56 protein-coding genes, 1 tRNA gene and 1 pseudogene (1 of these 58 only partly in view) are annotated in these 54,795 nt (G+C 66.5%); 32 read left to right on the top strand and 26 right to left on the bottom strand.

Going from position 1 to position 54,795, the window contains the following annotated elements:
• Positions 1-117 (top strand): annotated as a pseudogene (locus JNJ68_RS04520) (IS5/IS1182 family transposase); the annotation flags it as partial.
• Between the two features lie 446 nt (positions 118-563).
• Here the strand turns inward: JNJ68_RS04520 and JNJ68_RS04525 are convergent.
• From JNJ68_RS04525 to JNJ68_RS04540, 4 genes are all read right to left on the bottom strand, one after another.
• Positions 564-827 carry a type II toxin-antitoxin system mRNA interferase toxin, RelE/StbE family gene (locus tag JNJ68_RS04525; RefSeq protein ID WP_294979548.1) on the bottom strand — a complete coding sequence of 88 codons (264 nt, stop codon included), beginning with the start codon at positions 825-827 and terminating at the stop codon, positions 564-566.
• A complete protein-coding gene (locus JNJ68_RS04530; RefSeq protein ID WP_294979550.1) occupies positions 824-1,117 on the bottom strand; it encodes a type II toxin-antitoxin system Phd/YefM family antitoxin in 294 nt (97 codons plus the stop codon). The genes JNJ68_RS04525 and JNJ68_RS04530 overlap by 4 nt, the downstream gene beginning before the upstream one ends.
• A 122-nt stretch (positions 1,118-1,239) precedes the next feature.
• On the bottom strand, positions 1,240-1,440 hold the full coding sequence (locus JNJ68_RS04535) for a hypothetical protein (RefSeq protein ID WP_294979553.1): 201 nt from the start codon (positions 1,438-1,440) through the stop codon (positions 1,240-1,242).
• 131 nt (positions 1,441-1,571) lie between these two features.
• Positions 1,572-1,706: an entericidin A/B family lipoprotein gene (locus tag JNJ68_RS04540; RefSeq protein WP_294979556.1), complete on the bottom strand. Its 135-nt coding sequence runs from the start codon at positions 1,704-1,706 to the stop codon at positions 1,572-1,574.
• 146 nt (positions 1,707-1,852) lie between these two features.
• Between JNJ68_RS04540 and JNJ68_RS04545 the strand changes: the two genes are divergently transcribed.
• The 4 genes from JNJ68_RS04545 to dtd are packed head-to-tail and all read left to right on the top strand — an operon-like array spanning position 1,853 to position 4,566.
• Positions 1,853-2,146, top strand: coding sequence for a hypothetical protein (locus JNJ68_RS04545; RefSeq protein ID WP_294979557.1), 294 nt, complete (start codon positions 1,853-1,855; stop codon positions 2,144-2,146).
• A 50-nt stretch (positions 2,147-2,196) separates the two neighbouring features.
• The gene (locus JNJ68_RS04550; RefSeq protein ID WP_294979559.1) at positions 2,197-3,162 is read left to right on the top strand and encodes a phosphoribosylaminoimidazolesuccinocarboxamide synthase; all 966 of its coding nucleotides are present in this window, start codon (positions 2,197-2,199) and stop codon (positions 3,160-3,162) included.
• Positions 3,163-3,202: 40 nt separating this feature from the next.
• Positions 3,203-4,126 (top strand): carbohydrate kinase, encoded by a 924-nt coding sequence (locus JNJ68_RS04555; protein WP_294979561.1) that lies wholly within the window; start codon positions 3,203-3,205, stop codon positions 4,124-4,126.
• Positions 4,123-4,566, top strand: coding sequence for a D-aminoacyl-tRNA deacylase (gene dtd, locus JNJ68_RS04560; RefSeq protein ID WP_294979563.1), 444 nt, complete (start codon positions 4,123-4,125; stop codon positions 4,564-4,566). Before JNJ68_RS04555 ends, dtd begins: the two co-directional genes overlap by 4 nt.
• Here dtd and JNJ68_RS04565 read toward each other — a convergent pair whose 3' ends face one another.
• From JNJ68_RS04565 to JNJ68_RS04575, 3 genes are all read right to left on the bottom strand, one after another.
• A complete protein-coding gene (locus JNJ68_RS04565; RefSeq protein WP_294979566.1) occupies positions 4,567-5,091 on the bottom strand; it encodes a hypothetical protein in 525 nt (174 codons plus the stop codon).
• A 108-nt stretch (positions 5,092-5,199) separates the two neighbouring features.
• Positions 5,200-7,092 carry an acyl-CoA synthetase gene (locus JNJ68_RS04570; RefSeq protein ID WP_294979569.1) on the bottom strand — a complete coding sequence of 631 codons (1,893 nt, stop codon included), beginning with the start codon at positions 7,090-7,092 and terminating at the stop codon, positions 5,200-5,202.
• A gap of 110 nt (positions 7,093-7,202) precedes the next feature.
• The gene (locus JNJ68_RS04575) at positions 7,203-8,984 is read right to left on the bottom strand and encodes an ABC transporter transmembrane domain-containing protein (RefSeq protein ID WP_294979754.1); all 1,782 of its coding nucleotides are present in this window, start codon (positions 8,982-8,984) and stop codon (positions 7,203-7,205) included.
• Positions 8,985-9,112: 128 nt separating this feature from the next.
• Between JNJ68_RS04575 and JNJ68_RS04580 the strand changes: the two genes are divergently transcribed.
• From JNJ68_RS04580 to JNJ68_RS04595, 4 genes are all read left to right on the top strand, one after another.
• On the top strand, positions 9,113-9,940 hold the full coding sequence (locus JNJ68_RS04580) for an alpha/beta hydrolase (RefSeq protein WP_294979572.1): 828 nt from the start codon (positions 9,113-9,115) through the stop codon (positions 9,938-9,940).
• Positions 9,937-10,902: a threonine/serine dehydratase gene (locus tag JNJ68_RS04585; protein WP_294979575.1), complete on the top strand. Its 966-nt coding sequence runs from the start codon at positions 9,937-9,939 to the stop codon at positions 10,900-10,902. The genes JNJ68_RS04580 and JNJ68_RS04585 overlap by 4 nt, the downstream gene beginning before the upstream one ends.
• Positions 10,899-11,675, top strand: coding sequence for an alpha/beta fold hydrolase (locus JNJ68_RS04590; protein ID WP_294979577.1), 777 nt, complete (start codon positions 10,899-10,901; stop codon positions 11,673-11,675). Before JNJ68_RS04585 ends, JNJ68_RS04590 begins: the two co-directional genes overlap by 4 nt.
• A 279-nt stretch (positions 11,676-11,954) precedes the next feature.
• The gene (locus tag JNJ68_RS04595) at positions 11,955-13,193 is read left to right on the top strand and encodes a mandelate racemase/muconate lactonizing enzyme family protein (protein WP_294979579.1); all 1,239 of its coding nucleotides are present in this window, start codon (positions 11,955-11,957) and stop codon (positions 13,191-13,193) included.
• 66 nt (positions 13,194-13,259) lie between these two features.
• Here the strand turns inward: JNJ68_RS04595 and JNJ68_RS04600 are convergent.
• The 4 genes from JNJ68_RS04600 to JNJ68_RS04615 form a co-directional block, all read right to left on the bottom strand.
• Positions 13,260-13,336, bottom strand: a tRNA-Arg gene (locus JNJ68_RS04600).
• A gap of 31 nt (positions 13,337-13,367) precedes the next feature.
• Positions 13,368-13,826 (bottom strand): GNAT family N-acetyltransferase, encoded by a 459-nt coding sequence (locus JNJ68_RS04605; protein WP_294979581.1) that lies wholly within the window; start codon positions 13,824-13,826, stop codon positions 13,368-13,370.
• Between the two features lie 61 nt (positions 13,827-13,887).
• The gene (locus tag JNJ68_RS04610; protein ID WP_294979583.1) at positions 13,888-14,199 is read right to left on the bottom strand and encodes an ETC complex I subunit; all 312 of its coding nucleotides are present in this window, start codon (positions 14,197-14,199) and stop codon (positions 13,888-13,890) included.
• Between the two features lie 220 nt (positions 14,200-14,419).
• Positions 14,420-15,280, bottom strand: a complete 861-nt coding sequence (locus JNJ68_RS04615; RefSeq protein ID WP_294979585.1) for a methyltransferase domain-containing protein — start codon at positions 15,278-15,280, stop codon at positions 14,420-14,422.
• 137 nt (positions 15,281-15,417) lie between these two features.
• Here JNJ68_RS04615 and uvrB point away from each other — a divergent pair, with 137 nt between their 5' ends.
• Both uvrB and JNJ68_RS04625 read left to right on the top strand, forming a co-directional pair.
• A complete protein-coding gene (uvrB, locus tag JNJ68_RS04620) occupies positions 15,418-17,601 on the top strand; it encodes an excinuclease ABC subunit UvrB (protein WP_294979588.1) in 2,184 nt (727 codons plus the stop codon).
• 75 nt (positions 17,602-17,676) lie between these two features.
• Positions 17,677-18,414, top strand: coding sequence for a DUF72 domain-containing protein (locus tag JNJ68_RS04625; protein WP_294979591.1), 738 nt, complete (start codon positions 17,677-17,679; stop codon positions 18,412-18,414).
• 63 nt (positions 18,415-18,477) lie between these two features.
• On the opposite strand, the gene JNJ68_RS04630 is transcribed toward JNJ68_RS04625, so the two are convergent.
• Positions 18,478-18,756: a hypothetical protein gene (locus JNJ68_RS04630; RefSeq protein ID WP_294979594.1), complete on the bottom strand. Its 279-nt coding sequence runs from the start codon at positions 18,754-18,756 to the stop codon at positions 18,478-18,480.
• Positions 18,757-19,002: 246 nt separating this feature from the next.
• On the opposite strand from JNJ68_RS04630, the gene JNJ68_RS04635 reads away from it, so the two are divergent.
• On the top strand, positions 19,003-21,438 hold the full coding sequence (locus JNJ68_RS04635) for an AMP-binding protein (protein WP_294979598.1): 2,436 nt from the start codon (positions 19,003-19,005) through the stop codon (positions 21,436-21,438).
• Positions 21,439-21,456: 18 nt separating this feature from the next.
• Here the strand turns inward: JNJ68_RS04635 and cysA are convergent, their stop codons facing one another.
• The 6 genes from cysA to JNJ68_RS04665 all read right to left on the bottom strand — a co-directional run bounded on the left by cysA (position 21,457) and on the right by JNJ68_RS04665 (position 26,024).
• Positions 21,457-22,176, bottom strand: coding sequence for a sulfate ABC transporter ATP-binding protein (gene cysA, locus JNJ68_RS04640; RefSeq protein WP_294979600.1), 720 nt, complete (start codon positions 22,174-22,176; stop codon positions 21,457-21,459).
• A 9-nt stretch (positions 22,177-22,185) separates the two neighbouring features.
• Positions 22,186-23,046, bottom strand: a complete 861-nt coding sequence (gene cysW / locus JNJ68_RS04645) for a sulfate ABC transporter permease subunit CysW (protein WP_294979602.1) — start codon at positions 23,044-23,046, stop codon at positions 22,186-22,188.
• Positions 23,039-23,875: a sulfate ABC transporter permease subunit CysT gene (gene cysT, locus JNJ68_RS04650; RefSeq protein ID WP_294979604.1), complete on the bottom strand. Its 837-nt coding sequence runs from the start codon at positions 23,873-23,875 to the stop codon at positions 23,039-23,041. The genes cysW and cysT overlap by 8 nt, the downstream gene beginning before the upstream one ends.
• A gap of 62 nt (positions 23,876-23,937) precedes the next feature.
• Positions 23,938-25,053, bottom strand: coding sequence for a sulfate ABC transporter substrate-binding protein (locus tag JNJ68_RS04655; protein ID WP_294979607.1), 1,116 nt, complete (start codon positions 25,051-25,053; stop codon positions 23,938-23,940).
• 77 nt (positions 25,054-25,130) lie between these two features.
• Positions 25,131-25,319, bottom strand: coding sequence for a hypothetical protein (locus tag JNJ68_RS04660; RefSeq protein WP_294979610.1), 189 nt, complete (start codon positions 25,317-25,319; stop codon positions 25,131-25,133).
• 249 nt (positions 25,320-25,568) lie between these two features.
• Positions 25,569-26,024 (bottom strand): Rrf2 family transcriptional regulator, encoded by a 456-nt coding sequence (locus JNJ68_RS04665; protein WP_294979613.1) that lies wholly within the window; start codon positions 26,022-26,024, stop codon positions 25,569-25,571.
• 210 nt (positions 26,025-26,234) lie between these two features.
• Here JNJ68_RS04665 and JNJ68_RS04670 point away from each other — a divergent pair, with 210 nt between their 5' ends.
• The 4 genes from JNJ68_RS04670 (at position 26,235) to JNJ68_RS04685 (ending at position 27,632) form a co-directional block, all read left to right on the top strand.
• Positions 26,235-26,708 (top strand): Lrp/AsnC family transcriptional regulator, encoded by a 474-nt coding sequence (locus JNJ68_RS04670; RefSeq protein WP_294979615.1) that lies wholly within the window; start codon positions 26,235-26,237, stop codon positions 26,706-26,708.
• Positions 26,709-26,806: 98 nt separating this feature from the next.
• Positions 26,807-27,367 carry an alpha/beta hydrolase gene (locus JNJ68_RS04675; RefSeq protein ID WP_294979618.1) on the top strand — a complete coding sequence of 187 codons (561 nt, stop codon included), beginning with the start codon at positions 26,807-26,809 and terminating at the stop codon, positions 27,365-27,367.
• Complete coding sequence (locus tag JNJ68_RS04680) at positions 27,364-27,495, top strand: hypothetical protein (protein ID WP_294979619.1); 132 nt, start codon at positions 27,364-27,366, stop codon at positions 27,493-27,495. The genes JNJ68_RS04675 and JNJ68_RS04680 overlap by 4 nt, the downstream gene beginning before the upstream one ends.
• Positions 27,492-27,632 carry a hypothetical protein gene (locus tag JNJ68_RS04685; RefSeq protein WP_294979622.1) on the top strand — a complete coding sequence of 47 codons (141 nt, stop codon included), beginning with the start codon at positions 27,492-27,494 and terminating at the stop codon, positions 27,630-27,632. The genes JNJ68_RS04680 and JNJ68_RS04685 overlap by 4 nt, the downstream gene beginning before the upstream one ends.
• A 29-nt stretch (positions 27,633-27,661) precedes the next feature.
• Here the strand turns inward: JNJ68_RS04685 and JNJ68_RS04690 are convergent, their stop codons facing one another.
• The 4 genes from JNJ68_RS04690 to cobU all read right to left on the bottom strand — a co-directional run bounded on the left by JNJ68_RS04690 (position 27,662) and on the right by cobU (position 31,424).
• Entirely contained in the window at positions 27,662-29,179 is a 1,518-nt protein-coding gene (locus tag JNJ68_RS04690) for a YifB family Mg chelatase-like AAA ATPase (RefSeq protein ID WP_294979625.1), read from the bottom strand.
• Between the two features lie 206 nt (positions 29,180-29,385).
• Positions 29,386-30,258 carry a glutathione S-transferase gene (locus JNJ68_RS04695; protein ID WP_294979627.1) on the bottom strand — a complete coding sequence of 291 codons (873 nt, stop codon included), beginning with the start codon at positions 30,256-30,258 and terminating at the stop codon, positions 29,386-29,388.
• A 75-nt stretch (positions 30,259-30,333) separates the two neighbouring features.
• Positions 30,334-30,897 carry a histidine phosphatase family protein gene (locus tag JNJ68_RS04700; RefSeq protein WP_294979629.1) on the bottom strand — a complete coding sequence of 188 codons (564 nt, stop codon included), beginning with the start codon at positions 30,895-30,897 and terminating at the stop codon, positions 30,334-30,336.
• Entirely contained in the window at positions 30,894-31,424 is a 531-nt protein-coding gene (gene cobU / locus JNJ68_RS04705; RefSeq protein WP_294979631.1) for a bifunctional adenosylcobinamide kinase/adenosylcobinamide-phosphate guanylyltransferase, read from the bottom strand. Before cobU ends, JNJ68_RS04700 begins: the two co-directional genes overlap by 4 nt.
• 67 nt (positions 31,425-31,491) lie before the next feature.
• On the opposite strand from cobU, the gene JNJ68_RS04710 reads away from it, so the two are divergent.
• The 5 genes from JNJ68_RS04710 (at position 31,492) to JNJ68_RS04730 (ending at position 36,257) form a co-directional block, all read left to right on the top strand.
• On the top strand, positions 31,492-32,367 hold the full coding sequence (locus JNJ68_RS04710; protein ID WP_294979633.1) for an RNA polymerase factor sigma-32: 876 nt from the start codon (positions 31,492-31,494) through the stop codon (positions 32,365-32,367).
• Between the two features lie 194 nt (positions 32,368-32,561).
• Positions 32,562-33,758, top strand: a complete 1,197-nt coding sequence (gene coaBC, locus JNJ68_RS04715; RefSeq protein WP_294979756.1) for a bifunctional phosphopantothenoylcysteine decarboxylase/phosphopantothenate--cysteine ligase CoaBC — start codon at positions 32,562-32,564, stop codon at positions 33,756-33,758.
• Between the two features lie 55 nt (positions 33,759-33,813).
• Positions 33,814-34,293 (top strand): dUTP diphosphatase, encoded by a 480-nt coding sequence (gene dut, locus JNJ68_RS04720; protein ID WP_294979758.1) that lies wholly within the window; start codon positions 33,814-33,816, stop codon positions 34,291-34,293.
• Positions 34,290-35,345: a molybdopterin-synthase adenylyltransferase MoeB gene (gene moeB, locus JNJ68_RS04725; RefSeq protein ID WP_294979635.1), complete on the top strand. Its 1,056-nt coding sequence runs from the start codon at positions 34,290-34,292 to the stop codon at positions 35,343-35,345. Before dut ends, moeB begins: the two co-directional genes overlap by 4 nt.
• Before the next feature lie 684 nt (positions 35,346-36,029).
• Complete coding sequence (locus JNJ68_RS04730; RefSeq protein WP_294979638.1) at positions 36,030-36,257, top strand: hypothetical protein; 228 nt, start codon at positions 36,030-36,032, stop codon at positions 36,255-36,257.
• A gap of 263 nt (positions 36,258-36,520) precedes the next feature.
• On the opposite strand, the gene JNJ68_RS04735 is transcribed toward JNJ68_RS04730, so the two are convergent.
• Together JNJ68_RS04735 and JNJ68_RS04740 are read right to left on the bottom strand one after the other, a co-directional pair.
• Entirely contained in the window at positions 36,521-37,894 is a 1,374-nt protein-coding gene (locus tag JNJ68_RS04735) for an amidase family protein (RefSeq protein WP_294979641.1), read from the bottom strand.
• Between the two features lie 348 nt (positions 37,895-38,242).
• Positions 38,243-39,037, bottom strand: coding sequence for a class III extradiol ring-cleavage dioxygenase (locus tag JNJ68_RS04740; protein WP_294979644.1), 795 nt, complete (start codon positions 39,035-39,037; stop codon positions 38,243-38,245).
• Positions 39,038-39,194: 157 nt separating this feature from the next.
• On the opposite strand from JNJ68_RS04740, the gene JNJ68_RS04745 reads away from it, so the two are divergent.
• The 4 genes from JNJ68_RS04745 to JNJ68_RS04760 all read left to right on the top strand — a co-directional run bounded on the left by JNJ68_RS04745 (position 39,195) and on the right by JNJ68_RS04760 (position 43,478).
• Positions 39,195-39,980, top strand: coding sequence for a transporter substrate-binding domain-containing protein (locus JNJ68_RS04745; protein WP_294979646.1), 786 nt, complete (start codon positions 39,195-39,197; stop codon positions 39,978-39,980).
• Positions 39,981-40,015: 35 nt separating this feature from the next.
• On the top strand, positions 40,016-40,810 hold the full coding sequence (locus tag JNJ68_RS04750) for an amino acid ABC transporter permease (protein ID WP_294979650.1): 795 nt from the start codon (positions 40,016-40,018) through the stop codon (positions 40,808-40,810).
• A 174-nt stretch (positions 40,811-40,984) separates the two neighbouring features.
• Positions 40,985-42,994 carry a M3 family metallopeptidase gene (locus JNJ68_RS04755; protein WP_294979653.1) on the top strand — a complete coding sequence of 670 codons (2,010 nt, stop codon included), beginning with the start codon at positions 40,985-40,987 and terminating at the stop codon, positions 42,992-42,994.
• Positions 42,995-43,010: 16 nt separating this feature from the next.
• Complete coding sequence (locus tag JNJ68_RS04760) at positions 43,011-43,478, top strand: MgtC/SapB family protein (protein WP_294979656.1); 468 nt, start codon at positions 43,011-43,013, stop codon at positions 43,476-43,478.
• 3 nt (positions 43,479-43,481) lie between these two features.
• Here JNJ68_RS04760 and JNJ68_RS04765 read toward each other — a convergent pair whose 3' ends face one another.
• Positions 43,482-44,441, bottom strand: coding sequence for a GlxA family transcriptional regulator (locus JNJ68_RS04765; protein WP_294979659.1), 960 nt, complete (start codon positions 44,439-44,441; stop codon positions 43,482-43,484).
• A gap of 73 nt (positions 44,442-44,514) precedes the next feature.
• Between JNJ68_RS04765 and JNJ68_RS04770 the strand changes: the two genes are divergently transcribed.
• The 7 genes from JNJ68_RS04770 (at position 44,515) to JNJ68_RS04800 (ending at position 53,975) form a co-directional block, all read left to right on the top strand.
• A complete protein-coding gene (locus JNJ68_RS04770; protein ID WP_294979661.1) occupies positions 44,515-45,429 on the top strand; it encodes a 3-keto-5-aminohexanoate cleavage protein in 915 nt (304 codons plus the stop codon).
• Positions 45,430-45,889: 460 nt separating this feature from the next.
• Positions 45,890-47,368 carry a carnitine 3-dehydrogenase gene (locus JNJ68_RS04775; RefSeq protein WP_294979664.1) on the top strand — a complete coding sequence of 493 codons (1,479 nt, stop codon included), beginning with the start codon at positions 45,890-45,892 and terminating at the stop codon, positions 47,366-47,368.
• 4 nt (positions 47,369-47,372) lie between these two features.
• Positions 47,373-48,536, top strand: coding sequence for an acyl-CoA dehydrogenase family protein (locus tag JNJ68_RS04780; RefSeq protein ID WP_294979667.1), 1,164 nt, complete (start codon positions 47,373-47,375; stop codon positions 48,534-48,536).
• A gap of 307 nt (positions 48,537-48,843) precedes the next feature.
• Positions 48,844-50,835: an acetate--CoA ligase family protein gene (locus JNJ68_RS04785; RefSeq protein ID WP_294979669.1), complete on the top strand. Its 1,992-nt coding sequence runs from the start codon at positions 48,844-48,846 to the stop codon at positions 50,833-50,835.
• Complete coding sequence (locus JNJ68_RS04790; RefSeq protein WP_294979671.1) at positions 50,835-51,635, top strand: carnitinyl-CoA dehydratase; 801 nt, start codon at positions 50,835-50,837, stop codon at positions 51,633-51,635. The genes JNJ68_RS04785 and JNJ68_RS04790 overlap by 1 nt, the downstream gene beginning before the upstream one ends.
• A gap of 47 nt (positions 51,636-51,682) precedes the next feature.
• Positions 51,683-52,150 carry an OsmC family protein gene (locus tag JNJ68_RS04795; protein WP_294979673.1) on the top strand — a complete coding sequence of 156 codons (468 nt, stop codon included), beginning with the start codon at positions 51,683-51,685 and terminating at the stop codon, positions 52,148-52,150.
• Positions 52,151-52,361: 211 nt separating this feature from the next.
• A complete protein-coding gene (locus JNJ68_RS04800) occupies positions 52,362-53,975 on the top strand; it encodes a GMC family oxidoreductase N-terminal domain-containing protein (RefSeq protein WP_294979676.1) in 1,614 nt (537 codons plus the stop codon).
• Between the two features lie 136 nt (positions 53,976-54,111).
• Here the strand turns inward: JNJ68_RS04800 and betC are convergent, their stop codons facing one another.
• A protein-coding gene (gene betC, locus JNJ68_RS04805; protein WP_294979679.1) for a choline-sulfatase crosses the window boundary here: on the bottom strand, positions 54,112-54,795 show its end. The gene runs 819 nt beyond the window's last position; only the last 684 of its 1,503 coding nucleotides appear in the window; its start codon lies beyond the right edge, outside the window — the gene reads right to left on this strand; it ends in the stop codon at positions 54,112-54,114.

Below are 54,795 nucleotides of genomic sequence, written 5' to 3' on the forward strand. Positions count from 1 at the left end.
GAGATCATGTTCGGGCGGCTCAAGGACTGGCGGCGGATCGCAACACGCTACGACAGATGCCCGAAGGTCTTCCTCTCCGCTGTCGCCCTCGCCGCAACGGTCATGTTCTGGTTATGATGCGAGAACGAGTCCTGACCCTAAGGTTCACGACACTTACAAGTGGAAGAATGTTGTGCGTTCGTACTTCTGAGGGAAATTTTCTCGCTGCAATCATTGGCGAGACAGATCATGGCCTTCTCTTTTCAATCGTCCCCCAGTCACCATTTGAAGTCGTTGAATTTGGACCCGGCGCGACGCATGTTGCTTTTGTTGAACGGAGTATCGTAAGGTCGATTACGCCGGATTGTGGCAAATAGAATTCCAGAGGAGGGTGCGCGTTCATATGCACTAACTCCACCCACGCCGTCCAACGTGTCGTGGTGTGCTCCACCCACCCTCGCTTCCCCGCCTGAACCTCATTCGCCTCTTCGCTACTCTCTTCCCCGGCTTTTTCCAGGTCCTTGCCCGCGCCCTCAATGGTCTCGCAGCAAGTGTAGGGTGGGTGCCAACCCACCGCCCACCCCCTACCCATACACCCCACTCCTCGGCGCCACCCGCACGACGACCACCACCAGCCGCCCGTCCTCGATCCGGTAGACGATCCGCCAGTCCCCCACCCGCACCCGCCAGTGGTCCTTGTGCCCGACCAGCTTCAGGCAACCCGGCGGCCTCGGATCATCGGCCAGCGCGGCTATCTCACGCTCCAAAGCCACGAGTATCCGCCGGTCCCTGATCGCGCGCAACTGCTTGCGGGCTTTCGGCTCATAGTCCAGCCGGTAGCGTGTCACTTCGCGCCATGGTCCAGATCGCTCCGGTCAGCGGCCAGAAGCTCGGCCCAGACCTCCTCGTGCGAGAACCGTTCATTCGGATCATAGTCCGGATCGGCATAGATCGCCGCCACTTCCCGAGCCAGTTCCGCATCCTCCAGCCGCTCGTAATACGCCATCGCCTCGGGCGAGATCATCACGGCCACCGGCTTGCCGTGTTTCTTGATCGTCACATCCTCATGCCCGTGCTGGACCTTGCCCAGCAGATCGGCGAGGTTCTCCCGAGCTTCCGATACCGTGACCTCGATCATCGCCGCCTCCATTCTGTACAGAGTGTACTATACGTCACATTCGTACAAAATCAACCGCGCAGCAGAACGGGGCGGTTGCCCGCCCCGCGTAGGTCGGGGTTCACCCCGGCTCCTTGGCAAGCTTACTTGCACACCCCCAGGTCATCGCAGAACACGCCCGCCGCGCCGCCGATGACGGCGCCGGTGACGGCGCTGCCGCCGGTCACGTCGGCGATCACCGCGCCGCCTGCGGCCCCGGCAAGACCACGTTCGGTGTCGGTGTCAAGGCAGCCGGACAGGGACAGGGCAATGGCCATGAGGCCAGACAGTTTCACGATCTTCATCGGATTTCCTCCAGGTTTACGGAACCGATCCTGCCCGCCCGCAGCAACCTTCGCATCGGGCAAGGCAGGGCGGGGGCCATGGTTCGGCAGCCTTCCACCCATCGCCCGCCGCGAAACCGGCGGCTCTCTGCCTACATGCCGGCCTGGGTCTCCTGCGCCTCTTCGGTGATCGCCTCTCCGGCGGTTTCAAGGTCGCGGCCGGCGCCTTCGATGGTTTCGCAGGCGGCAAGGCCCAGGAGGGCGAGGAGGGCAAGGGTGCGGGTCATGGTTCGATCCTCATTTGCATGCCCTTTCAACCGGACAGGCCGCATCCCGTTCCACGCCTTGCCGCAGAAGAGGGAACATCCGCCGATGCCGCCTTGCACGAGAGACGCTTAACCCCTTGTTAACCGGATGCCGCCATGCTGACCCGATGAAAGCTCTCATCCCTCTCCTCTTCCTTGCCGCCTGCGGCGCCTCACCCGCGCCAGAGTTCATCGGGGCCAAACGCACCGACATCACGCTGAACGGCCGCGATTACACGATCTTCCAGAAGGGCGAGCGCGTGGAGGTCATCCGCCTCGGCTATGCCAGACGGGGGGAGCATCAGGACATCCGCGCCACGATGATCGAGCTGATCCCGCGCGTGACGGGCTGCACGCTGCGCGAGTCGACCTTGACCGGCGACAGCGGGGAAATGCGCGGCTCGCTCGACTGTCCGGCTTGACTTGCAGGCCCGAAACGCCAAGAAGCAGGCACGGATACCGGGGGCCTGCCATGCCGAAGATCGACCTCTCGCGAACCCTGCCGCAGGCCCGGATTCCCGAACTTCCGAACCCCTATTTCGGCAAGGTCCGCGATTGCTACGACCTGCCCGACGGCACCCGCCTGCTGATCTCCTCTGACCGCATCTCGGCCTTCGACCTGAACCTTGCGGTGATCCCGTGGAAAGGGCAGGTGCTGACGCAGCTTGCCCGTTACTGGTTTGAAAAGACGGAAGATATCGCGGCGAACCATGTGATCTCCTATCCGGACCCGAATGTCGTCCTGGGCCGGAAGCTGACAATCCTGCCGGTGGAAATCGTCGTCCGCGGCTACCTTGCGGGCACCACCTCCACCTCGATCCTGACCCAATACCAAAAGGGCCAGCGCGAGATGTACGGCCACCGCCTGCCCGACGGCCTGCGCCCGAACCAGCCCTTGCCGAAGGCGATCATCACGCCGACCTCCAAGGCCTTCGACGGCGGGCATGACGAACCGCTGACCGCAGAGGAGATCGTCGCCACCGGTCTGCTGACGAAATCGCAGTGGGACGAGGTCAGCGAGAAGGCGCTGGCGCTGTTTGCCAGGGGTCAGCAGATGGCGGCGGAGCGCGGGTTGATCCTGGTCGATACGAAATACGAGTTCGGGACGGATGCGGACGGCACCATCCTTCTCGCCGACGAAATCCATACCCCGGATTCCAGCCGTTACTGGATCGCCAAGGGCTATCCGGCGGCTTTCGAAAGCGGTGACCGGCCGCCGAGTTTCGACAAGGATGTGATCCGCTCCTGGGTCGTCGCGCGCTGCGATCCCTACAAGGACAAGGTTCCCGACATCCCGTTGGACATGATCGAGAAAACGGCTCTGGTCTATATCGAGGCGTTCGAGGCGATCACCGGCCAGACCTTCGTGCCCGATGCCAGCGGGGCCACGCCGCTCGACCGCATCCGGGCCAACCTGACGCGATTCTTCACGACCTGACCTGTTTGCGCTAACAGTTGTCAAATCCAAGGGGGAAACCATGATTCTCAGCTGTGGTGAGGCGCTGATCGACATGCTGCCCAGGACCTCGACCCAAGGCGAGGCCTGCTTCGCCCCCTATGCCGGGGGCGCCGTCTTCAACACCGCCATTGCTCTTGGCCGACTTGGGGCGCCGTCGGCGTTTTTTTCCGGTGTTTCCAACGATATGCTGGGCGAGATTCTGGCCGATACCCTGACGGCGTCGAAGGTCGATACCCGCTTTCTTGCCCGCTCGGACCGGCCGACCACCGTGGCCTTCGTCAAGCTGGTGAACGGCCAGGCGACCTATGCCTTCTATGACGAGGCGACGGCGGGGCGGATGCTGTCCATCGCCGAGCTGCCAACGCTTCCGGCCATCATCTCGACCCTGTTCCTGGGCGGGATCAGCCTGGTGAACGACCCAGCAGCCTCGACCTACGAGGCGCTGCAGGCCCGCGAATGCCAGACCCGCGTCACCATGGTCGACCCCAACATCCGTCCTGGCTTCATCGCCGGAAAAGAGGCGGAGTATCGCGCCCGGATCGAGCGGATGGTGGCGAAGGCCGATATCGTGAAGCTTTCGGACGAGGACCTGCACTGGCTGGGAGGGCAGGGCGACCTGACCGCGCTGGCGCGGGGCATCCTGGCAAGGGGCCCGAAGGTCGTGTTCATCACCGAAGGCGCCAAGGGGGCACGAGCGGTGACGGCCACACAGGACATTTTTGTTTCAGCGCAAAAGGTTACGGTCGTCGATACGGTCGGCGCGGGCGACACGTTCAACGCGGGCGTCCTTGCCGCGCTGCATCAGGCCGGGGCGTTGACCAAGGCCGGGGTGATCGCTCTCGGCGACGCCGCTCTGACCGCCGCCCTCAGCCTTGGCACCCGGGCTGCAGCCGTCACCGTCAGCCGCGCCGGGGCCAACCCGCCCTGGGCGAACGAGCTGTGAGGGCCGTCCTCCAGCGGGTCACCGAGGCAAGCGTCCGGATCGGCGGCGAATTGGTCGGTCAGACCGGCAAGGGTTTCCTGATCCTTGTCTGCGCCATGGCCGGGGATGCCGAGGCGCAGGCGGAAAAGCTGGCGGCCAAGGTCGCCAAGCTGCGGGTGTTCAAGGACGATCAGGGCAAGATGAACCTGTCGGTCCGCGACATCGGCGGCAGCGCGCTGGTGGTCAGCCAGTTCACCCTGGCCGCCGACCTGCGCGGCAACAGGCCCGGCTTTTCGACCGCCGCGCCCCCGGCCGAGGGCGAGCGGCTTTACCTTCACTTCAGTCAAGCGCTTGAAAAGGAAGGCGTTCCGGTCGCCAATGGCAGGTTCGGCGCCGATATGGCGGTCAGTCTGGTGAACGACGGGCCAGTGACCATCTGGATGGACACCGACCAGCCCTGATCAGTTGAACGGATTGCCCGGCGTCCGCTTGGTGATCACGTCGCCGCAATCCACCAGCGCGCCGATCGAGGCGCTGGATCCGGCCAGAGAATAGTTCTGCACATCGGCGCCGTCCGCATCGCGCAGGTAAAGCCGGTTCCCCCGCGCGACCTCGGTGATGAAGTTGATCCCGGCCTGGCTGTCGGGCAGGTAGAACAGCACCGAGTTCTGATAGAGTTCCGCCCCCGTCAGGCTCCACGGTGCGCGGCGGTCGATCTGCACGCCCAGGTCGGCGGTCTGGCCTTGGCCGAACTCCCAGGCGGTGGAATAGAACTGCAACTGCACCGCCCCGTCCGGGAAGGTCCAGATGCTGAAGCTTTCGCCCGGCGCCTTCACCTCGGCCACGCAGCCGACCGAGCCGTCATCCCATCCGACAATCGAAACCTGCCAATGCTTGTGCGAGAACAGGACTTCCGATTGCTGTGCGCCTGCCATCCCCGTCGATGCCGCGATCAATGCAGCGGCCAAACCCATGCGAATGCTCATAGTCCCTTCCCGAAAAGACGTCCCTTGCCGGGATGTTCGCGCGCGGGCGCGATTCAGGCAAATGAAACTTGCTGTCATGCAAGCGATAGACGCCGCGCTGTGGCCGGCTCAGGCCGCCCATTCCCAGGGGTTCGAGAACTGGCCGAGGATCGTGCCGACCGCCGCATCCTCGACCGGACCCGACTTCTGCAACTGCGCCACCAGACCGCGCTTCTTGTCCTCGATCACCGCACTGACCCGGGCGGGAATCCCGGCCCCGGCCAGCGCCGCATCATAAGTCCGGGTGATCGCCATCCGCCTGAGGTCGGGCTTGAAGACCTTGCCCACCGCCGTCTTCGGCAGTTCCGACAGGATTTCCAGATGTTTGGGCACCGCGGCCCGTTCGCTGATATGCTTGGCAGCATAGGCCATCAGGTCCTCGACCGTGGCCGAGGCGCCCTTGACCAGCTCGACATAGGCGCAAGGCAACTCGCCCGCATGGGCATCCGGCTGGCCGATGGCACCGACGAAACCGACGGCCTCGTGCCCCATCAGGGCCTCTTCGATGATCGCCGGGTCGATGTTGTGGCCGCCACGGATGATCAGGTCCTTGGCCCGGCCGGTGATGAAGAGGTATCCCTCCGCATCGATCCGCCCCAGGTCGCCGGTGCGCAGGAAGCGGCCCTCGGCGAACAGTTCCTTGTTCTTGTCGGCCTCGGTATAGGTCGAGCCCTCGTAGACCCCCGGGTTCGAGACGCAGATTTCCCCTACCTCGTCCACCGCGCATTCGCGGTAATCCGTCGCCCCCTGCCGGGTCAGGATGCGGACTTGCGTATAGGGGAACATGAAGCCGACCGAGCCGATCTTCTTCACACCGTCCGGCGGGTTGACCGAGACGAGGCAAGTGGCTTCGGTCAGGCCGTAACCCTCGACGATCTCGATCCCGGTTTCCTTCTTGAAGCGGTTGTAAAGCTCGACCGGAAGCGGGGATGAGCCCGAGAAGGCATTCTTCAAGGTCGAGATATCGGCATTGACCGGGCGTTGCATCAGTGCGGCGAGCGCTGTGGGCACGGTGATCATGTAGGTCACGCGGTAGCGCTCGACCAGTTTCCAGAAGTTGTCGAACACGCCTTCGCCGCGATAGCCCTGCGGGGTGGGGAACACGACATGCGCGCCCGAGCCGATCATCGACATCAGGATCGGATAGCAGGCGAAGACGTGGAACAAGGGCAGCGGGCAGATCACCACATCGGTCGCCTTGAACAGAAGCGTTGCCCCCAGCCAGCCGTTGTAGACCATACCGGAAAGCTTGTGCTGCGCGACCTTGGGCATCCCGGTGGTGCCGCCGGTGTGGAAATAGGCGGCGACGCGGTCGTCCTGGCTGTCGGTGAAGGTCAGCTTGTCGGCGGGCATCCGCGCCATCTCGACCCGGAAATCCTTGACGTTCGCGGTGTGGCTCACCGGGTTCTTCGGCCGGATGAGCGGCACGATCACCTTCTTCAGCCCCGACAGGTAGGGGACGAGGTCCACCTCCAGCACCGTCTTCACGTTCGGCGCGAACTGCACCGCCTCGGCCACCTTCTGCGCCAGGTCGGTCTTCGGGAAGGGCTTCAGCGTGACCACGACCTTCGCGCCGGTTTCGCGCAGGATGGCGCTGATCTTGTCGGGTTCCAGAAGCGGGTTGATCGGGTTGACGATGCCCGCGACCGCCCCGCCCAAGAGCGTCACCACCGTCTCCACCGCGTTCGGCAGGATGAAGGCGACGACGTCCTTCTCGCCCACGCCAAGCGAGCGGAACAGGTTCGCCGCCTGCGTCACCTTCGCGTGCAACTCGGCCCAGGTCAGCGTGACCTTCTTCGTCTCGGGGCCGGAAAGCAGCTGGTAGCTGACTGCGGGCCGTGCGCCATGCGCCGTCTTTGTCCGTGTCAGGAAATCGTACATCGACCGTGCCTGGCCCCGGTCGGCCCAGGGCATCTCGGCCTCAATGGCCTTCAGGTCCGCAGCGGTTGCGAAAGTGGTCATCGGTTCCTCCCCCAAGGGCCCGCTGTTGCCGCAGGCTTCCGTCAAAGATGGGGGCGGGAAACGGGTTTGTGAAGTCGGTTTGTCCCGACCGCGCCGGTCGGGACGCGACGTCAGACCGCGCCTTCGGTGAACTGCAACCGGGCGAGGCGGGCATAGAGCCCATCCTCGGCCACCAACTCGTCATGCGTGCCCTGCGCGACGATCCGCCCGTGGTCGAAGACGACGATCCGGTCGGCGCGCTTCACCGTTGCCAGCCGGTGCGCAACGACCAGCGTCGTCCGCCCCTCGGCGAGCTTCTCCACCGCCGCCTGCACCAGCCGTTCACTTTCCGCGTCCAGCGCGCTGGTGGCCTCGTCCAGCAAAAGGATCGGTGCGTCTCGCAGGATCGCCCGGGCAATCGCCACCCGCTGCTTCTGCCCGCCCGACAGCATCACGCCGCGCTCGCCCAGATAGCTGTCATAGCCCTGCGGCAGCGCGGTCAGGAATTCATGCGCGGCGGCGGCCTTCGCGGCAGCCTCCACCTCGGCATCGGTCGCGTTCAGCCGCCCGAAGCGGATGTTCTCCCGCGCCGAGGTGGCGAAGATCACCGGGTCCTGCGGCACCAGCGCAATGGCTTGGCGGAAATCGGCCCTGGCCATGTCCGGCAGCGCCAGCCCGTCCAGCGTGATCCGGCCCGCCTGCGGGTCATAGAACCGCATCAGAAGTTGCAGGATGGTCGTCTTGCCCGCCCCTGAGGGTCCGACCAATGCCACCGTCTCTCCCGGCTTCACATGCAGGCTGACCCCGTTCAGTGCCGAAGCCTCCGGCCGGGCCGGGTAGCGGAATGTCACATCCTCGAACGAAATCTCGCCCCGCACCGGACGGGGCAAGGCCACCGGACGCAATGGGTCCTGCACGGTATCCTCGGTCCCGAGCAGTTCGACCAATCGTTCGGTCGCCCCCGCTGCGCGCTGCAACTCTCCCCAGATTTCGGACAAGGCCCCCACGGCGCCTGCCACCATCACTGCATAGATCACGAACTGGATCAGCGCGCCGACCGACATCGTCCCCTCGCGCACGTCGCGCGCCCCGATCCACAAGACGCCCACCACCCCGGCGAAGACCAGGAAGATCACGATCACCGTCATCACTGCCCGCGTCTTGATCCGCGCCTTGGCCGAGGCGAAGCTTTTCTCCGTCACTTCGGCGAACTCGCCCCGCGTCGCCGCCTCATGGGTAAAGGCCTGCACCGTCTGCACCGAAGAGAGCGCTTCGGAGGCCGAGCCGGAGGAAGCCGCGATCCAGTCCTGGTTTTCGCGCGACAGCGCCCGAAGCCTGCGCCCCAGCACGACGATGGGTACGATGATCGCGGGCACGACCAGCAGCACCAGCCCGGTCAGCTTGGCCGAGGTCAGGAGCAGCAGGACCAGTCCGCCCAGCAGGATCAGCAGGTTGCGCAGCGCGATCGAGACCGAGGAGCCGATCACCGAGAGGATCAGCGTGGTGTCGGTGGTGATCCGGCTGAGGACCTCGCCGGTAAGGATGCGTTCGAAGAAGGCGGGCGACATGCCCATGACCCGATCGAACAATGCGCGCCGGATGTCGGCCACCACACGCTCGCCGAGGCGGGTCACGAAGTAGTACCGCAACCCCGTGCCCACGGCGAGCAGCGCGGCAATCGCCAGCGCTGCGCCGAAATACTTGTCAAGAAGCTGAACCTGCGCGGTGTTGAACCCGTCGACCACCCGGCGCACCGCCAAGGGCAGCACGAGGCTGATCCCCGCCGTCAAGATCAGCGCCATCAGCGCCAGTCCCGCCATGCCGCGATAGGGCCACAGGAACGGCACCAGCCCCCGCAGGGCGCCCACCCGTTTTGACTTCGGCCGATCCTCGACTGTTGAACTGTCCGACATGCCGCCCGCCTCACTGACTTCGGGCAAGGGTTTAGTCTGCCATCCCGCAGGCCACAAGCGTCCCGACCTGCGACCAAAGCCCCGGGGGCCCCTTTCCCCCGCCCGTCCCGCGTGCCACGGTGGCGCCCATGACCGAGACCGCACATTTCATCGCCGAAGACGGCGCCCGCCTGGCCTATCGCGACGAAGGGCAGGGCCTGCCCCTCCTCTGCCTGCCCGGCCTGACCCGCTCCATGGCCGATTTCGACTACCTCATTCCCCATCTGCCCCCCCTCCGCCTGATCCGATTGGACTACCGGGGCCGTGGCGAAAGCGACTGGACCGGCGCTGCCACCTACACGGTCGAGCAGGAGGCCAAGGATGCCGTCGCGCTCCTGAACCATCTCGGGGTCGCGAAAGCCGCCATCCTTGGCACCTCGCGCGGCGGGTTGATCGGCATGGTCCTTGGCGCCGTGGCGCGCGACCGGGTGCTGGGCCTCTGCCTGAATGACGTCGGGCCCGAGATCGCCCGCGAGGGGCTGGCGCGCATCTCCGACTATGTCGGCCGCAACCCGGCGGGCCGCACGTATGAGGGCTTCGCCGACCGCCTGTCCCGCAGCCCCGGTTTCGAGGGCGTACCGATGTCGCGCTGGCTGGAGGAGGCGCGGAAGCTGGCGGTGGAAACGCCAGACGGCCTGCGCATCCCATACGACCCCGTCCTGCGCGAGGCTTTCCTGAAAGCCTTCGACGGTCCGCCGGTCGATCTCTGGCCTCTGTTCGACGCCCTCGCAGGCCTGCCGCTCGCCCTCATCCGGGGCGCGAACTCCGACCTTCTGTCCTCCGAGAGCACACAGAAGATGCGTGACCGCCGCCCCGACATGGCCTTCGCCGAAGTCCCCGGTCGCGCGCATATCCCCTTCCTCGACGAGCCCGAAGCCGTGGCCCTGATCCGCGCCTTCCTGAAGGGCCTGGCATGAACATCGACATGATCGAAGCCGCCGCCCGGCGCATGTCCGGCCATGTCCGCCGCACGCCGCTTCTGAACGCGCCCCTTCTCGACAGGGCCATCGGCCGGCGCATCTTCGTCAAGGCTGAATGCCTGCAGATCACCGGCAGCTTCAAGGCCCGCGGCGGCTGGTCCGCCGTCTCCGCCCTTGCCCCCGAGGCGCGGGCGCGGGGCGTCATCGCCTATTCCTCCGGCAACCACGCGCAGGGGGTCGCCCATGCCGCCGCCCGCCACGGCGCGCCCTGTGTCATCCTGATGCCTTCGGACGCGCCGCAGGTGAAGATCGCCAACACCCGCGCCTACGGGGCCGAGGTGGTGCTCTACGACCGTTCGACCGAGGACCGCGACGCCATCGGCGCCCGCATCGCCGCCGACCGCGGACTCACCCTGATCAAGCCTTACGACGATCCGCAGGTCATCGCGGGTCAGGGCACCGTGGGGCTGGAACTCGCCGAGCAGGCGGCCGAGGTCGGGGTTGCGGAGGCCCCGGTGTTCGTCTGCTGCGGGGGCGGGGGCCTCTCCTCCGGCATCGCGCTGGCGCTCGAGGCCCGCGCCCCGGGGCTGCGGGTCCATACGGCGGAACCGCTGGGGTTCGAGGACATGGCCCGCTCGCTCGCCAGCGGTCGACGCGAGAGGAACCCCGCGCCCAGCGGCTCGATCTGCGATGCCATCCTGACACCAAGCCCTGGCGAGTTGACCCTCCCCATCCTCTCGCGCCTTGCCGGGCCGGGCGCCGTGATCAGCGACGATCAGGCCCTGCAGGCGATGGCACTTGCCTTCACCCACCTGCGCATCGTGCTGGAACCCGGTGGAGCCGCCGCCCTCGCCGCTGCGCTGTTCGGCGATGACCTGCCCGGCACCGTCATCGCTGTCGCTACTGGTGGCAACGTCGACCCCGCCACTTTCGCCGCCGCCCTGGACCGCTTCGCGTGAGCCTCGTCTGGCTCGAAGACCTGCGCCTCAACGCCGAGCTTTCCGGCCCCGCAACCGCTCCGCCCCTGGTCCTGATCCACGGCCTCGGCCTCGACCACCGGCTCTGGGACGCGCTTTTGCCGCACCTGCGAACCCGCACCCTCCGCCTCGACCTGCGCGGCCATGGTGACTCCGACACCCCCGCACCTCCCTACGCGATGGGCACGCTCATCCGCGATGTCGAACGCCTGATGACCCATTTCGCTTTCAAGGACGCCGTCGTCCTTGGCGCGGGCGAGGGCGGACTGATCGCTCAGGGGCTGGCGGCCAAACGGCTCGACCTCGTCCGCGCGCTGGTCCTGACCGGCTCGGCCACCCGCTTCGGCAACCCCGCCGTCTGGGAAAGCCGCCTCGCCCGGCTGCGCGACCATGGCCCCGACCTTGACGCCGAATGTGCCCAACTCCTCGGCCCGCGCTGGCAGGCTTCGTCGGCACTTGCCCCGACCCGCGCCATGCTGGACCTCACCCGCCCCGAAGGCTGTCAGGGCTACGCCTCCGCCACCGCGACGGCCGATTTCTTCCAGACCACAGCCACCCTGAAGCTGCCGACCCTGATCCTCGCGGGGGCAGATGACCGCAAGACGCCCCCGGACCTGCAGCGAGAGCTTGCCGACCTGATCGCCGGGTCGCAGTTCCAGCTGCTGCGCGGCGGCAGCCATCTTTCCATGCTGACGCATCCCGATGCCTTCGCCGACGCGCTGCTCGGATTCCTGACCCGGATCGGCCATTTCTGACGAGCCTGGGCCGCAGATGTTACAGAATTCAAACACAGAATTGATCCTTAGATCGACAAAGGCCTTCTGGCTTGAACATTCGCCACAACCTGCCACCTTTGCGGCCCCACCCGGAGGCGCCTTGCCCCTTCGCCACGCCTATCCCATCCGCGCCACATCCTGTCGCGAATGAATAGGCCTGCACCCGCCTTCCCTCCTAGCTTCGTCTCGGCGAGACTGCTCCAGGGAGAGAGTGGGGTGTAAATCCCCTGCCTCCTCACCAGCCAGAGGGGACGAGACATGAAACTGAAGGATCTCGAAATCTTCGTCGTCGCGCCGCCATTCCCCGGCTGGGGCGGGCGCTACTGGATCTTCCCGAAACTCACCACCGACGACGGCATCACGGGTTACGGCGAATGCTACGCCTCCACCGTCGGCCCCAGGGCCATGCGCGCGGTGATCGAGGACGTGTTCGAACGGCACATGCAGGGCGAAAACCCGGAAAACATCGAGATGATGTTTCGCCGCGCCTACAGTTCCGGCTTCACGCAGCGCCCCGACCCAACCGTCATGGGTGCCTTCGCCGGGCTGGAGATCGCCTGCTGGGATATCCTTGGCAAGGCGAGGGGCCGCCCGGTCTGGGCGCTCCTCGGCGGCAGGATGAACGACCGCATCCGCAGCTACACCTATCTCTACCCCGAACCGGGCAAGGAAAACGCGGACTTCTGGGTCAGCCCCGACGCTGCTGCCGAGGCCGCCGTCCGCTTCATGAACCTCGGCTTCACCGCCGTGAAGTTCGACCCTGCCGGTCCCTACACGATCCGCGGCGGCCATGAACCGGCCTTGTCCGACATTTCACGCTCCGTCGCCTTCTGCAAGGCGATCCGCGAGGCGGTGGGCGACCGTGTCGACCTTCTTTTCGGCACCCACGGCCAGTTCACCACACCCGGCGCAATCCGGCTTGGGCGCGAACTGGAACCCTACAACCCGCTCTGGTACGAGGAACCCATCCCCCCCGACAACCTCCTCGAATTCGCCGAAGTCGCGAAATCGGTCCGCGTCCCGCTGGCCACCGGCGAACGGCTCACCACAAAGGCCGAATTCGGCACCCTCCTCCGGGCTGGGGGGGTGAAGATTCTGCAACCGGCGCTGGGCCGGGTTGGCGGCATCTGGGAGGCGAAGAAGATTGCTGCGATAGCCGAAATCTTCAACGCCGAGATGGCCCCGCACCTTTACGCAGGTCCGGTGGAATGGGCGGCGAACATCCACCTTTCCGCCTCGATCCCGAACCTCCTGATCGCCGAAACCATCGAGACCGGCGGCGCCTTCCACCAGAAGCTGATCCGAAAGTCGATCCGCTGGGAAGACGGCTACATCCTGCCGCCCGAAGCCCCTGGCCTTGGCATCGACTTCGACGAGGATGTCGCCCGCGCGCATCCCTACACCGGCACGGCCCTGCATCTTCAGATGCAGGAGGCGCCTTGCGACTACCGTCACGGCAACCGCTTCGAGGGTGGCGCGCCCTCGACCCCGACCTGACCGTCGTCCGTGGCAACGCCGTCCGAGGGGTTCGATGCCCCGAGGACGGCTCTCTTGTCGGGAAAATGGCGGGCCCGGAAGGACTTGAACCCTCAACCTCGGACTTAGAAGGTCCTTGCTCTATCCAGTTGAGCTACGAGCCCGCGCCGCGCCCTTTTGGGCCAAGGCCACAGATCAGGCAAGCATCTTCGTCATGAAGACCGAATTCGGATCGTCCGAATAACCCTCGAACGGCGGGCAGTCCTGAAACCCCGCCCGGCCATACAGCGCCCGCGCCGCCACGAAGGTCGGCTGCACCCCGGTCTCCAGGCTCAGCCGAGTGAAGCCCTCGGCCCGCGCGGCACTGACCAGATGGTCCAGCATCGCCTTCGACAGGCCGCGGCCGCGCGCCTCGGTCAGGACATGCATCGACTTGATCTCGGCATGGGTCGTGTCGATCGGCTTGTAAGCCCCCATGGCCAATGGCTCGCCCGCGTCGCGCAGCACGAAGAACCGGATGCCCGGTGCCGCGAGCGCCCCCTTGTCCATCATGTGAATCGATTCGGGTGGTGTGTCGGCATGCATGTCCGCGGTGTGACGCTGGAACAGCAGCTCCAGATCAGGGGTCAGCGGGTGCTCTTCGGCGATGATCATGGACGGGCTCCTTGCGCCCTTCCTGCCCCGCCCGGCGCAGACTGGCAACCCCGGCGGGTAATCAATGCGTCCAGGCGCCCTTGCGGTCGGTGGCGAAATTCTCGCCATAGCCGCGCGGGCGGATGTTGGCCTTGCGTGGCTTCGGTTCCACGAGGTCGAACTCCAGCCCCCTCTCGGCGGCATAGGTCTGGGCTTCCTCGCGCGTGTCGAACTTCAGTCTCACCTGGGCCTGGGTGTCCGAGGACGAGGTCCAGCCCATCAGCGGATCGACCTCGCGCTCAGATGCCGGGGCGAATTCCAGCACCCATTGGTGGGTCTTGGCGGTGCCGGACTGCATGGCGGTCCTGGCGGGCTGGTAGATGCGGGCGCGCATGGGACAATCCTCCGAAGCTGCGCCCCGTGTTAGCCGAAGCCTTCGGGAAAGCGCAAGCCTCACCTGTGGCGGAAAAGGCTGCCGGCCGGCGTCGGGGAGTGTGGGGTGGGTAGGGTCGACGCCGACCGGCAGCTTCAGTTGCTGCTTGCCCGACCAGTCTGGCCGAATTTCCGGCGCATATCAACCTAAAGTTGTATCTTTTCCAACACCCTGTTTTGGGTCAGTCCTCGCGGCGGTGAAGCCGGATGATCTGGTAGCGGTTGTAAAGACGGAAGGACTCGGCGGTCCGGGTCGTGCCGGTCAGCCGCTGCATCAGGTTCTCGCGCCTCTTGCGCGACAGGAACAGCCCGATCCCTTTCGCCAGTGCCCAATGCGCGGTGGGCCGCTTGCTGCGAATCTCGTCCGAGACGCGGGTGACGCCGTGGCCGAGCACATGGAACAGGGACTGTTCAAGGTCGATGGAGGGCGCGACGGCGTCGGTGATGTCCTCCTCGGCCTCGACCGTGAAGGGCGACGCCGCGACCGCCTCCTGGAAAACCGCCAGCCGATGCCCGCCTCCGGGCTGCGGACCCTTGGCCTTGCGGCCCCGGTAGGCTTCGGTCCGGAAGCAGTCGGCGATCAGCACCTTGCCGCCCGGCGCCAAGAGCAGCGCGCATTTCGGCAGGCTTTCGGCCAAGGGGATGTACTGGAAGCTTTCCGAGAAAAGGCAGAGGTCATAGGGGCCCCGGCCTTGGAACGCCTCGAAGGTGGTCTCATGCACTACCGCGCCCTTCGCCGTTTCCCGGCAGCGCATCGCGAGGAAGGGCGAGGGCACGACGATTTCCACCGAATGCCCCAGCGCAAGAAGCTTCTTCGCCGTTTCTCCCGCCCCACCGCCGATGTCGAGGATGCGCAAGGGACCTTCCGGCAGGTAGCCGAAAAGCTTCGCGGTGTAGCCGTCCTGTGCTGCCCGCAGGTTGCCCGCCGTCACCTCAAGGCCCGTCCAGAGCCCGTAATGCAGGTTCTCCGCCCCGGTCAGCCAGCGGATGAACGCCAGCCCCACATCCAGCCCCACGGCGCGCGTGTCGATCTTTTCAGCCATCAGTCACCTCTGACGGCGAGCCTTAGCCGCTTGCCCGGCTTTCGGCAACGGTTTCGCCCCCGGACGCGGATCACCGCTTGAACTAGAACAAAAACGGATCAAATCTGTCCTGTCCCGACTCCCCCGAAGGCTGCCTCATGCCGCACAACAACTCGAACGCCCTTACCGAACGCCCCGAGGTGCTGACCCGGCCCAAGCTGGAGGGAGGGCGGCGCTTTGTCCTTTCCACCCCCTTCCAGCCCGCTGGCGACCAGCCCACTGCCATAGTCGAGCTGTCCCAGGGCGTGAAGGCAGGCGACCGTGACCAGGTACTTCTGGGTGCGACCGGCACCGGCAAGACCTTCACCATGGCCAAGGTGATCGAGGAGACCCAGCGCCCGGCGATCATCCTCGCGCCCAACAAGACCCTTGCCGCGCAATTGTACGGCGAATTCAAGGGCTTCTTTCCCGACAATGCGGTGGAATACTTCGTCAGCTACTACGACTACTACCAGCCCGAAGCCTATGTCGCCCGCACCGACACCTATATCGAGAAGGAATCGCAGATCAACGAACAGATCGACCGGATGCGCCACTCGGCCACCCGGGCGCTTCTGGAACGCGACGACGTGATCATCGTTGCCTCGGTTTCCTGCATCTACGGCATCGGCTCGGTGGAAACCTATTCGGCGATGACGCAGGACCTGATCACCGGCCAGCTTTACGACCAGCGCAAGGTGATGGCGGAACTGGTCGCCCAGCAATACCGCCGCCTCGACGGCGCCTTCCAGCGCGGTGCTTTCCGGGTGCGGGGTGACAGCCTGGAGGTCTGGCCTGCCCACCTGGAAGACCGCGCCTGGCGGTTTTCTTTCTTCGGCGAGGAGCTGGAGGCGATCACCGAATTCGACCCCCTGACAGGGGCCAAGACCGACAGTTTCAAGCAGATCCGCATCTACGCCAACAGCCACTACGTCACGCCCCGGCCCACGCTGCAACAGGCGATCACCGGCATCAAGGACGAGCTGTTCCACCGGCTCAAGCAGCTGGAATCCGAAGGAAAACTGTTGGAGGCGCAGCGTCTGGAACAGCGCACCCGCTTCGATCTGGAGATGCTGGAGGCCACCGGCTCCTGCGCCGGGATCGAGAACTATTCCCGCTACCTCACCGGCCGCGCACCCGGAGAGCCGCCGCCCACGCTCTTCGAATTCATCCCCGACCATGCCATCGTCTTCGCCGACGAAAGTCACGTCTCGGTCCCGCAGATCGGCGGCATGTATCGCGGCGACTTCCGCCGCAAGTTCACCCTGGCCGAGCATGGCTTCCGCCTGCCGTCTTGCATGGACAACCGCCCGCTGAAGTTCGAGGAATGGGACGCGATGCGCCCGCAGTCGGTCTTCGTCTCCGCCACCCCCGCCGCCTGGGAACTGGAACAGACCGGCGGCGTCTTCACCGAACAGGTCATCCGCCCGACCGGGCTTCTGGATCCGCCGGTCGAGATCCGCCCGGTCGAGATGCAGGTCGACGATCTTCTCGACGAAATCCGGAAAGTGTCGGCCCGGGGCCTGCGTACCCTCGTCACCGTCCTGACCAAGCGCATGGCCGAGGACCTGACCGACTACCTGCACGAACAGGGCATCCGCGTCCGCTACATGCATTCCGACATCGACACGATCGAGCGGATCGAGATCCTGCGCGACCTCCGCCTCGGCGCCTTCGACGCGCTGGTCGGGATCAACCTTTTGCGCGAGGGGCTGGATATCCCGGAATGCGGGCTCGTGGCGATCCTCGACGCCGACAAGGAGGGCTTCCTGCGTTCGGAAACCTCGCTCATCCAGACCATCGGCCGCGCTGCACGGAACGCCGACGGAAGGGTGATCATGTATGCCGACCGGATCACCGGCAGCATGGAGCGCGCCCTGGCCGAAACCAACCGCCGCCGCGAAAAGCAGATGGCCTACAACCTCGCGAACGGCATCACGCCCGAGACCGTGAAGAAGAACGTCGAGGATGTGCTGGCCGGTCTCTGGCAGGGCGACACCGACCAGAGCCGTGTGACGACCCGCATCGACAAGCCGATGGTCGGCCAGAACCTTGCCGCCCATCTGGATGCACTCCGCGCCCAGATGCGCAAGGCGGCCGAGAACCTGGAGTTCGAGGAAGCCGCCCGCCTGCGCGACGAGGTCAAGCGGCTGGAGGCGGTGGAGCTTGCGGTCGCCGACGACCCGTTCGCGCGGCAGGAGGCGGTGGAAGAGGCGGTGGTGGAGGCCACGAAGATGTCGGGCCGCTCCACCGGCGGCCGGGCCGGGCAGCGGGGAGGGAAAAGGAGCAGGGGGCGGAGGTAGCGCGCAACACCCGTAGGTCGGGCTTCAGCCCGACTCCCCCGACCACCAGCGCCGACCCATAGAAGGAGAAAGAACATGACCGGAAAAATCCGCATCGGCGTCGGCGGCTGGACCTTTGAGCCCTGGCGAGACAATTTCTACCCCGCCGAGCTGCGTCAGGCCGACGAACTGGCCTTCGCCGCCAGGGCGCTGACCGCGATCGAGGTCAACGGCACCTATTACGGCACCCAGAAGCCGGAAACCTTCCGGCGCTGGGCGAGCGAGACGCCCGAGGGTTTCGTCTTCACCCTGAAGGCCCCGCGCTTCGCCACCTCCCGCCGCGTGCTCGCCGAAGGGGGCGAGTCGATTGCCCGCTTCCTCGCCTCCGGCCTGACCGAACTGGGGCCGAAGCTCGGACCGATCAACTGGCAACTGCCGCCGACGAAGAAATTCGACCCGGACGACATGGCAGCCTTCCTCGACCTCTTGCCCGACAGGCTGGAGGGCCTGCCGCTGCATCACGCCATCGAGGCCCGGCACGAGAGCTTTGCCTGCGACGCATTCACCGATCTGCTGCGTGGCCGCAACATCGCCGCCGTACAGGCCGCCGACAGCGAATACCCCCAGATCGACACCCCCACGGCGCCTTTCGCCTATCTGCGCATCATGGGCACACGGGAGGGCGAGCCACACGGCTATTCCGAAGCGGACCTCGACCGCTGGGCTGACCGCCTGCGCGACATGGCCAAGGCGCGGGACGTGTTCCTCTTCGTGATCTCCGGCCACAAGGCCGCCAACCCGGCCGCAGCGCGGGCCCTGATCCAGCGGCTGTAGGATGGGCAAGTCTTGCCCGCGGGTGTACAATGTGCGCACATTGCCCGTCCCACGCCCCTCACCTCACTCGATCAGGACGATATCCGGGTCCCCGGCCCGGAACGTCGCGATCTCGTGGCAAGTGACGACTTCGCTGTGGCGCTCCTCCCAATAGCGCGGATCGGCCAGCACGGTTTCGGGCAGGCGCTCTTTCAGGAAAAGGCGGCGTTTCTGCCGCCTTACCGTGACTTCGAAGCGGTTCGACCTGAGCCGCGCCCCGGGCTTCAGGAAATCCTCTCGCAGAACTTCCGCCCGGTCCTGCAAACGCCTGATCTCGGCCTTCAGCCATGCGAATTCATCCACCGGGTCCATCCTGCACCTCCGCTTTTGCCGGAGAACACTCTCGACCACGGGCGTTGCGCGAAGGTTAACGCGATTGACCCCCTGGAACGCTGACCCTCCCGTCGGATCGAAAGGCCCGCGATGTCCTCAGCAGGACGTGAACGGGTGCCGCAGGTAGTGCCTTTCAAGTCCTAATTTTGCCAACTATCATTGGTATGCACCATTTCGGTGTTGTTGCGTTGGATATTGCATTCACAGGCTATGTCGATGGATTTTGAAAAACTACAGGCGACCGCGGTTGTCCGCAGGAATTCGATTGCCTTCGTCGAGACGCTGTTCGCGCTCTATGCTGATCGCCGTCCTCTCGTCCTGGTCGGCAGCGAGATGCAGGCTGCGCAGCTTCCTGGCCTGGAGATCACCCACACCATCAATCCCGAAGAGCGGACCGGCTGGTTCACGGCCCGGCATCCGGTGATCCTTGACGATCTGCCCGCGCAGGTCAGCTACACCTCTGGGACCGAGGGGCTGCCGAAGGGCATCCTGCTGACGTATCGCAACCTCGGATACACCACTGAACGCATCGTCGAGCAAATGCAGCTGACCGACGAGGTGCGGGAGTATGTCGGCGTTCCCGCGACCTTCAGCTTCGGAATGGCGCGCTTCCGTGCGGTCAGCGCCGTAGGCGGCAAGTCCTATATGCCGCCCCGTGGCTTCGACCCGCTTGAACTGGCGCGCATGCTGTCCGCGGGCGAGGTCAATTCCCTTTCGGCTGTGCCGACGCTGCTGCGCATCCTGCTGGCCGACCCGAAGGTCATCGGCGAAGCAGGGGCGAAGCTGCGCTGGATGGAAATCGGGTCGCAGCACATGACCGCCGACGAGAAGCGCCGCATCAGCGTGATGTTCCCCAATGCGCTGATCGTTCAGCATTATGGTCTGACCGAGGCATCGCGCAGCACTTTCCTGCACATCTCGGGCGCCTCCGGCGAAATGCTCGAGTCGGTCGGTCGTCCGGTGGGCGAGGGCGAGGTGCAGCTGTCCGCCGACGGGCGGATTCGGATACGCGGGCCGCAGGTGGCGCGCTCACGGATCGACGCCGAGGGGCTGCACGATCTGACCGATGCGGATGGCTGGTTGCAGACCAACGATCTTGGCCACCTGCGCGACGGTTACCTTTATTTCGATGGCCGGGCCGATGACCTGATCAACTGCGGAGGACAGAAGGTCGTTCCGGACCAGCTGGAAGAGCGGATCCGGTCGCGCCTTGCGGCAAGCGCGCAGATCGCGGTGGCGAAGGTCCCCGACATGCAGCGCGGCGACGGGGTGCTGGTCGCCATAGCGGGCGAGGGCGCCCCGGTCGGGAAAGTGAAGGAGGCCGCCACGGCAGCCTTGCAGGAACTGGGGATTTCGGCGGGCAGCGCGCTGCATGTCATGGCGCTGGACGCCCTGCCGGTAACGGGGACCGGCAAGGTCCAGCGCCGGGTCCTGGCCGATCAGTTCGCCCTGCGGCAGACGACTGCGCCCGCGCCGACACCCGCCGAGCCGGTCGAGATCGGCGATGTGCCGACGCTCTTCCGGCACGAGTTCCCGGGGCAGGAGGTCCTGCTCGGCGACACATTCGAGACGCTCGGCGGCGACTCGCTGCATTACATCCAGTTTTCGCTGGCCTTTGAAAGCAGGTTCGGCCAGCTGCCGGATGGCTGGGAACGGATGAGTGTGTCCGACCTGCAAGAGCTTTCCGAAACGAATGACGTCTCGACCTGGCGTCGGTTGGAGACAGTTACGCTTACGCGGGCCTTCTTCATGATCTGCATCGTTGCCTTGCACACCGATGCCTTCGTCTACAGCTCCAACTGGGGGGCGGCCTATTTCCTGGTGTTGCTGGCGGGCTATTCCGTCGCCCGCTTCCAGTTGCCAGAGATCATCCGGTCCGGCAGCGTGCGGACGCTTCTGGGCACGATCCGCTACGTCGCCGTGCCGACGATCCTGATGGATGTCTTTCTCGAACTGTTCGTCACGCGCAGGCTCGAACTGCCGTCGCTGTTTCTGGTGTCGAACTATGTCGACCCGGATGACATCAAGGGCTATACCTTCTACTTCATCGAGTTCTATTTGCAGCTGCTGATCCTTGCTGCATTGCTGTTCTCGGTTCGAAGCGTGCGCGAGGCCTTCCGCGAGAGGCCTCTTCTCAGCGCGTTCATCCTGTTCCTGGTCGTGGTGGCGATGGATCGGACCATCGAACACTTCTGGAACGGCGACTACAACTACCACCGGACTCCCTGGCATTATGGCTGGTGCTTCACGCTGGGCATCGTGATCGCCGTAGCCAAGGATGCGCGCGCGCGCCTGTTCGCGCTGGCGCTGGCGCTGGTGACCATCTTCTCGGTCTGGCAGCTGACATCCGCGGCATATTACGTGGCCGGGGGCTGCGTCCTGATCATCTTCGTGCGGTCGGTTCCGGTCCCCGCCCCTGTCAAGGCCGTTGTGTCCGAGATCGCGGGCGCTTCGATGTTGATCTACCTGACCCATTATCAGGTGATCAGAGTGGTCGAAAAAATCTTCGGAGAGCCCCATCCTTGGCTGTCGTTGATTCTCTCGGTCCCCGTTGGTGTGGCGGCCGCGCATGCCTACGCCTGGGTCGACCGGAAGGTCATGCAATCACGGCTGTTGGCACGCACATTGCGGCGCGAAGCCTCGACCGGCTGATCCGGGCATCGCCGACCGTCAGGCCGAGATGAATTCGCGCACGAAGGCCGAGGCGGGCCTCGCGCGGATGTCCTGCGGCTTGCCGATCTGTTCGATCCTGCCCATCGACATGACGACGACGAGGTCGGCCAGCTCCATTGCCTCGTCCTGGTCGTGGGTGACGAAGACGGTGGTCAGGCCCGTGGTGTCGTGGATGTCGCGCAGGCCCTGACGCAGTTCCTTGCGGACCTTGGCATCGAGTGCGCCGAAGGGTTCGTCGAGAAGCAGCATCCGCGGTTCGATGGCCAGAGCACGAGCAAGGGCGACGCGCTGGCGCTGGCCGCCGGAAAGCTGGCTGGGATAGCGCGCGCCGATGTCCGGGAGCTGGATCAGGTCGAGAAGCCTGGTCACGCGGCGGGCGACCTCGGCCTTGGCGGGGCGCGAGGCGCGGGGGCGGGCCTTCAGCCCGTAGGCGATGTTGTCGAAGACCGTCATGTGGCGGAAAAGCGCGTAGCTTTGGAAAACGAAGCCCGCGCGGCGCTGCTGGACCGTCAGGCCCGTCGCGTCCTGCCCGTCGAAGAGGACGCGGCCGGAGGTGGGGTATTCGAGCCCGCCGAGGATGCGCAGGAGCGTGGTCTTGCCCGAGCCGGAGGGGCCGAGCAGCGCGACCAGCGCGCCGGAGGGGACGGCGAGCGAGACGGGGTGCAGCGCGGCAGTGGTGCCGAAGCTTTTGGAGATTTCGTCGATTTCGATGTGCATCTGGTCCCCCTAATGGCGGCGGGTGGCGGCAAGCGCGTCGGCGTGCCGGATTTCGAGGAAGGTCTTCAGCCCGAGCGTCAGGAAGCCGAGGAAGGCGAGGACGGCGGCGAGGGTGAAGGCCGCGACGGAGAGATATTCGTTGTAGAGCATCTCGATGGTGATCGGCATGGTGGCGGTCTGGCCGCGGATCTTGCCCGAGACGACGGCAACGGCGCCGAATTCGCCCATCGCGCGGGCGTTGCAGAGGAGGACGCCGTAGAGAAGCGCCCAGCGGATGTTGGGCAGGGTCACGGTCAGGAAGGTGCGCCAGCCGGAGGCGCCGAGAGTGAGGGCGGCTTCTTCCTCGGCCCGGCCCTGTTCGACCATGACCGGGATCAGCTCGCGCGCGACGAAGGGGAAGGTCACGATCATCGAGGCGAGCACGATGCCGGGCAGGGCGAAAACGATGGGGTAGCCGGCGTCGACCATCATCCCGCCGACCCAGGTGTTCGCGCCGAAGGTCAGCACGACGCAGAGGCCGACGACGACGGGAGAGACGCTGAACGGCAGGTCGATCAGGGTGATGAGCAGCGCCTTGCCGCGGAAATCGTACTTGGTGATGAACCAGGCGGCGGCGATGCCGAAGACCGCGTTCAAGGGTACGGCGATGGCGGCGACAGTCAGGGTCAGGCGGATGGCGGCAAGGCCTTCCGGATTGGCGAGAGAGGTGACGGCTTCCCACCAGCCCTTGCGCAGGGCCTCGACGAAGACGGCGACGAGCGGGGCGAGAAGAAGGAGGGCAAGAATGCCCAGAACGCTGCCGATCAGCAGGCGGCGGACGAGGGGCGTTTCCTCGGTGGCGGGGCGCCAGGTGGCGGGTGCGTCAGACATATCCGATCCTCCGGCGGCTCCAGACCTGGATGGCGTTGATGATGAGGAGGAGCGCGAAGGAGATCGCCAGCATGGCGATGCCGATGGCGGTGGCCCCTTCGTAGTTGAACTCCTCCAGCTTGATGACGATGAGCAGGGGGGCGATTTCGGTTTTCATCGGCAGGTTGCCGGCGATGAAGATGACCGAGCCATACTCGCCCACGGCCCGGGCCAGTGACAGGGCAAAGCCGGTCAGCGCGGCGGGGGCGAGCATCGGCAGGACCACATGCCGGATCGTGTGGAAGCGCGAGGCGCCGAGAGTGGCGGAGGCTTCCTCGACCTCGCGCTCGACCTCGTCGATCACCGGCTGGACGGTGCGGGTGACGAAGGGCAGGCCGACGAAGACCAGCGCGATGAAGATGCCGCTGGGGATGTAGGCGATCCGGAAGCCGAGGTCCTTGGCCAGCGCGCCGAAGGCCCCGTTCGGGGCATAAAGCGCGGTCAGCGCAATGCCGGCGACGGCGGTGGGCAGCGCGAAGGGCAGGTCGACCGCGGCGTCGATCAACCGGCGACCGGGGAAACGGTAGCGCGCCAGGACCCAGGCCAGCGCCACGCCGAAGACCAGGTTGAAGAGCGCGGCCAGAAAGGACAGCCGGAACGACAGCCAGAGCGAGGCCCAGATGCGGGCGCTGTTCACCTCCGTCCACAGCCGTTCGGGACCGGCAATCGCGCCCTTCGCCAGCAGGGCGCCGATGGGCAGAAGGACCACGAGCGAGAGAAGGGTGATCGTGATCCCGGCGCTTATCCCCAGGCCGGGGATCGGAGATCGGTGGATGAGGGGTCTGCTCATGAAGTTTCCCATGCAAGGCGGGTCGGCACCGGGATGCCGACCCGTTGGTTCAGGGCGAACGGTTACTGCCCGACGTAGATCTGGTCGAAGATGCCGCCGTCGGCGAAGTGCTTGGCCTGCACATCCTTCCAGCCGCCGAAGGAGGCGATGTCGCGCAGTTCAAGCTGCGGGAAACGGGCGACGTCTTCCGGGGCGGCTTTCGAGGTATCCCAGCCGCGGTAGTAATCCTTGAAGATGATCGCCTGGGCCTCCGGCGTGTAGAGGAAGTTCAGATAACCCTCGGCCAGCTTCCGCTGCTCATCATTCTTGATGTTCGCCTCGACCAGCGCCACCGGGGGTTCTGCCAGGACGGAGACCGAGGGGACGACGATGTCGAACTGGTCCTCGCCAAGCTCGTTCAGGGCGAGATAGGCCTCGTTCTCCCAGGCGAGGAGCACGTCACCGATGCCGCGCTGGGCGAAGGTGGTCGTCGAGTCACGCGCGCCCTTGTCCAGCACTGGCACATGCTCGAACAACGCTTTCACGAAGGCCTCGGGATCCTGGCCGTTCTTTTCCGCCCAGGCCCAGGCGGCGAGGTAGTTCCAGCGCGCGCCTCCGCTGGTCTTCGGGTTCGGCGTGATGACTTCCACGCCCTCGGCGGCCAGGTCGCCCCAGTCCTTGATGCCCTTGGGGTTCCCTTCGCGCACCAGGAAGACGATGGTCGAGGTATAGGGCGACGAGTTGTGCGGCAGCTTCGACTGCCAGTCCTCCGGAAGCTTGCCCTCTGCCGCGATCTTGTCGATGTCGGCGGCCAGCGCCAGGGTCACGACCTGCGCCTCCAGCCCCTCGATCACCGCGCGGGCCTGCGACCCCGAGCCGCCGTGGGATTGCTCGATGGTTGGCGCCTCGTTGCCTTGCGCGGTCCAGTAGGCAACGAACGCCTCGTTCAGGTCGCGATACAACTCGCGCGTCGGGTCGTAGCTGACGTTCAACAGGCTTTCGGCGGCGACCGGGGTCGGCGCGATGCCCAGGACGAGGGTGGCGATGGTCGCTGCGGCGACAAAGCCTTTCAGGCGGCTGATGGGCCAGCCGGTCAGGCGGCGCAGCCCGTCGGCGATGGTGACGCGCCCGTCCGGGTGGCGTTCGGCGACGGGGCCTTGCGCGGTCACGGTGCCGACGAGGGCGATGGTGGCAAGCATGGTCTTCTCCTTGGATGACGGGATCGGGCCGCAGGGCCTCAGTCCCGGAACGGTTTGCGGAAGGTGCAGATGGGTCATCACGGCGCTCCGATCGGTTCGACACGGGCTTCCCAGACGGTCGGGTCACGGCCTTCCAGGAGATCGGCGACGGCTTCGGCGGGGTTGCGGGTGAAGATCACCAGCGGGCTGCCGTTGACGCGATGGGTCTGGCCGGTTCGGCGGTCGATCAGCCGGACGGCGCAGGTGGCGCGAGGGCTCCGGGGCATGGGCACGTGCGCCAGCCCGGCCGTCGCAAAGACAGTGCGGGGGGATACGGCGGCAGTCATCGTCCTTCTCCTTCGCTGAAACGGGGCATCTGCCCGGCGTTCCTTAATAACGACAGGAGTGGTCGAGTATTGCAAAGGAAAATACTCGCCAAATATAGTCGTGATTATAGAATGATATTCTCTATCCCGCGACTATCCGTCGGGTGAGAATCATTTGGGAATTGGCGTAGGATCAGTGGCTTGCGCGTGTCATTCCGCGCCGATCACCTGTTCCGCCACTGTGCTGGAACGCAGCATGTCTGCCAAGGTCAGTGAGTCGATGATCAGGAGGTAGGACCAGAACACCTCGGCAAAGACCTTGCGGATGCGGCAGCTGGCTTCGTCCACGCAATCCTCGCAGCGCTGGTAGGCCCGGCGCGACAGGCAGGGCAGGGGAGCGATAGGACCGTCGATGGTGCGCAGAAGCTCGGAGATCGAGATGTCGGAGGGACGCTTGATCAGGCTGTAGCCCCCAGACCGGCCCCGGATCGAGGCGATCACCCCGGCATTGCGCACCTCCAGCAGAATATGCTCCAGGAACCGCTTGGGCGTACCAGAGCGCTTGGCGATCTCTTCGATCGTCAGCGGCTCGGGCTGGCCCTTCTCGGCCTCGTCGGCCAGAACCAGAAGCGCCTTCAGGGCGTATTTCATCTTCTGCGTGATCATGGGGAAAACGCTACGCCCCGGAATCTCGAGAATCAATGTCGCGATTCCCCGACCATGGGCTTTCTGGCCCGCGCGTCACAAGAAAACCCCAGTCGAAACCACAGAAAATCAAGGGAAAGCGGGCTTCTTCTTATACACGATAAAAAATATAGACTTTTGTTTCTTTCTCGGCATGCTGAAAGGGGACGACCGCTGCCAAGGGCCTGGACCATGACCGACCTCGACCTGATCGACCGCAAGATCGTTGCCGAGCTGATGCAGGACGCGACGCTGCCGATTGCCCAGATTGCTGACAAGGCGGGCCTGTCGCAGACCCCGGCCTGGAAGCGGATCCAGAAGCTGGAGGCGACCGGCGTGCTGACCCGGCGGGTGGCACTGGCCGATCCGGCGAAATTGGGGTTCGGGCTGACGGTCTTCGTGGGGATCGAGGCGCCGGATCATTCGCCGGACTGGCGCGAGGCCTTTTCGCGCGCCGTCGATGCCATCCCGGAGATCATGGAGGTCTACCGGATGGCAGGAGAGCTCGACTACCTGTTGCGGGTCGCGGTGCAGGACATGGCGGCCTTCGACACGCTTTACAAACGACTGACCGATGCGGTGCCGATCAAGAACGTGACCAGCCATTTCGCGATGGAGCGGATGAAGTTCACCACCGCCTACCCGGTCGACACGCGGAACCGATGAGGGAATGGCGTTCTCTTTCGGGCTTTGTCTTTGGAACCCGGAATCACGACAGAGTTGCTAGATTTAACCCGGAAGCAGATTCGCGAAGGACAGTGGAGATGACCAAGACCCTGATCGTTCCTGGCCTCGACGGCTCGCCCGCGCCGCACTGGCAGCATTGGTGGGCGCAGACCGACCCGCGCGCGCTGATGGTGGATCTGTCCGACCCGGCAAAACCGCTGCCTGCGCTGTGGGAAACCGAGCTGGCCTCGATGATCCTGCATCACCCGGATTGTGTGCTGGTCGGGCATTCGCTGGGCGCGGTGCTGGTCGCGCGCATCCTGACCAAATGGCCGCAGCTGAAGGTTCGGGCGGCGATGCTGGTGGCCCCGGCGGAAACTGCGGGCAGCGACCGGATCGGTCACTTCGGCCCGATCCCGGAACGCCCCCTGGGGGTGCCCGCGCTGGTCGTCGCCAGCCGCAACGACCCCTGGATGCGCTATACCCGCGCGGGCAGCCTGGCGCAGTCCTGGGGGGCAGAACTGGTGGACATGGGCTTTGCCGGGCATATCAACGTCGCTTCGGGCTTCGGGCCCTGGCTGGGCGGCAAATGGCTGAGGGACGAGCTTCTTGCGGAAAACGCGATGACGCTTGCGCCACGACAGGGGGTTCGCGCATGAGCCGCCTGTTCCGAAGCCCGAACGGTGGCCTCGCCAGCTATGTCGCGCTGGCCGTCTTTGCCGCGGCCTACCTGGGCGCGATGGTGCTGGTGCTGGCCCCCGACCTGCTTCTCGGAGGGCTGCCATGAACGACGGACGTTTCGACCAGCATTTCCTGGAGCTCTTCGCCAGGGGGGAGCCTCGTGAGGCGAAGGCAGGGGGCCCGGTTCTCGTGCTGTGCCTCGTGCTTCTTGCCCTGATCACGGCCGCGTTCCTGCTGGGCTGACGCAGCCTGCCCGTAGCCGCAGTCATCGCCTAGAGCCCTCCGATAGCAGAAGTGAGGCGGAAGCTGATCGCCTCGGCGATATGCGGCTTGCGGACGGAGGGGCTATCGTCGAGGTCGGCGATGGTGCGGGCCACCCGCAGCACGCGGTGGTAGCCCCGGGCGGAGAGGCCCATGCGTTCGGCGACACGCCCGACAAGTTCCCTGCCTTCGGCGTCGGGGGTGGCGTGCTCCTCCAGCGCGGCACCTTCGAGGTCGGCATTGACACGCAGGTCGGGGGCGTCGGTGAAGCGGGGGGTCTGGCGGTCGCGGGCTGCGGCGACGCGGGCGGCGATGGTGGCGGAGCTTTCGCCCGAGGACGGCAGGTCGAGGTCGGTGAAGGCGACGGGGGGCACTTCGACGCGGAGGTCGAAGCGGTCCATCAGCGGGCCGGAGATGCGGCCGAGGTAGTCCTCGCCGCAGACCGGCGCGCGGCCGCAGGCGCGATTGGGGTCCGAGAGATAGCCGCATTTGCAGGGGTTGGCGGCGGCGATCAGCAGGAAGCGGCAGGGATAGCGGATATGCGCATTGGCGCGGGCGACCATGACGGTGCCGGTCTCGATCGGCTGGCGCAGGGTGTCGAGCACGGTGCGGGGGAATTCGGGGAATTCGTCGAGGAAGAGGACGCCGTTGTGGGCAAGGCTGATCTCGCCCGGTTTCGCGCCCCGGCCCCCGCCGACGATGGCAGCCATGCTGGCGGTGTGGTGCGGCTCACGGAAGGGCCGGTCGCGCGAGATGCCGCCTTCGGTCAGGAGACCCGCGAGGGAGTGGATCATTGAGGTTTCCAGCGCCTCGGGTGCGGAGAGCGGAGGCAGGATGCCGGGAAGCCGGGCCGCGAGCATGGACTTGCCCGAGCCGGGCGTGCCGACCATGAACAGGTGATGTCTGCCTGCGGCGGCGATTTCCAACGCCCGCTTGGCGCGTTCCTGGCCCTTCACCTCGCGGAAGTCGCGAGGGCTGGTTTCGCGGACGACCTCGCCCGCCTCGGCGGGGGCAAGCGGCGTGCGGCCGGTGTAATGGTGCAGAACCTCGTCGAGCGAGGCGGCGGCGAGGACCTGTGTTGCGCCGACCCAGGCGGCCTCGGCCCCGCAGGCGCGGGGGCAGAGGAGCGCGCGATCCTCGACCGCGGCGGCCATGGCGGCGGGAAGCGCCCCGGCTACGGGGACGAGGCGGCCGTCGAGCGACAACTCGCCCAGGGCGACGGTGCCCTCGACATCCTCGCGCGGAATGATCTCCAAGGCGGCGAGGAGGGCGACGGCGATGGGCAGATCGAAGTGGGAGCCCTCCTTGGGCAGATCGGCGGGCGAGAGATTGACGGTGATCCGCTTGGCGGGAAGCGCGATGGACAGGGCTTGCAGCGCGGCGCGGACCCGTTCCTTGGCCTCGGTCACCGCCTTGTCGGGCAGGCCGACCAGGGTGAAGGACGGCGATCCGGGCGAGACGGCGCATTGCACCTCGACCAGGCGGGCCTCGACCCCCTCGAAGGCGACGGTATAGGCGCGGGCGGTCATTTCGGCGTTTCGCGGCTTGGAGCGGTTATTGAATCGAGCGCGTTCCGCGCAAGCCTTTTGTCTCGCCTCTGCGCGCGAAGGGCGCGCAGAGGCTCGGCCCTTGCCTCCGGCGGGGATATTTGCGGACAGAAAATGCGCCGCGTAGTTCTGGACTGGCCCATGCGCCCCACCCGATTCACCTTGGTTAACGGCTAGGGCGAAATGGTTTACGATTGGTAAAGCGCCATGAACTTCGGCCAGGCTTCGGCATCGGCCAGGGTCTTGTCGCGGCAGAAGGCGTTGCAGAAGCCGAAGCGGCGTCCGTAAAGCTGAAGCGCATGGGTGACGGGCTTGCCGGAATAGGGGCAGTCGGCGTTCACGGTGTCGGCGCAGTCCACCGTGCTTGCGGGCAGGGGGACGGGACCGGGCCAGTCGCGCCGGGGATAGTCACGACGGTAGAACTCCTGATCCGCGCCGTCGACAAGGCCCATCGCGCGCCAGCGGCGGAAACTGGGGTGGGAAAGCTGGGCGTTGACGTAGAGCATCGCCTGCGCGCCGACCGGCAGGTTGTAGGTGGCGATGCGGCTGGCGACGGGGGCGAAGAAGGCATCGGCGGCGCTGTAGGCCCCGCAGAGCCAGGGAGTGGTGGAGTGGGTCGTCTCGCGCGCCCAGGCCCAGAGGGTTTCGAGCCGGGCAAGGTCGGCCAGGACCTCGGGCGGGGGCCGGCAGTCGGTGTAGCTGACGCGCAGGTTCATCGGGCAATGCGTGCGCAGCGCGACGAAGCCCGCGTGCATCTCGGCGGCGAGGACCCGGGCGGTGGCGCGGGCGTGCGGATCGGCGGGCCAGAGCCCGGCCCCGGGGTGGCGGGTCGCCAGTTCCTCGGCGATGGCGATGGTCTCGGGGACGACCGAACCCTCGGGCGTGCGCATCGTGGGCGCGGTGCGGGCGGGGAAGTAGTCCTTCAGCACCGTCGCCAACTGGTCGGTGTAGAGCCGGGCGGAATGCGTCCGGACCGGGATGCCGAAAGCGTCGAAGAGAAGCCAGCCGCGCAACGACCAGCTGGAATAGCCGCGGTCGCCGATCACGAGATCATAGGTCATGCGTCTTGTCCTTTTTCCCGTACATTTGACCCGGCGCGGGCGGTGAGGGGAAACGAAGATTTGTGGGCAGTGCCATCACGGACGGTGATTGATCGAAAAGACCTTCGGCGGGGCGAGAGCGAGGCTGGTAACGGAAAGATTGTCGATGCGATGGGCGAAAGCGGCCTCGGGGGAAATCCCTTCGGCCCGTTGCAGCGCCGCGACGATGGGGCCGAAATGGGCGACGACGATGATGTCGGCAGCGAGCCCGTGCAGGCGGTCGAGCGCCGCCCAGCTGCGGGTGGTCAGTGCAGTCCAGCTTTCGCCGCCGGGGGGGGCGATGTCGCCGGGGCTTTCCCAGAAGGCGCGGATGTGGTCCGGGCTTTCGGCCTCGATCTCGGCGAAGGGGCGGGTTTCCCACTGGCCGAAGTGGATCTCGCGCAAGTCCGGGTCGTGCGGCAGGCGTGGGCGGGGTCCCAGCGCATCGGCGGTCGCCACGGCGCGGGCGAGGTCGGAGGAGACGACGGGCGCCTCGGGCGGCAGATGGGCGGACAGCCGGGCGAGGGCGGCGCTGTCGGAGAGGTCGGCGGGCAGGTCGGTCCAGCCGATCATCGTCCTGGCATGAGTCGGGCCGTGGCGGACGAGCCAGAAGCGGGTCATGGCAACCGGCCCTTCAGCACCATCGGCAGGCCCGCGATCACCGTCACCACCAGCCCGCCGACTGCGGCGAGGCGCTGGTTCAACCGCCCCTGTTCGTCGCGAAAGCGCCGGGCCAGCGCATTTTCGGGAACTATTCCCCAGCCAGTCTCGTTGCTGACGATGACGGTGGGGGCGGGACAGGCCGCCAGCGCGGCGAGAAGCCGGGCGGTCTCGACGCCAAGGTCATGGTCGGCGAGGAGGTGGTTCGTCAGCCAGAGCGTCGCGCAGTCGACGAGGACGGCCTCCTCCGGCCGGGCCTCGGCCAGGGCGGCGGCGAGGGCGAGCGGCGCCTCGACCGTGGTCCAGGCGGTGCCGCGGTCGCTGCGGTGTCTCGCAATGCGGTCGCGCATCTCGTCGTCATGAGGTTCGGCGGTGGCGATGTAGCGGCGGGGCCGGGCGGAAGCGGTGACGAGGCCTTCGGCGAAGGCGGACTTTCCAGACCGGGCGCCGCCGACGACGAGGGTAAGGGGCGGCAGTGATCCGGGCACGGGATTGCTCCGTAAAAGGATAGCGGGCAGGGCGAGAACGTCGCCACGACCCGGACAGGAGGTGGCCATGGCCCTGGACGGATATACCGACCGGAACGTCTCGCGCCAAGCGATGAAGGCAGAACTTCTGGATGCCGAGACCGAGGTGCAACTGGCGCGGGCCTGGCGCGATTTCCGCGACGAGAGGGCGCTGCACCGGCTGATCACCGCTTATATGCGGCTCGCGATCAGCATGGCGGCGCGCTTCCGCCGCTATGGCGCGCCGATGAACGACCTGATCCAGGAGGCGAGCCTGGGCCTGATGAAGGCGGCCGACAAGTTCGACCCTGATCGGGGCGTGCGGTTCTCGACCTACGCCGTCTGGTGGATCAAGGCGGGAGTCCAGGATTATGTGATGCGCAACTGGTCTATGGTGCGGACCGGATCGACCTCCAGCCAGAAGTCGCTTTTCTTCAACCTGCGCCGGGTGCAGGCCCGGCTGGAACGCGAAGGATGGGAGCGTGGCGAGCCTCTCGACCCGGTCGCCCTGCGTCGGCAGGTCGCAGAGGAGCTGGATGTTCCGCTGGCGGATGTGGAGATGATGGAAGGGCGGCTCTCGGGCTCGGACTTTTCGCTGAACGCGGTGCAGAGTGTGGAGGAGGGCCGCGAATGGATCGAGGCGCTGGAGGACGAGGGTGTGCAGGCCGCCGAGGCGGTCGAGGCCGCGCATGATGCCGAGCTGCTGCGTAACTGGCTGGCAGAGGCGCTTCTGGGTCTGAACCCGCGCGAACGCTATATCGTCGCCGAACGCAAGCTGAAGGGCGAGGGCCGGACGCTGGAGTCGCTTGGTGTGGAACTGGGCCTGTCGAAAGAGCGCATCCGCCAGCTGGAAGCTGCGGCCTTCGCCAAGATGCGCCGCAACCTGGAAGGCCAGTCCCAGGAGCTGCGGCATTTCCTGGCATGACCTCCGTGGGTTCGGGCGGTTCTAAAAGGAACGCTGACGCGCAATCCTTCAGGTCGCCCGCGCGCCTTCGCGCTTGGCTTCGAAATGCGCGCCGCGCGGGGATATTTGCCCGAGTATGAAAGCCGGTGCGGGGTGTTGAGTTTGCCCCCTGCGGCCCCTACACCTGAAGGCAGGCCTTGAAGGAGGACCTGCCGATGCTGGCGGACAAGCGCATTCTTCTGATCATCGGCGGCGGCATCGCGGCCTATAAGGCGCTGGACCTGATCCGGCGGCTGCGCGAGCGCGGGGCTTCGGTGCGCGCGGTGATGACGGCGGCGGCGCAGCAGTTCGTCACGCCGCTGTCGGTGGGGGCGCTGACGGCGGATCATGTCTTCACCGATCTGTTCGACCGGCAGGACGAGCAGGATGTCGGCCATATCCGGCTGTCGCGTGAGGCCGACCTGATCGTGGTGGCCCCGGCGACCGCCGACCTGATGGCGAAGCTGGCGCAGGGGCTGGCGGGCGATCTGGCCAGTGCGGTGCTCTTGGCGACCGACAAGCCGGTGCTGATGGCCCCGGCGATGAATCCCCGGATGTGGGCGCATCCGGCGACACGGCGCAACCAGGTGCAACTTCTGGCCGACGGGGTGCGGCTCATCGGACCGGGTCGCGGCGAGATGGCGGAAAGCGGCGAGGCGGGCGAGGGACGGATGGCCGAGCCGCTGGAGATCGTGGCGGCCATCGCGGCGGCGTTTGGGGGTGGACCTTTGGCGGGGCGGCATGTCCTGGTGACTTCGGGGCCGACGCATGAACCGATTGATCCTGTGCGCTATATCGCCAACCGCTCCTCTGGCGCGCAAGGCACGGCGTTGGCGGCGGCGCTGCGCGATCTGGGCGCGCGGGTGACGTTCGTGACCGGGCCGGCGGTGGTGCCGCCGCCGGTGAGGGTGGAGGTCGTCCGGGTGGAGACGGCGCGCGAGATGGCTTCGGCGGTGGAGGCGGCGCTCCCCGCCGATGCGGCGGTGATGGCGGCGGCGGTGGCCGATTGGCGGGTGACGAATGCAAGCGGCCAGAAGTTGAAGAAGGACGGCTCGGGCAAGCCGCCGGCGCTGGACTTCGCCGAGAACCCGGACATCCTGGCCATGGTCGCGAAGGGGTCGAAGCGGCCCCGGCTGGTGGTGGGCTTCGCGGCAGAGACCGCGGATGTGGTGGCCCATGCCACCGCCAAGCGGGCGCGCAAGGGTTGCGACTGGATCGTGGCGAACGATGTGTCCCCGGCGACGGGGATCATGGGAGGCGCGGAGAATGCGGTCACGCTGATTTCGGACCAAGGTGCCGAGACCTGGCCCCGGATGGGCAAGGACGCGGTCGCGCGGAAGCTGGCGGCGCGGATCGCCGAGGCTTTGGCGTGACGCGGGCGTCGGAGCCTCCGGCGGGGATATTTGGGCCAGTATGAAAGGGCAGGGAATGGGGCCGGTGGTGCAGGTGCTTTGGGAAGACTGGGCTGACCGGAGCCTGCCTTTGCCCAGCTACCAGACGGCGGGCGCGGCGGGGGCGGATCTCTGCGCGAATTTCCCCGAGGTCGAGCGGGCGGCGGGGCTGGTGCTGGCGCCGATGCAGCGGGCGATCTGTCCGACCGGGATCCGGGTGGCGATCCCTGAAGGCTATGAGATGCAGGTGCGGCCCCGGTCTGGGCTCGCCTCGAAGCACGGGATCACCCTGCCGAACACGCCGGGGACCATCGACAGCGATTATCGGGGGCCGCTGGGGGTGGCGCTGATCAACCTCGGGACCGAACCCTACACGGTGCGGCATGGCGACCGGGTGGCGCAGGCGGTGGTCGCGCCGGTGGTGCAGGCGGGCTTCGCGATGGTCGAGGCGCTGGACGAGACCGCGCGGGGCACCGGCGGGTTCGGCTCGACCGGGTTCGGGACCGGAAAACCGTGACCTCGGGCCTTTTCGTCCTTCTCAGCCAATTCGGGCTTCTGGGCCTGGCCGTCGTCGGCCTTATTGCCTGGGTCCGCGACTGGTCGCGCGCCAAGGCCTATGGTTGGCTGGCGGCGGTCTGGCTGGGAGGCCTGGTCTCGTCCTGGCTGCGCCATGATGCCGAGGCGGCGGCCGGGTATGTCAGGCTCTGGATTGCCGTGGGGCTGATCGGGCTTGTCGCGGCAGGCTATGGCGAGGGGGTTCGCTGGCTGCGGCGGCGGACACGCGCGACGCCAACGGTGGCAGCCGCGTCGGGCGGGTTCCGCGAGGCGGAGCTGGACCGCTATGCCCGCCACATCATCCTGCGCGAGATCGGCGGGCCGGGGCAGAAGCGGCTGAAGGCGGCGAAGGTGCTGGTCGTGGGCGCGGGGGGGCTGGGATCTCCGGTGCTTCTCTACCTCGCGGCGGCGGGGGTGGGGGTGATCGGCGTGATCGACGATGATGTCGTCGAAGGGTCGAACCTGCAGCGGCAGGTGATCCATACCGACGGGCGGATCGGGATGGCGAAGGTCTTCTCGGCGGAGGTCGCGATGCGGGCCTTGAACCCGTTCATCGAGGTGCGGCCCTATCATCGGCGGCTGACCGGGGAGTTCGCGGTGGATCTGGTCCGCGACTACGACCTCGTGCTGGACGGGACGGACGATTTCGACACCCGCTATCTGGTCAACCGGGCTTGCGTCGCGGCGGGGGTGCCGCTGATTTCCGGGGCGATCACGCAGTGGGAGGGGCAGGTGTCGCTGTTCGATCCCGCGAAGGGGGGGCCGTGCTATGCCTGCGTCTTCCCGGTGAAGCCTGCGCCCGGCCTGGTGCCGACCTGTGCGGAGGCGGGGGTGGCGGCGCCGCTGCCGGGGGTGATCGGGTCGATGATGGCGATGGAGGCGGTGAAGTGGGTCACCGGAGCGGGGGAAACCCTGGCGGGACGGCTGATGATCCACGATGCGCTGTATATGGAGGCGCGGGTGATCGGGGTCAGGAAGCGGGAGGATTGCGAGGTTTGCGGGGGGCGGCACTGAGGAGTGTCCACGGTGGACAAAGTTCGGAAGTGTTTTTAGATCAATGGCTTGGGTTTTTTTGTTTACCCGGGGTTAAGGGTTGTGGCGGTAGCTCCCAACCCCAAGGTGCCTGATGACCGTGCGTTCTGCGGGGTGGGACGGGTGTTGAATTGAGCGCTGACGCGCGAAGACTCCTTGTCTCGCCTCTGTGCGTGAAGGACGCACAGAGGCTCGGGATTGCCTCCGGCGGGGATATTTGGGGCCAGGTGAAAGGTATGGGGTTTTGGAGGGGTGTGGGCGATTGACGCTGGGCATTCGTGAAGAGGACACTGAAGCAGTAGCTGTGCGAGGTCGACCTTCTTGAAAGGTATCCCAAACTTCATCCGGTGGGTTGGGGGTCTGCTCTTTTTCGCCTGGATTGTTTGGCAAGTTACCTTTCCCTCCTTCGCCTGGAACCAGAAGCTTACTCTGGTGGTCCAGACGCCGTCCGGTGAGGTCACCGGGTCCTCGGTCAGTGCGGTGCGTGTGCGGATGGGGCCCAATCTGTTGATGGATTTCCCAAGCATCGGCGTTGAGTTTGTCGGTGAGGCCGCTTTTGTGGAGATTTCGCCCGGCCGATATCTCTTTGCGTTGGTCAGCAATGGTCAGGGTTGGGCGAGTGATACCTTCGCGCCGGTTTCGATTGAGCGGAGCTTCACAGGGCGGATGGGTAGGATCGAGCGGAGCCTGGCTGACCCTCCGAAGGATATCCCGCGCGACCGTTGGCCGATGCTGGTGACCTTTGACGACGTCTCGAAACCCGAGTCGGTAGTGGAGGTGGACCCGGAGGACCTTGCGGCGGTGTTTGGTGAGGGGGTGCGGTTGCAGGCGGTGACGCTGGAGATCACCGAGGAAGAGGTGACGGAGGGGCGAGTGGAGGGGGTGTCGGGGTGAATTCCGGATTATCCCGAAGCGCCCATTATTCCTAAAGTCGATCCGATGGACTGGAGCCTTCCGGCCGTGCTTCGGCAAGGCGACTTCGTTCGTCGGCAGTGACGGTAGAATGCGACGGTATGATGCGCTGTAGCGCACCCTACGTATCTTCGACGCGCGGGCGAGCGTCCATTGGTTCCCCATGTATGGATCCCCGCCTTCGCGGGGATGACAGGGGGGAAGGGAGTCGGGGTGAACCCCGACCTACCGGAGCCACGTCGGCGTCACGGGGTGACGGCGGGGATTTCCGGGGCGAGGAGGTCGGCCAGGTCGAGCAGGATGTGCTCGCAGCCGCGGTCGGCGAGGGCCTGGATGCCGATCGGGTGGCTGAGGGTGCGTCCCGTGGTGACGGTCAGCCCGGGAAGGCCCATGAACGGGGGTGCGATCTGGGGCATCTGCGCCTCAATGACCTTGGCAAAGGCGTCCGGACTGCTGGTGTCGTAGTGGTCGGGGAAGGGCAGGCGGGCGGAGACCGGGGTCAGGAGGACCGGCCAGTCGGCGAAGAAGCCACGCCAGAGCCGGGCGAGGCGGGCGCGGGATTGCAGCGCCTTCATGAAGCTTTCGAGCGTGGGTGGCGGGGCGAGTTTCATCAACTCGCGATGGACGAAGGAGGCGTCGGGATCGGCTTCGCGGGCGATGGCCTCGGCCCCGCCCAGGCCGAATTCGGAGAGCCAGAGAGTGAGTTGCAGCTCCATCGCCTCGCGGAAGGGAGGGAGGGCGGGGGTGCCGATCTCCCAGCCTTGGGATTCGAGGGTTTTCGCGGCGGCGGTGAGGGCGTCCCGGATTGCGGGGTCGGTGTTGAGGCTGTCGGGAGTGAGCGCGAGCGCGGCGCGTCTTGGGTAGGGGGTGGCAGTGGCCGCGGTCCACCAGGGGTCGCGCGGGTCGGGCTGGGAGAGGGCCTGAAGGCCGAGGCGCAGGTCGGCGGCGGAGCGGGCGAGCGGGCCGGAGACGGCCATCAACTGCCCGCCGATCAGGCGGTCGCCGGCCGTGGCGTTGAAGGCGGGGACGCGGCCGAGGCCGGGGCGCAGGCCATGGATGCCGCAGGCATAGGCGGGATAGCGGATCGAGCCCGCGATGTCGGTGCCGTGGGCGATGGGGCCGAGACCGGCGGCCACCGCCGAGGCGGCCCCGCCCGAGGAGCCGCCGGGAGTGAGGGCCGGGAAGGCGGGATTCTTCGTCGCGCCGTGCAGCGCGTTGCGGGTGAACCAGCGCAGGGAGAAGGCGGGCGTGTTGGTGCGCCCGACGATCACCGCCCCGGCGCGGCGGAGGTTGGCGACGGGCGGGCTGTCTTCCTGCGCGATGAGGTCGGCCTGGATGCGCAACCCATTGGTGGTGGCGAAGCCCGCCTGGTCGATGTTGACCTTGACGGTGACTGGGACACCGGCGAGGGGGCCGGGGTCCTCGCCTTTGGCGATCCGGGCGTCGACGGCGCGGGCCTCGCTCAGCGCATCTTCGTCGCGGCGCTGGACGATGGCGTTGAGGCCGGGGTTCAGCCTTTCGATCCGGGCGAGGGTGGCGCGGATCGCCTCCTCGGCGGAAAGCTGGCGGGAGCGGATGAGGGCGGCGAGCGCCGAGGCGGTGAAGGTTGCGGGGTCCATCGGGCGTCCTTTCCGGCGGGCAGGGTGGCCCGGATTGAGCGCATTGGGAAGGGGTGGGCGGATTGCAGGGCGCAGGACGGGCCGAAGAGGCTGACCGGCCTTCTCGCGGAAAACCGGAAGGCGGGCCGGATCAGGGAAACCGCAGCTCGCGACTTGCTTGCCGCCGGTCGCGTTCCCAGATCGTGCAACAGGCCTGCCTACAAGGGGAAGACGGCATTGCTGTGCAGGTTGCTCTGGTGGTGGGTCAAGCTGTGCCTCTGGATCTGGCTTTGCATCCTGGTTCTGGTGGTCCTGCTTCCGGTGCGGTGAGCAGGCCCGGGTCGTGGCGGCGGAGCGGTGGCCGGGGCGTCAGCCGATCCGGTAGCTGGATGCGGTGACGCCGCCGAAGAGATCGGTGTCGTGATAGACCATGGTCGCCGTTTCGCCTTCCGCCGCGCCAAGGGCAGCGAAGAGGGGGATGAAATGGTCTTCCTCCTTGTGGCAGGTGCGGGCGTAGGGGGCGTCTTCCCAGTGGATCAGGCGGTTCGTGCGGTCGTTTGGCGGGGCGGCCATGGTTTCGGCGAGCCAGGCGTCGAAAGCCTCGGACGGGACTTTCGCGCCGGGGCCGAAGAGGCGAAGGTTGTGGTAGCTGAGGCCGGAGCCGATGATCAGCACGCCCTCGTCGCGCAGGGGGGCGAGGGCGCGGCCGAGGGCGAAATGCTCGGCCGGGGAATAGCCTTTGCGGAGCGAGACCTGGAACAGCGGCACCGAGGCATCGGGATACATGACATAGGCCGGGACGAAGGTACCGTGATCGTAGCCCTGCGCCGGATCGAGCCGGACGGGAAGGCCGGCGGCCTTGATCAATTCGGCGGCCCGGGCAGCAAGGTCAGGGGCGCCGGGGGCCTTGTACTGGATCTGGAAGGTTTCGGGCGGGAAGCCGTGGTAGTCATAGACCATCGGCGGGTTCGGGCTGGACATGACGGCGAAGCTCGCGTCCTCCCAATGACCGGAGATCATCAGGATCGCCTTCGGGCGTTCGGGCAGGTCCTTGACCATCTGCACGAAGCTGGCTTCCAGATTGCGGAACATTGCGCGCCAGTCCGGCATCCAGGGCCAGGGGCCGCCGCCGTGGCTGATGAAATAGGTGGGCATTCGGGTCATCGGGGCCTCCATCGTTGCGGTGAAAGTGGGGGATGGCGCGGGGGGGCGCAACTCTGCATTCAGGGCCTGCTGTCGTGCAGGGGTGCACAGGGGCCGCCGGGTTGCAAGCGGCCCGGGCTCCCGGCATAGTCGGGCAAAACCAACGGGAGCCTGACCCATGAAACTGACTGCTGCCGCCCTTCTGGGCCTTGCCACGCTTGCCGCGCCCGCCCTGGCGCAGGACCTGCCCGACCTCGCGGGCAAGGAAGTCGTGGTCGTGACCGAAAACGCCTATCCGCCGCTGCAATTCCTGGACAAGTCCGGCGCGGCGGTGGGCTGGGAATACGACGCGATGGCGGAAATCGCCAAGCGGCTGAACATCACCGTGAAATACGAGAACACCAGCTGGGATGCGATGATCCCCGCCGTGTCGGAAGGCCAGTACGACATCGGCATGACCGGGATCACCATCAAGGACGAGCGCAAGGAGAAGGTCGATTTCTCCGACCCCTACATGCGGTCCGAGATGCTGATGATCGTGCGCGGGGATGAGGCGCGGTTCACCGATGCGGCGTCCTTCGCGGCGATCCCGGAGCTGCTGGTCTCGGCCCAGCCGGGGACTTCGCCCTTCTATGCGGCCGTGTATGAGATCCTCGACGGGAACGAGGAGAACCCGCGGATCATCAAGTTCGAGACCTTCGGGGCGGGGCTTGAGGCGCTGAAGGCGGGGGACGTGGACCTGACGTTGTCGGATTCCACGGCTGCGAACGGCTATGTCGCGGCCTCGAACGGCGGGTTGAAGATCATCGGCACGCCGCTGGCGTCCGAGGATTTCGGCTTCATCTTCCCGAAAGGGTCCGAGCTGGTGGCGCCGGTCAATGCGGCGATCGCCAGCATGAAGGCGGACGGCACGCTGGATGCGCTGAACCAGAAATGGTTCGTCGACTACAAGATGGGCGAGTGAAAGGCCGCCCCCGGGTCTGACCCGGGGGCACGCTGATGGCTCCGAACGCCGAACCCGAGAAGGACTTTCCCTGGTGGCTGGTGATCCTGGCGGTCACCGGCCTTTGGCTTTTGTACGAGATGCTGTCGGACGAGGTCTATGCCGGGGCCTTGCGGGTGCTGTCGAAGGGGCTGGCGGTCACGCTTCTGGTGGCGGTGGTGGCCTATCTGGGCGCCTGCGCCATCGGGCTGGGGCTGGCGGTGATGGGGATGTCGAAGCACATCCTCCTGCGGCAGGCGGCGCGGCTTTACATCGAGGTGATGCGGGGCGTGCCGATCATCGTGCTTCTCTTGTACGTCGCCTTCGTGCTGGTGCCCGGCGTGGTGGCCGGGGTGAATGCATTGGCGGGGGAGGATCTGTTGCGCACCCGCGACGTTCCCTTGCTCTGGCGGGCGGTGCTGGCGCTGATGCTGGCCTATTCCGCCTTCCTGGCCGAGATCTTCCGGGCCGGGCTGCAAGCGGTGGACAAGGGCCAGATCGAGGCGGCGATGGCCTTGGGGCTGAACGGATGGCAGAGATTTCGCCATGTTCGATTTCCGCAAGCATTTCGGCTGATCCTGCCGCCCTTGGGCAATGACTTTGTAGCAATGGTGAAAGACAGCTCGCTGGTGGCGGTGCTGGGCGTGACCGATGTGGCGCAACTGGCGAAGGTCACGGCGGCGGGGAACTTCCGTTACTTCGAGACCTATAACGTGGCGGCCTTCCTGTATCTGGTGATGACCATCGGCCTGTCGCTGCTGTTGCGCCGGTTCGAGGCGCGGATGCGGTCGCGCGGGCGGGACGCTTCTTGAATTGAGCGCTGGCGCGCGAAGACCTTTTGTCTCGTCGTCGGGCTTCGCCTCCTCCTCGGTCGCTTGGGGGTTTTCCACCCCCAAACCCCCGGAGGATATTTGGGCAAATGTGAAAGGGCATGGGTGGACCTTCGGAAAGAGCGCGCCTAGCTTTCCGGGCAAAGGAGATTTCCGATGAACGTGCTCTTGGACAAGTGGGATACGCCTTTCGGCCTGCCGCCCTTCGCGGTGATCCGGGACGAGGATTTCGGGCCGGCCTTCGATGAGGCGCTGGTGCGCGCCCGGGCGGCGATCCAGGCAATTGCCGATGGACCCGGCGCGTCCTTCGCCGATGTGATCGAGGCGCTGGAGCTGGCCGAAGGTGATCTCGACCGGGTGTCGGGGGTGTTCTACAACCTTGCCGGCGCCGACAGCACCGAGGCGCGTGAGGCGCTGATGCGGGAGCTGGCGCCGAAGATGTCGGCCTTTTCCAGCGAAGTGACCAACAACAAGGCGCTCTGGGCGAAGATCGAGGCGTTGTGGCAGGGGCGCGAAAGCCTGGGCCTGACCCCGGAACAGGCCCGCGTGCTGGAGCTTTACCGGCAGATGTTCGTTCGTTCCGGCGCAGCGCTGGAGGGAGCGGAGGCGGAGCGGCTGACGGCGGTCAAGGCGCGGCTGGCGGTGCTGGGAACGCAGTTCGGGCAGAACCTGCTGGCGGACGAGCGGTCTTGGGTCATGGAGCTTTCAGCCGCCGATCTGGCCGCCCTGCCGGGATTTGTGCAGGATGCGGCGAAGGCTGCCGGGGCCGAGAAGGGGCTGGGGCCGGTGGTGACGCTGAACCGCAGCCTGATCGTGCCTTTCCTGCAATTTTCGCCCAACCGGGCCTTGCGGGAAAAGGCCTATGAGGCCTGGGTGGCGCGCGGGGCCAATGGCGGGGCGACCGACAACCGGGCGATTGCGGCGGAAATCCTGGCACTGCGGGCGGAGCGGGCGCATCTCCTCGGTTACGCGGATTTCGCCGCCTTCAAGCTGGAACCCGAGATGGCGAAGACACCGCAGGCGGTGCGCGACCTGTTGATGCGGGTCTGGCAACCGGCGCGGGCCAAGGCGGCGGCGGACGGGGCGGTGCTGGAGGCCATGCTGAAGGCGGACGGGTTCACCGGCCCGCTGGAGCCCTGGGATTGGCGCTATTACAGCGAGAAGCGGCGCCGCGCCGAGCATGATCTGGATGAGGCGGCGCTGAAGCCCTATCTGAGCCTCGACGCCATGCTGGGGGCGATGTTCGACTGCGCGACGCGGCTGTTCCATCTGGAGTTCCGCGAGATCGACGGGCCCTTCTATCACCCCGACGTGCGGGGCTGGGAGGTGACGCGGAACGGCGCCCATGTTGCGGTCTTCCTGGGCGACTATTTCGCGCGCGGATCGAAGCGGTCCGGCGCCTGGTGTTCGGCGCTGCGGTCGCAGCGGAAGCTCGGCGGCGAGCAGCGGCCCATCGTCGTCAACGTCTGCAACTTCGCCAAGGGGGACCCGTGCCTCTTGTCCTACGACGATGCGCGGACGCTGTTCCACGAATTCGGCCATGCGCTGCACCAGATGCTGTCGGACGTGACCTATGGCTTCATCAGCGGCACATCGGTGGCGCGGGATTTCGTCGAACTGCCGAGCCAGTTGTATGAGCACTGGCTGGAAGTGCCCGAGGTGCTGGAGGCGCATGCCAGGCATTTCCAGACCGGCGAGCCGATGCCGGTCGACATGCTGAAGCGGCTGCTGGATGCGGGGACCTATGACCAGGGCTTCGCCACGGTGGAATTCGTGGCCTCGGCCATGGTCGATCTGGAGTTCCACACCGGCGCGCCCCCGGCCGACCCGATGCAGAAACAGGCCGAAGTGCTGGAATCCCTCGGGATGCCGCGCGCCATCCGGATGCGGCATGCCACGCCGCATTTCTCGCATGTCTTCAGCGGCGACGGCTATTCCAGCGGCTATTACAGCTATATGTGGTCGGAAGTGATGGACGCCGACGCTTTTGCCGCCTTCGAGGAGACGGGCGATCCGTTCGACCCGGCGACGGCCGCGAGACTGGAGCGGTTCATCCTGTCGGCGGGCGGGTCCGAGGATGCCGAGGCGTTGTATCTGAAGTTCCGCGGCCGGATGCCGGGGGTGGAACCGCTGCTGAAGGGGCGGGGTTTGCTGGAACCGGTGTGATCCTGCGGAGGCGTGAGTGGAGCTGTTCGAGACCTGGAATTCCGAGGAAGCGCTGTCGCACCTCATCTCGCTGGTGGTCGCCTATCTTCTGGCGCTGCCGATCGGCTGGAACCGCGAGCGCGAGGAACGCAGCGCGGGGTTGCGCACCTTTCCGCTGGTGTCGATGGCGGCCTGCGGCTTCGTGATGATCGCGATCGAGGTGCTGGGGGCCGGGTCGGAGCAGCATTCGCGCATTCTGGAAGGCCTGATCACCGGGATCGGTTTTGTCGGCGGCGGGGCGATCCTGAAGCAGGGCGACCGGGCCAGGGGCACGGCGACGGCGGCAAGCCTGTGGGCCACCGGGGCGATGGGGGCGGCGGTGGGCTATGGCCAGCTTGACATCGCGGTGATCCTCAGCCTTGCGACGGTGTTCACGCTGGTGGCGCTGACACCGTTGCGGAAGGTGGCGCAGGAGCACAGCCCTCTTGACGACGATGCGGCCTGACCCTTAGCGGCGCAGGCTGCCCGGCGGCTGGCCGAACCGGGCGCGGAAGGCGCGGGAGAGGGTCGAGGGGCTGGAAAACCCGGTGCGCAGAGCCACTTCGGCGAGCGGGTGGCGGGTGTCGGTGAGCATCCGCCGCGCGGCTTGCAGGCGCAGGTCAAGGGCATGGGCGGCGGGGGTGGTGCCAAGCGCCGCGCGGAACAGCGATTCCAGGCGGCGGGGGGAAAGGCCGACGGCCTCGGCGGTATGAGCCGCGGTTTCCGGTGCGTCGATCCGCGCCTCCATCCGGGCGAGCGCCTGGGCGACGCGGGGGTCGAGGGCAGGGTCGCGGACCTCGGCGATCTGCGGCTCGTGGCCGTTGCGGACGGTGGCGAGGAAACTGGAGGCGACCTGCCGGGCCAAAGCGGCCCCGTGGCGGGTGCGGATCAGGTGCAGCATGAAATCGGCGGCGGGGGCGGCACCGGAGATCGTCACGCGGTTGCGGTCGATCACGAAGCGGTCGGGGACGACGTCGATATGGGGATGGGCGGCGGCTAGGTCCTCCAGGTCCTCCCAATGCACCGTTGCCCGGTAGCCGTCCAGCAGCCCGGCCCGCGCCAGCACCCAGGGTGCCGCGTCGATGCCGCCCACAAGGTTGAATCGCGGCGCGATGCGGCGCAGGTCGTGGATCAGCGGGCGGGTGGCAACATCGGCCAGTCGGTACCCCGCCGCGACGATCAGCGCTTCGGCGCCGACGGCATGGGAGAGCGGGCCGGAGGAGGGCAGCTCGATCCCGCAGGTCAGCGGCACCGGGGCGCCGTCCGGCGAGACGACGCGCCAGCGGTAGGCCTCGTGCCCCAGGTGCCGATTGGCGTTGCGCAGCGGGTCGAGGGCGGAGGCGACTTCCAGGATCGAGGCTTGCGGCAGGACCAGCAGGGCGATGGTCAGCGGCTGGGCAGAGGGCTGGAAGATGGCGTTTTCCGTCATGCGAATTGCGTAATCTGCAAAGCGTGCGCTGGCAAGCGGGCTATGGTGGGGCAGCACACCGGGGGAGGCCAACATGCCGCTGAACATGAACAAGGAAGTCTTCATCACCTGCGCCGTCACCGGCTCGGGCGGGACGCAGGACCGCTCGCCGCACGTGCCGCGCTCCCCGAAGCAGATCGCCGAAAGCGCCATCGCGGCGGCCAAGGCGGGGGCAGCGGTGGTGCATTGCCATGTGCGGGACCCCGAGACGGGCAAGCCCAGCCGCAAGCTGGAATACTACCGCGAAGTGACCGACCGCATCCGCGACAGCGATACCGACGTGGTGCTGAACCTGACCGCCGGGATGGGCGGCGACATGATGTTCGACGGCACCGAACAGATGGACCGGATGGCCGCCCATTCCGATATGTGCGGGGCGGAGGAGCGGGTGGCGCATATTGTCGAGTGCCGCCCGGAGATCTGCACGCTCGACTGCGGCACGATGAACTTCAACGAGGCCGATTATGTGATGGTCAACACCCCCGGCATGCTGCGCGACATGGGCCGCCGGATGGCGGCGGCGGGGGTGCGGATCGAGATCGAGGCCTTCGACACCGGCCACCTGTGGCTGGCGAAGGAGCTGGTGAAGGAAGGCGTGATCCCGGAGCCGGTGCTGGTGCAGCTGTGCATGGGCGTGCCGTGGGGGGCGCCGGACGACCTGAACACTTTCATGGCGATGGTGAACAACGTGCCGCAGGGCTGGCATTTCAGTGCCTTCGGCCTTGGCCGGAACGAGATGGCCTATGTCGCGGCGGCAACGCTCGCGGGTGGCAACGTGCGGGTGGGGCTGGAGGACAACCTCTGGCTCGACAAGGGCGTGCTGGCCACCAACGCGCAGCTGGTGGAGCGCGCCACGACCATCATCGAGAACATGGGCGCCCGGGTGATCACCCCGGCGGAGGTGCGTGCGCGGCTGAAGCTGGAGAAGCGGGCGCCGGTGGCGAAGTGAAGGCAGTTCTGTCGCCTCGGCGCCTTGGGTTCTTTGCAAGCGGTGCCTTCTGGGGTCTTTGGCTTATCGCAGCATGTGTGCCCACCGCGAATTGGGTAACTCCTGATGGAGTGCCGCTTGGTCCAGTCGAATGCCGTGACGTGGTCCCCTCTGACGTTTCTGGCAGTGGAACGGCGTGTCGCGCTCGCAAACTTCGGAACACGCCCGCCGATCTTGCGAAGTGCGAACGGGAGGGCGGGGGCGCTGGCCCTTTTGACATGCTGGATGACGGCTTGACTTGCCAGTACGACTACACTGCCCGCGACGCTGGCAAGATGTGTTCGAAAGCATCTGATTGTGACGTCGCTTGTGATGGAAACACAAAGACATGCAGAGCGTCTTCACCTTGGGGCGAAGTTCTCGATGAGAACGGCAAGCTCATCGAAATGATTCAATAGAGCACGGTTTGGGATTGGCAGAAATGACCAGAAAAGCAGCAATCATCGGCGGCGGGGTTATCGGCGGCGGCTGGGCCGCGCGGTTCCTGCTGAACGGCTGGGACGTGGGCGTCTTCGATCCCGACCCGCAGGCGGAGCGCAAGATCGCCGAGGTGATGGCCAATGCCCGCGCCGCCCTGCCCGCGCTTTCCGACGTGCCGATGCCGAAGGAAGGCAAGCTCACCTTCCACGGCACCATCGGCGAGGCGGTCGAGGGTGCGGAATATGTGCAGGAAAGCGTGTCCGAGAGGATCGAGCTGAAGCACAAGGTCTATGCCCAGCTGCAACAGGCCAATCCGGGCGTGCTGATCGGCTCCTCGACCTCCGGCTTCAAGGCCAGCGACCTGCAGAAGGGCAGCCCCGCGCCGGAGAACATCATCGTCGCGCATCCGTTCAACCCGGTTTACCTGCTGCCCCTCTCCGAGGTCTCGGGGTCCGAGAAGAACACGCCCGAGACGGTGGAAAAGACCGTGCAGATCATGAAGGACATCGGGATGTTCCCGCTGGTGATCCGGCATGAGATCGACGCCTTCATCGGCAACCGCTTCCTCGAAGCCGTCTGGCGCGAGGCGCTCTGGATGCTCAAGGACGGCATCGCCACCACCGAAGAAATCGACGAGGCGATCCGCATGGGCTTTGGCCTGCGCTGGGGGCAGATGGGCCTCTTCGAGACCTACCGCATTGCGGGCGGCGAGGCCGGGATGCGGCATTTCATGGCCCAGTTCGGCCCGGCGCTGAAATGGCCCTGGACCAAGCTGATGGACGTGCCGGAATTCAACGACGAACTGGTCGATCTGGTGGCCAACCAGTCCGACGCGCAGTCCGGCGTGTATGGCATCCGCGAGCTGGAACGTATCCGCGACCGTAACCTGGTGGGTTTCCTGCGCAGCCTGAAGGAGCGTGACTGGGGCGCGGGCAAGGTGCTGAAGGAACATGACGAACGCCGCGCGGCGGCCTTCCATGCCGAGGTGGCCAAGGGCCTCGACACCGGGGCGAAGGCTTCGCCGCTGGTGATGTGGCAGGGCCAGGTGCTGCCGGGCTGGATCGACTACAACGGTCACATGACGGAAAGCCGCTACTACTTCTGCAACTCGGAAACCGTGGACAACTTCCTGCGCATGATCGGCGCGGGGATGGACTACGTGGCGGCGGGGCATTCCTACTACTCCGCCGAGACGCATATCCGCCATCTGGGCGAGGCCAAGCTGGGCGACCAGATCCGGGGCGAACTCCAGATTCTGTCAGCGGACGAGAAGCGCTTCCGCAGCTTCGTGCGGATCATGAAGGGCGACGATTGCGTGGCGACGGTCGAACAGCTGTGCCTGCACGTCGACATGAAGGCAGGCAAGACCGTCGCCGCCGCGCCCGAGGTCTGGGGCAAGCTGCAGGCCATTGCCAAGGCCCATGCCGGGCTGCCCGTGCCGGAAGGTGCGGGCCGCGCCGTCGGCCAGAAGAAGGAATAGGGCGATGGATTTCGGGCTGACCGAAGAACAGGCGATGATCGTCGAGACGACCCGCGCCTTCGTCGAGACCGAGCTTTACCCGCATGAACAGATGGTGGAACGCACCGGCCACCTGCCGCTGGAATTGATCCGGGACATCCAGAAGAAGGCCATGGCCGCGGGGCTCTATGCCGCGAACATGCCCGTCGAACTGGGTGGCGCGGGCCTCGATACGCTCTCCTGGCTCCTCTACGAAAAGGAGCTGGGCCGGGCCAACTATGCCTTGCACTGGACGACCGTGGCGCGGCCCTCGAACATCCTGCTGGCGGGGAACGCAGACCAGCGCGAACGCTATCTGATGCCCTGCATCCGGGGCGAGACCTGGGATTGCCTGGCCATGACCGAACCCGGAGCCGGGTCGGATCTGCGCGGGATGAAGGCCTCGGCCCGGCAGGATGGCGGCGACTGGGTGCTGAACGGCACCAAGCATTTCATCTCCCACGCCGACCTTGCCGGTTTCGCGATCTGCTTCATGGCGAGCGGTGAGGAACAGACCCCGCGCGGACCGAAGAAGCTGATCACCGCCTTTTTCGTCGACAAGGGCACGCCGGGGTTCACCGTGCGGGAGGGGTATCGCAACGTCAGCCATCGCGGCTATACCAACGCGGTCCTGGAATTCGATGACTGCCGGGTGCCGGCGGCCAATGTGCTGGGTGAGCCGCACAAGGGCTTCGAGGTGGCGAACTCCTGGCTTGGCGCGACCCGGCTGCAGGTGGCTTCGACCTGCCTTGGCCGGGCGGAGCGGGCCCTGGGCCATGCGATCCAGTATGCCGCCGAACGCAAGCAGTTCGGCCAGCAGATCGGCAAGTTCCAGGGTATCAGCTTCAAGCTGGCCGACATGGCGATGGAGCTGAAGGCGGCGGAATTGCTGACGCGGGAAGCCGCCTGGAAATACGACCAGGGCACGGTGACGGAAGCCGATATGTCGATGGCCAAGCTGAAGGCGACCGAAGTGCTGGCGCATGTCGCCGACGAGGCGATCCAGATCCATGGCGGGATGGGGCTGATGGACGAACTCCCCTTGGAACGCATCTGGCGGGACTCCCGGGTGGAGCGGATCTGGGAGGGGACCTCGGAGATCCAGCGGCACATCATCAGCCGCGAATTGCTGAGGGCGGTCGGGGGTTGAACCGTCGGACCGGGGGCCAGCCCCCCAGCCCATCGGTTTCTCGAACCGATGGCGAAACCGATGGACTACCCCGGGATATTTAGGGACAGAAAATGCAGGCTTCCTTTGTCTTTGGTAACCGCTCGCTAAGGTTAATCGGCGAATCTGCCAGAGCGGTACAGGCGGGGACGCCGATGACCGTGACGGGAAATGGCACCTCGCTTCGGCTTCCGGGGCGGGGTGTTCCGATTTTCTGTCTGCAAATATCCTCGGGGGGGCCGGGGGGCGAAGCGCCCCCGGCGGTCGATGCAGCAGAAGAGGGCCGGGCATGAGCCGCCTCGATCGTCTGCTGCGTCCGCGCCACATCGCCGTCCTCGGCGCCGGTTGGGCGCTGAATGTCATCGAGCAATGCCGGAAGATGGGCTTCAAGGGCCCGGTCTGGCCGGTGCATCCGACCAAGACTGAAATCGGCGGGCTGAAGACCTATGCAAGCCTTGCCGAGCTGCCAGAGCCGCCGGATGCCACCTTCATCGGCGTCAACCGGCATGCGACGCTGGATGTCGTTGCCGAGCTTGCCGCCATGGGTGCGGGCGGCGCGATCTGCTTCGCCTCGGGCTGGACCGAGGCGGGGGAGCCGGGGTTGCAGGACAGGCTGGTCGCGTCGGCGGGCGACATGCCGATTCTGGGGCCGAACTGCTATGGGGTGATCAACTACCTTGACGGGGCGCTCCTCTGGCCCGACCAGCATGGCGGGGCACGGGTGGAGAAGGGCGTGGCGCTGGTCAGCCAGTCCTCGAACATCGTGATCAACCTCGGGATGCAGCAGCGCGGGCTGCCGGTGGCCTATGTTGCCTGTCTCGGCAACGCGGCCGTCGTGGGCCTCGCGGAACTGACCGGGGCGCTTCTGGACGATCCGCGGGTGACGGCGGTGGGCCTGTACATCGAGGGGATCGACGATGCCCCGGCCTTCGCGGCGCTTGCCGAGAAGGCGCGTGCGCTGGGCAAGGGCGTGGTCGCCATCAAGTCGGGGAAGACGGAGCTTTCCCGCACAGCGGCGGCCTCGCACACGGCTTCGCTGGCCGGTGGGGGCGCTGCCTCCAGTGCCTTCCTGCGGCAGATCGGGGTGGCGGAGGTCGACACGCCAAGCGAACTGATCGAGACGCTGAAGATATTCCATGTCCATGGGCCGCGGATCGGCACGCGGATCTGTTCGCTGTCCTGTTCGGGGGGCGAGGCGGGGCTGGTCGCCGACCTTGCCGCGCCCTACGGCATCGACTTCCCGCCGGTGCCGAAGCCGACGCACGACCGGCTCTTTGCCGTGCTGGGCGAGATCCCCACCATCTCCAATCCATTGGACTACCACACCTTCATCTGGGGCGACGGGCCGAAGACGACCGAGGTCTTCACCGCCATGCTGGAGGCCTATGACGCGGGCCTCTACATCGTCGACACGCCCCGCACCGACCGCTGCTCGGATGACTGGTATCAGCCCGCGCTTGACGCGATGGTTGCGGCGCAGAAGACCGCCGGGAAACCCGCCTTCCCGGTCGCGTCGATGCCGGAGAATTTCGGCGAAGGCCGGGTGCAGGCGATGATGGATCAGGGCGTCTCGGCGCTTCTCGGGATCGAGACAGCGCTGGCGGCGGTGAAGGCGGCGCAGACCCCGGCGGGGCTGGCGGGCTGGCGGCCGGTGGCGGCTCTGCCCCCGCGCGAGGCGCGGATACTGTCCGAGGCCGAGGGCAAGGCGCTGCTGGCGTCGGCGGGCGTGCCGGTGCCAAAGGCGGTGTCGGGCACGACGCTGGCCGAAGTTCAGGCCAGGGCGAAAGGCCTGCGCGCGCCGCTGGCGCTGAAGGGTCTGGGATTTGCCCACAAGACCGAGGCCGGGGCGGTGCGCCTGGGCCTGGCGAGCCTGGAGGGGCAGGCCGAGATGGCGGGTGCGACCGGCTATCTGGCGGAAGAGATGGTGACGGGGATCGCCGGAGAAATCCTGCTCGGGCTGCGGCGCGATCCGGTCTACGGGGTGACGCTGACACTGGGCATGGGGGGCGTCACCGCCGAGGTGCTGGCCGACACGGTGACGCTGGTCCTGCCCGCGACCGAGGCCGAAGTCCTGGCGGCGCTGCGTCGGCTGCGACTCTGGCCGCTGCTCGACGCCTACCGCGGGCGACCGAAGGCCGACATGGGGGCGATCGCGGCGATGGCGGTGTGTTTGGGCGCGCTGATGCTGGCCGACGAGCGCCTTGAGGAAATTGAAATCAACCCCGTCCTCGTGCGTGAACAGGGCGCCGTGGCGGTGGACGCCCTGATCAGGAGGACATGATGGCAATGGAAATGCGGACCGAAGGCCCGGTGAAGACCCGCCGCGAGGGGGCGATCCTCGAAGTCACGCTCGACGCGCCCAAGGCCAATGCGATCAGCCTGAAGACCAGCCGGGTGATGGGCCTCGTCTTCCGCGACTTCCGCGACGACGACAGCCTGCGGGTCTGCATCCTGCGCGCGGCGGGCGAGAAGTTCTTCTGCCCCGGCTGGGACCTGAAGGCCGCTGCCGAGGGTGATGCGGTCGACGGCGACTACGGCGTTGGGGGCTTTGGCGGCTTGCAGGAGTTGCCGAACCTGAACAAGCCGGTGATTGCCGCCGTGCAGGGCATCTGCTGCGGCGGCGGGCTGGAGCTGGCGCTGTCGGCGGACCTGATCCTCTGTTCCGCGAATGCCACCTTCGCGCTGCCGGAAATCCGAAGTGGCACGGTGGCGGATGCCGCCTCGATCAAGCTGCCGAAGCGCATCCCCTATCACGTCGCGATGGACCTCCTCCTGACCGGCCGCTGGTTCGATGCCGAGGAGGCCTTCCGCTGGGGGCTGGTCAAGGAGGTCTGCGCGCCGGAGGACCTGCTGGAGAAGACCTGGGCGCTGGCGCGGCTTCTGGAAAGCGGGCCACCGCTGGTCTATGCGGCGATCAAGGAAGTGGTGCGCGAGGCGGAAAACATGCGCTTCCAGGACGCGCTGAACCGGGTCAGCAAGCGCCTGCTGCCGACGGTGGACCGGCTTTACTCCAGCGAGGACCAGCTGGAGGGGGCGCGGGCCTTTGCGGAGAAGCGCGATCCGGTGTGGAAGGGGAAGTGATCCTTTCGTAGGATGGGCAAGAGTGACGATCCTGCTGTGGAACCGCCATGACCCACGACTACACCACCCGCATCCTCTGGACCGGCAACCGGGGCGAGGGGACGGCGCATTACAAGGCCTATGACCGGACCTGGGACATCGCGGTGCCGGGGAAGCCGCCCGTGCAATGCTCCAACGATCCGCTGTTGGGCGGCGATCCGGCGAAGATGAACCCGGAGGATCTGCTGCTCTCGGCGCTCTCGGCCTGCCATATGCTCTGGTATCTGCACTATGCGTCCGATGCCGGGATCATGGTGACGGGATACTCCGACAGTCCAGTTGGCGTCGGAGAAGTCGGTCGCGGCGGGGCGGGGCGGTTCGTGAGGGTGACGCTGCGTCCGCATGTGGTGGTGAAGGCGGGGGCCGATCTGGTGGCTGCTGAGGCCATCCATCACCGCATCCACCAGGTCTGCTTCATCGCGCGGTCGGTGAATTTCCCGGTGGACTACGCGCCGAGCTTCGAGGTTGCGGGCTGAGGGAACTGCTCGTCGGTAACTTCGTCCCTTCGCGAAGGCCTCCGGCGGGGATATTTGCGCCAGTATGAAGGCCGTATGGGGGCGCCCTTCTCTTCCGACGAGAAGACGAAGTCGCACGAGGAGCAATCCCGGCGCGACATCCGGTGTCGCAAACCGGACGGTTCCGGTCCGGACCCGCCGCTAGGGTCACGGGCGGTGGCCGGGGGCGGGCATGGACGAGAGCGATTACATCATCGTGGGGGCGGGTTCGGCGGGCTGCGTGCTGGCGGAACGGCTGACGGCGAACGGTCGGCACAAGGTCACTCTGCTGGAGGCGGGGGGCACCGACCGGCGGTTCTATGTGCAGCTGCCCCTGGGCTACGGCAAGCTCTTCTACGATCCGGCGGTGAACTGGCTCTACAGGACCGAGCCTGATCCGGGGCTGGCGGGGGCGCGGGACCATTGGCCAAGGGGCAAGCTTCTGGGCGGGTCGTCCAGCATCAATGCGATGGTCTGGATCCGGGGGCATCGGGCGGATTACGAGGACTGGGGGCGCGTGGGCTCCGGCTGGGGCTGGGAGGAGTGTCTGAGCGCCTACAAGGCGATGGAGGACAACGAGGCGGGTGGGGATGAGTGGCGAGGGTCGGGGGGGCCGCTTTTCATCTCGGCCAATCGGTCGGGGCTGCATCCGTTGGTGAAAAGCTACGTCGCGGCTTGCGGCGAGGCGGGGCTGGCGGAGAACGCGGATTTCAACGGCGAACGGCAGGAGGGCGCCGGGATCTACCAGATGACGATCAAGGGGGCGCGGCGGAACTCGGCGGCGCGGGCCTTCCTGCGACCGGCGATGCGGCGCGCGAACCTTCGGGTGGTAACGGGCGCGCTGGTCAGCCGGGTGGTCATCGAGGGCGGTCGGGCGGTGGGTGTGGAATATCGCCGGGGCGGCGAGACGCATCTGCTGCGGGCAAAGGCCGAGGTGATCCTGGCGGGGGGCGCGATCAACTCGCCGCAGCTCTTGCAGCTGTCGGGGATCGGACCGGCGGCCTTGTTGCAATCATTGGGTATTCCCCTGGCGCTGGACAATCCGAATGTGGGCGACCATCTGAGCGACCATCAGGGGATCAACTACAGCTGGTCGATGAAGGTCCCCACATACAATGACGAGTTGCGGCCCTGGTGGGGGAAGGTCAGGGCAGGGTTGCAGTATTTCCTGGGCGGCGGTGGACCGCTTGCGAAATCTATCAACCACGGCGGCGGGTTCTTCCGGACGAAGGCAGACCTGGACCGGCCGAACATGCAGCTCTATTTCCAGGCGTTTTCCACCCTGATCCCGCGCGAGGGCGAACGCCCCCTGCTGACGCCGGATCCCTGGTCGGGGATGTCGATCGGCCTCTCCAACTGCCGCCCGACCAGTCGGGGACATATTCGGCTGCGGAGTGCGCGGGCGGAGGATCACCCGGTGATCACGGCGAATGCGTTTTCCACCGAGAACGACGTCGAGGAGATGCTGGCGGCGGTGAAATACCTGCGCCACATCGCGGCGCAACCCGCAATGGCCCGGCTGATCAAGGAGGAGTTGCGACCGGGGCCGGAGGTGGTGACGGACGAGGGCCTGATCGACGATTTCCGCGCCCGGTCGGGGACGGTCTACCACCCGAGCTGCACTTGCCGGATGGGGCGGGAGGCGGCGACCTCGGTGGTGGATGCGGGGCTCAGGGTGCATGGGGTGGGCGGTTTGCGGGTGATCGACGCCAGCGCCTTCCCGAACATCATCGCCGGGAACACCAATGCGCCCGCCATGCTGATGGGCTGGAAGGGGGCGGAGGCGGTGTTGCGCGACGCGCGGTGAACGGGAAGCCGTCCTCGGGGCATCGAGCCCCTCGGAGGCGCTGCCGCGGAAAGGTGCGGGGCCGGTCGCGTTCGGGATGCGGCGGATGCCTCCGGCGGGGATATTTGCGCCAGTATGAAAGCCGGAATCTGGGCAGCTATTCGCCGCGGGGGAAGCGCTTGTTCTCCTCCAGCACGTTCAGGTCCATGTGGTTGCGCATGTAGCGTTCCGAGGCTGCGCGGAGGGGCTGGTGGTCCCAGGGGAAATAGGCGCCGTTCCTGAGCGCCTCATAGACCACCCAGCGGCGGGCCTGGCTTTCGCGCACCTGCGCGTCATAGGCAGCAAGATCCCAGCGGGCGTCGGCGAGCTTGCGGAAATGGGCGAGAATCTCGGCGGCGCGGGGGTCGGCGGCGAGGTTCGCGCGTTCGCGCGGGTCGTTTTCCACATCGAACAGCAATTCCGGGTCCGCCGGGCAGCGGATGTATTTCCAGGCGCCGTCGCGCAGCGCGACCATCGGGGTGATCGTGCCCTCGGCGGCGTATTCCATCGCGACCGGCGGCCGGGGCGCGCCGTTTGCCACCGGGATCAGGTTGACGCCTTCGGTCCAGGGGGCGACCTCGTCCATCGAGATGCCCGCCAGCGCGGCAAGGGTGGGGGTGAGGTCGACGGAGGAGACCGGGGTTTCCACCAGACCGGCGGGCATTTCGGGCGCGGCGATCATCAGGGGGACGCGGGCCGAGCCCTCGAAGAAGGTCATCTTGAACCAGAGCCCGTGTTCGCCCAGCATCTCGCCGTGGTCGGAAAGGAAGACGACCTGCGCTTCCTGCCTGGTCGCTTCCAG

The organism is Tabrizicola sp., from assembly GCF_016793705.1.
GTDB lineage: Bacteria > Pseudomonadota > Alphaproteobacteria > Rhodobacterales > Rhodobacteraceae > Tabrizicola.

Bases quoted from the DNA above. Each gene is read 5' to 3' on its own strand.
- JNJ68_RS04575 (WP_294979754.1), bottom strand. From the start codon at position 8,984: ATGTCGGACAGTTCAACAGTCGAGGATCGGCCGAAGTCAAAACGGGTG.
- JNJ68_RS04770 (WP_294979661.1), top strand. From the start codon at position 44,515: ATGCCGCTGAACATGAACAAGGAAGTCTTCATCACCTGCGCCGTCACC.
- JNJ68_RS04740 (WP_294979644.1), bottom strand. From the start codon at position 39,037: ATGACCCGAATGCCCACCTATTTCATCAGCCACGGCGGCGGCCCCTGG.
- JNJ68_RS04695 (WP_294979627.1), bottom strand. From the start codon at position 30,258: ATGACCTATGATCTCGTGATCGGCGACCGCGGCTATTCCAGCTGGTCG.
- JNJ68_RS04530 (WP_294979550.1), bottom strand. From the start codon at position 1,117: ATGATCGAGGTCACGGTATCGGAAGCTCGGGAGAACCTCGCCGATCTG.
- JNJ68_RS04785 (WP_294979669.1), top strand. From the start codon at position 48,844: ATGAGCCGCCTCGATCGTCTGCTGCGTCCGCGCCACATCGCCGTCCTC.
- JNJ68_RS04765 (WP_294979659.1), bottom strand. From the start codon at position 44,441: ATGACGGAAAACGCCATCTTCCAGCCCTCTGCCCAGCCGCTGACCATC.
- JNJ68_RS04580 (WP_294979572.1), top strand. From the start codon at position 9,113: ATGACCGAGACCGCACATTTCATCGCCGAAGACGGCGCCCGCCTGGCC.
- JNJ68_RS04675 (WP_294979618.1), top strand. From the start codon at position 26,807: ATGACCAAGACCCTGATCGTTCCTGGCCTCGACGGCTCGCCCGCGCCG.
- JNJ68_RS04610 (WP_294979583.1), bottom strand. From the start codon at position 14,199: ATGCGCGCCCGCATCTACCAGCCCGCCAGGACCGCCATGCAGTCCGGC.
- JNJ68_RS04685 (WP_294979622.1), top strand. From the start codon at position 27,492: ATGAACGACGGACGTTTCGACCAGCATTTCCTGGAGCTCTTCGCCAGG.
- JNJ68_RS04735 (WP_294979641.1), bottom strand. From the start codon at position 37,894: ATGGACCCCGCAACCTTCACCGCCTCGGCGCTCGCCGCCCTCATCCGC.
- JNJ68_RS04775 (WP_294979664.1), top strand. From the start codon at position 45,890: ATGACCAGAAAAGCAGCAATCATCGGCGGCGGGGTTATCGGCGGCGGC.
- JNJ68_RS04550 (WP_294979559.1), top strand. From the start codon at position 2,197: ATGCCGAAGATCGACCTCTCGCGAACCCTGCCGCAGGCCCGGATTCCC.
- JNJ68_RS04605 (WP_294979581.1), bottom strand. From the start codon at position 13,826: ATGATCATCGCCGAAGAGCACCCGCTGACCCCTGATCTGGAGCTGCTG.
- JNJ68_RS04635 (WP_294979598.1), top strand. From the start codon at position 19,003: ATGGATTTTGAAAAACTACAGGCGACCGCGGTTGTCCGCAGGAATTCG.
- JNJ68_RS04780 (WP_294979667.1), top strand. From the start codon at position 47,373: ATGGATTTCGGGCTGACCGAAGAACAGGCGATGATCGTCGAGACGACC.
- JNJ68_RS04655 (WP_294979607.1), bottom strand. From the start codon at position 25,053: ATGCTTGCCACCATCGCCCTCGTCGGCACCGTGACCGCGCAAGGCCCC.
- JNJ68_RS04535 (WP_294979553.1), bottom strand. From the start codon at position 1,440: ATGAAGATCGTGAAACTGTCTGGCCTCATGGCCATTGCCCTGTCCCTG.
- JNJ68_RS04545 (WP_294979557.1), top strand. From the start codon at position 1,853: ATGAAAGCTCTCATCCCTCTCCTCTTCCTTGCCGCCTGCGGCGCCTCA.
- JNJ68_RS04540 (WP_294979556.1), bottom strand. From the start codon at position 1,706: ATGACCCGCACCCTTGCCCTCCTCGCCCTCCTGGGCCTTGCCGCCTGC.
- uvrB (WP_294979588.1), top strand. From the start codon at position 15,418: ATGCCGCACAACAACTCGAACGCCCTTACCGAACGCCCCGAGGTGCTG.
- JNJ68_RS04665 (WP_294979613.1), bottom strand. From the start codon at position 26,024: ATGATCACGCAGAAGATGAAATACGCCCTGAAGGCGCTTCTGGTTCTG.
- JNJ68_RS04565 (WP_294979566.1), bottom strand. From the start codon at position 5,091: ATGAGCATTCGCATGGGTTTGGCCGCTGCATTGATCGCGGCATCGACG.
- JNJ68_RS04745 (WP_294979646.1), top strand. From the start codon at position 39,195: ATGAAACTGACTGCTGCCGCCCTTCTGGGCCTTGCCACGCTTGCCGCG.
- dut (WP_294979758.1), top strand. From the start codon at position 33,814: ATGGGGCCGGTGGTGCAGGTGCTTTGGGAAGACTGGGCTGACCGGAGC.
- JNJ68_RS04670 (WP_294979615.1), top strand. From the start codon at position 26,235: ATGACCGACCTCGACCTGATCGACCGCAAGATCGTTGCCGAGCTGATG.
- cysW (WP_294979602.1), bottom strand. From the start codon at position 23,046: ATGTCTGACGCACCCGCCACCTGGCGCCCCGCCACCGAGGAAACGCCC.
- JNJ68_RS04555 (WP_294979561.1), top strand. From the start codon at position 3,203: ATGATTCTCAGCTGTGGTGAGGCGCTGATCGACATGCTGCCCAGGACC.
- JNJ68_RS04750 (WP_294979650.1), top strand. From the start codon at position 40,016: ATGGCTCCGAACGCCGAACCCGAGAAGGACTTTCCCTGGTGGCTGGTG.
- JNJ68_RS04690 (WP_294979625.1), bottom strand. From the start codon at position 29,179: ATGACCGCCCGCGCCTATACCGTCGCCTTCGAGGGGGTCGAGGCCCGC.
- JNJ68_RS04570 (WP_294979569.1), bottom strand. From the start codon at position 7,092: ATGACCACTTTCGCAACCGCTGCGGACCTGAAGGCCATTGAGGCCGAG.
- JNJ68_RS04795 (WP_294979673.1), top strand. From the start codon at position 51,683: ATGACCCACGACTACACCACCCGCATCCTCTGGACCGGCAACCGGGGC.
- JNJ68_RS04790 (WP_294979671.1), top strand. From the start codon at position 50,835: ATGGCAATGGAAATGCGGACCGAAGGCCCGGTGAAGACCCGCCGCGAG.
- JNJ68_RS04755 (WP_294979653.1), top strand. From the start codon at position 40,985: ATGAACGTGCTCTTGGACAAGTGGGATACGCCTTTCGGCCTGCCGCCC.
- JNJ68_RS04800 (WP_294979676.1), top strand. From the start codon at position 52,362: ATGGACGAGAGCGATTACATCATCGTGGGGGCGGGTTCGGCGGGCTGC.
- JNJ68_RS04700 (WP_294979629.1), bottom strand. From the start codon at position 30,897: ATGACCCGCTTCTGGCTCGTCCGCCACGGCCCGACTCATGCCAGGACG.
- JNJ68_RS04680 (WP_294979619.1), top strand. From the start codon at position 27,364: ATGAGCCGCCTGTTCCGAAGCCCGAACGGTGGCCTCGCCAGCTATGTC.
- JNJ68_RS04730 (WP_294979638.1), top strand. From the start codon at position 36,030: ATGGGTAGGATCGAGCGGAGCCTGGCTGACCCTCCGAAGGATATCCCG.
- JNJ68_RS04625 (WP_294979591.1), top strand. From the start codon at position 17,677: ATGACCGGAAAAATCCGCATCGGCGTCGGCGGCTGGACCTTTGAGCCC.
- cysA (WP_294979600.1), bottom strand. From the start codon at position 22,176: ATGCACATCGAAATCGACGAAATCTCCAAAAGCTTCGGCACCACTGCC.
- JNJ68_RS04615 (WP_294979585.1), bottom strand. From the start codon at position 15,280: ATGGCTGAAAAGATCGACACGCGCGCCGTGGGGCTGGATGTGGGGCTG.
- JNJ68_RS04585 (WP_294979575.1), top strand. From the start codon at position 9,937: ATGAACATCGACATGATCGAAGCCGCCGCCCGGCGCATGTCCGGCCAT.
- JNJ68_RS04660 (WP_294979610.1), bottom strand. From the start codon at position 25,319: ATGCCCCGGAGCCCTCGCGCCACCTGCGCCGTCCGGCTGATCGACCGC.
- cysT (WP_294979604.1), bottom strand. From the start codon at position 23,875: ATGAGCAGACCCCTCATCCACCGATCTCCGATCCCCGGCCTGGGGATA.
- coaBC (WP_294979756.1), top strand. From the start codon at position 32,562: ATGCTGGCGGACAAGCGCATTCTTCTGATCATCGGCGGCGGCATCGCG.
- JNJ68_RS04710 (WP_294979633.1), top strand. From the start codon at position 31,492: ATGGCCCTGGACGGATATACCGACCGGAACGTCTCGCGCCAAGCGATG.
- JNJ68_RS04595 (WP_294979579.1), top strand. From the start codon at position 11,955: ATGAAACTGAAGGATCTCGAAATCTTCGTCGTCGCGCCGCCATTCCCC.